The organism is Vreelandella sp. 162(4c), from assembly GCF_058152265.1.
The window spans coordinates 1,439,488-1,496,329 of record NZ_CM176981.1; the positions used below are offsets into that span (position 1 = coordinate 1,439,488).

Annotated in this window: 52 protein-coding genes (2 of these 52 running past the window's edge); 26 read left to right on the forward strand and 26 right to left on the reverse strand. The window is 54.8% G+C overall.

The window, feature by feature from the left end:
• Positions 1–252, reverse strand: the 5' end (the start) of a protein-coding gene (locus AC4EYZ_RS06450) for a TonB-dependent receptor (RefSeq protein WP_490204179.1). Its footprint begins 1,917 nt before the window's first position; only the first 252 of its 2,169 coding nucleotides appear in the window; the start codon lies at positions 250–252; its stop codon lies off the left edge, out of view.
• 219 nt (positions 253–471) lie between these two features.
• On the opposite strand from AC4EYZ_RS06450, the gene fhuF reads away from it, so the two are divergent.
• The gene (gene fhuF / locus AC4EYZ_RS06455) at positions 472–1,260 is read left to right on the forward strand and encodes a siderophore-iron reductase FhuF (RefSeq protein WP_474192639.1); all 789 of its coding nucleotides are present in this window, start codon (positions 472–474) and stop codon (positions 1,258–1,260) included.
• A 24-nt stretch (positions 1,261–1,284) separates the two neighbouring features.
• Here fhuF and AC4EYZ_RS06460 read toward each other — a convergent pair whose 3' ends face one another.
• The 5 genes from AC4EYZ_RS06460 to AC4EYZ_RS06480 all read right to left on the reverse strand — a co-directional run bounded on the left by AC4EYZ_RS06460 (position 1,285) and on the right by AC4EYZ_RS06480 (position 8,104).
• On the reverse strand, positions 1,285–2,937 hold the full coding sequence (locus tag AC4EYZ_RS06460) for a multidrug ABC transporter permease/ATP-binding protein (protein WP_474192640.1): 1,653 nt from the start codon (positions 2,935–2,937) through the stop codon (positions 1,285–1,287).
• Between the two features lie 172 nt (positions 2,938–3,109).
• Positions 3,110–4,198, reverse strand: a complete 1,089-nt coding sequence (locus tag AC4EYZ_RS06465) for a DUF1513 domain-containing protein (protein WP_490204180.1) — start codon at positions 4,196–4,198, stop codon at positions 3,110–3,112.
• 3 nt (positions 4,199–4,201) lie between these two features.
• Positions 4,202–5,227, reverse strand: a complete 1,026-nt coding sequence (locus tag AC4EYZ_RS06470) for an imelysin family protein (RefSeq protein WP_490204181.1) — start codon at positions 5,225–5,227, stop codon at positions 4,202–4,204.
• Positions 5,228–5,250: 23 nt separating this feature from the next.
• Entirely contained in the window at positions 5,251–6,717 is a 1,467-nt protein-coding gene (locus AC4EYZ_RS06475) for a di-heme oxidoreductase family protein (RefSeq protein ID WP_474192279.1), read from the reverse strand.
• Positions 6,718–6,808: 91 nt separating this feature from the next.
• Positions 6,809–8,104, reverse strand: a complete 1,296-nt coding sequence (locus AC4EYZ_RS06480; protein ID WP_474192278.1) for an imelysin family protein — start codon at positions 8,102–8,104, stop codon at positions 6,809–6,811.
• Between the two features lie 207 nt (positions 8,105–8,311).
• Here AC4EYZ_RS06480 and AC4EYZ_RS06485 point away from each other — a divergent pair, with 207 nt between their 5' ends.
• The gene (locus AC4EYZ_RS06485) at positions 8,312–9,178 is read left to right on the forward strand and encodes a LysR family transcriptional regulator ArgP (RefSeq protein ID WP_027957195.1); all 867 of its coding nucleotides are present in this window, start codon (positions 8,312–8,314) and stop codon (positions 9,176–9,178) included.
• A 206-nt stretch (positions 9,179–9,384) separates the two neighbouring features.
• Positions 9,385–11,190, forward strand: a complete 1,806-nt coding sequence (locus AC4EYZ_RS06490; RefSeq protein ID WP_474192277.1) for a sensor domain-containing diguanylate cyclase — start codon at positions 9,385–9,387, stop codon at positions 11,188–11,190.
• Between the two features lie 16 nt (positions 11,191–11,206).
• Here the strand turns inward: AC4EYZ_RS06490 and AC4EYZ_RS06495 are convergent, their stop codons facing one another.
• Together AC4EYZ_RS06495 and AC4EYZ_RS06500 are read right to left on the reverse strand one after the other, a co-directional pair.
• A complete protein-coding gene (locus AC4EYZ_RS06495) occupies positions 11,207–11,764 on the reverse strand; it encodes a cytochrome b (RefSeq protein WP_474192276.1) in 558 nt (185 codons plus the stop codon).
• A gap of 129 nt (positions 11,765–11,893) precedes the next feature.
• On the reverse strand, positions 11,894–12,766 hold the full coding sequence (locus tag AC4EYZ_RS06500; protein WP_009286891.1) for a LysR substrate-binding domain-containing protein: 873 nt from the start codon (positions 12,764–12,766) through the stop codon (positions 11,894–11,896).
• A 101-nt stretch (positions 12,767–12,867) separates the two neighbouring features.
• On the opposite strand from AC4EYZ_RS06500, the gene AC4EYZ_RS06505 reads away from it, so the two are divergent.
• On the forward strand, positions 12,868–13,746 hold the full coding sequence (locus tag AC4EYZ_RS06505; protein ID WP_474192275.1) for a DMT family transporter: 879 nt from the start codon (positions 12,868–12,870) through the stop codon (positions 13,744–13,746).
• A gap of 103 nt (positions 13,747–13,849) precedes the next feature.
• Here AC4EYZ_RS06505 and AC4EYZ_RS06510 read toward each other — a convergent pair whose 3' ends face one another.
• Positions 13,850–15,295 carry a hypothetical protein gene (locus AC4EYZ_RS06510; protein WP_490204182.1) on the reverse strand — a complete coding sequence of 482 codons (1,446 nt, stop codon included), beginning with the start codon at positions 15,293–15,295 and terminating at the stop codon, positions 13,850–13,852.
• A 325-nt stretch (positions 15,296–15,620) separates the two neighbouring features.
• On the opposite strand from AC4EYZ_RS06510, the gene AC4EYZ_RS06515 reads away from it, so the two are divergent.
• The 3 genes from AC4EYZ_RS06515 to AC4EYZ_RS06525 all read left to right on the forward strand — a co-directional run bounded on the left by AC4EYZ_RS06515 (position 15,621) and on the right by AC4EYZ_RS06525 (position 20,059).
• Positions 15,621–16,001: a septal ring lytic transglycosylase RlpA family protein gene (locus tag AC4EYZ_RS06515; protein ID WP_027957199.1), complete on the forward strand. Its 381-nt coding sequence runs from the start codon at positions 15,621–15,623 to the stop codon at positions 15,999–16,001.
• A 242-nt stretch (positions 16,002–16,243) separates the two neighbouring features.
• Positions 16,244–17,242 (forward strand): NADP-dependent oxidoreductase, encoded by a 999-nt coding sequence (locus tag AC4EYZ_RS06520; RefSeq protein ID WP_474191201.1) that lies wholly within the window; start codon positions 16,244–16,246, stop codon positions 17,240–17,242.
• 261 nt (positions 17,243–17,503) lie between these two features.
• Positions 17,504–20,059, forward strand: coding sequence for a glucose/quinate/shikimate family membrane-bound PQQ-dependent dehydrogenase (locus AC4EYZ_RS06525; RefSeq protein ID WP_474191202.1), 2,556 nt, complete (start codon positions 17,504–17,506; stop codon positions 20,057–20,059).
• Between the two features lie 90 nt (positions 20,060–20,149).
• On the opposite strand, the gene AC4EYZ_RS06530 is transcribed toward AC4EYZ_RS06525, so the two are convergent.
• Positions 20,150–22,213, reverse strand: a complete 2,064-nt coding sequence (locus tag AC4EYZ_RS06530; protein WP_474191203.1) for a TonB-dependent receptor family protein — start codon at positions 22,211–22,213, stop codon at positions 20,150–20,152.
• Between the two features lie 155 nt (positions 22,214–22,368).
• Between AC4EYZ_RS06530 and AC4EYZ_RS06535 the strand changes: the two genes are divergently transcribed.
• The 6 genes from AC4EYZ_RS06535 (at position 22,369) to AC4EYZ_RS06560 (ending at position 27,780) form a co-directional block, all read left to right on the forward strand.
• Positions 22,369–22,542 (forward strand): YqaE/Pmp3 family membrane protein, encoded by a 174-nt coding sequence (locus AC4EYZ_RS06535; protein ID WP_179929299.1) that lies wholly within the window; start codon positions 22,369–22,371, stop codon positions 22,540–22,542.
• A 192-nt stretch (positions 22,543–22,734) separates the two neighbouring features.
• On the forward strand, positions 22,735–23,712 hold the full coding sequence (locus AC4EYZ_RS06540; RefSeq protein ID WP_035538928.1) for a GlxA family transcriptional regulator: 978 nt from the start codon (positions 22,735–22,737) through the stop codon (positions 23,710–23,712).
• A 183-nt stretch (positions 23,713–23,895) separates the two neighbouring features.
• A complete protein-coding gene (locus AC4EYZ_RS06545) occupies positions 23,896–24,882 on the forward strand; it encodes a TRAP transporter substrate-binding protein (RefSeq protein WP_022523623.1) in 987 nt (328 codons plus the stop codon).
• Between the two features lie 60 nt (positions 24,883–24,942).
• The gene (locus tag AC4EYZ_RS06550; RefSeq protein ID WP_414121197.1) at positions 24,943–25,440 is read left to right on the forward strand and encodes a TRAP transporter small permease; all 498 of its coding nucleotides are present in this window, start codon (positions 24,943–24,945) and stop codon (positions 25,438–25,440) included.
• Complete coding sequence (locus AC4EYZ_RS06555) at positions 25,437–26,717, forward strand: TRAP transporter large permease (protein ID WP_027957204.1); 1,281 nt, start codon at positions 25,437–25,439, stop codon at positions 26,715–26,717. The genes AC4EYZ_RS06550 and AC4EYZ_RS06555 overlap by 4 nt, the downstream gene beginning before the upstream one ends.
• Positions 26,718–26,763: 46 nt before the next feature.
• On the forward strand, positions 26,764–27,780 hold the full coding sequence (locus tag AC4EYZ_RS06560) for a proline racemase family protein (protein ID WP_022523626.1): 1,017 nt from the start codon (positions 26,764–26,766) through the stop codon (positions 27,778–27,780).
• 44 nt (positions 27,781–27,824) lie between these two features.
• Here AC4EYZ_RS06560 and AC4EYZ_RS06565 read toward each other — a convergent pair whose 3' ends face one another.
• Both AC4EYZ_RS06565 and AC4EYZ_RS06570 read right to left on the reverse strand, forming a co-directional pair.
• Positions 27,825–29,087 carry a dicarboxylate/amino acid:cation symporter gene (locus AC4EYZ_RS06565; RefSeq protein WP_490204183.1) on the reverse strand — a complete coding sequence of 421 codons (1,263 nt, stop codon included), beginning with the start codon at positions 29,085–29,087 and terminating at the stop codon, positions 27,825–27,827.
• A gap of 63 nt (positions 29,088–29,150) precedes the next feature.
• Positions 29,151–30,095, reverse strand: a complete 945-nt coding sequence (locus AC4EYZ_RS06570) for an AraC family transcriptional regulator (protein ID WP_039858993.1) — start codon at positions 30,093–30,095, stop codon at positions 29,151–29,153.
• A gap of 210 nt (positions 30,096–30,305) precedes the next feature.
• On the opposite strand from AC4EYZ_RS06570, the gene AC4EYZ_RS06575 reads away from it, so the two are divergent.
• Positions 30,306–31,046 carry an SDR family oxidoreductase gene (locus AC4EYZ_RS06575; protein WP_474191206.1) on the forward strand — a complete coding sequence of 247 codons (741 nt, stop codon included), beginning with the start codon at positions 30,306–30,308 and terminating at the stop codon, positions 31,044–31,046.
• Positions 31,047–31,450: 404 nt separating this feature from the next.
• The gene (locus AC4EYZ_RS06580) at positions 31,451–31,657 is read left to right on the forward strand and encodes a cold-shock protein (RefSeq protein ID WP_007111402.1); all 207 of its coding nucleotides are present in this window, start codon (positions 31,451–31,453) and stop codon (positions 31,655–31,657) included.
• Between the two features lie 139 nt (positions 31,658–31,796).
• Here the strand turns inward: AC4EYZ_RS06580 and AC4EYZ_RS06585 are convergent, their stop codons facing one another.
• On the reverse strand, positions 31,797–32,663 hold the full coding sequence (locus tag AC4EYZ_RS06585) for a putative RNA methyltransferase (protein WP_474191207.1): 867 nt from the start codon (positions 32,661–32,663) through the stop codon (positions 31,797–31,799).
• 36 nt (positions 32,664–32,699) lie between these two features.
• Positions 32,700–33,629, reverse strand: coding sequence for a DMT family transporter (locus tag AC4EYZ_RS06590; RefSeq protein WP_474191208.1), 930 nt, complete (start codon positions 33,627–33,629; stop codon positions 32,700–32,702).
• A 97-nt stretch (positions 33,630–33,726) separates the two neighbouring features.
• Between AC4EYZ_RS06590 and AC4EYZ_RS06595 the strand changes: the two genes are divergently transcribed.
• Positions 33,727–34,662, forward strand: coding sequence for a LysR substrate-binding domain-containing protein (locus tag AC4EYZ_RS06595; protein WP_041157706.1), 936 nt, complete (start codon positions 33,727–33,729; stop codon positions 34,660–34,662).
• Here the strand turns inward: AC4EYZ_RS06595 and AC4EYZ_RS06600 are convergent.
• Positions 34,655–35,413, reverse strand: coding sequence for a helix-turn-helix domain-containing protein (locus AC4EYZ_RS06600; RefSeq protein ID WP_041157705.1), 759 nt, complete (start codon positions 35,411–35,413; stop codon positions 34,655–34,657). The two genes, AC4EYZ_RS06595 and AC4EYZ_RS06600, sit on opposite strands and share 8 nt — an antisense overlap.
• 159 nt (positions 35,414–35,572) lie before the next feature.
• On the opposite strand from AC4EYZ_RS06600, the gene AC4EYZ_RS06605 reads away from it, so the two are divergent.
• Complete coding sequence (locus AC4EYZ_RS06605) at positions 35,573–39,046, forward strand: acyl-[ACP]--phospholipid O-acyltransferase (RefSeq protein ID WP_474191209.1); 3,474 nt, start codon at positions 35,573–35,575, stop codon at positions 39,044–39,046.
• Between the two features lie 232 nt (positions 39,047–39,278).
• Positions 39,279–39,626: a DUF952 domain-containing protein gene (locus AC4EYZ_RS06610; protein ID WP_039858901.1), complete on the forward strand. Its 348-nt coding sequence runs from the start codon at positions 39,279–39,281 to the stop codon at positions 39,624–39,626.
• Position 39,627: 1 nt separating this feature from the next.
• On the opposite strand, the gene AC4EYZ_RS06615 is transcribed toward AC4EYZ_RS06610, so the two are convergent.
• Positions 39,628–40,383: an alpha/beta hydrolase family protein gene (locus AC4EYZ_RS06615; RefSeq protein ID WP_041157703.1), complete on the reverse strand. Its 756-nt coding sequence runs from the start codon at positions 40,381–40,383 to the stop codon at positions 39,628–39,630.
• Between the two features lie 182 nt (positions 40,384–40,565).
• Here AC4EYZ_RS06615 and AC4EYZ_RS06620 point away from each other — a divergent pair, with 182 nt between their 5' ends.
• Positions 40,566–41,342, forward strand: a complete 777-nt coding sequence (locus tag AC4EYZ_RS06620) for a glutamate racemase (protein WP_009286877.1) — start codon at positions 40,566–40,568, stop codon at positions 41,340–41,342.
• A gap of 16 nt (positions 41,343–41,358) precedes the next feature.
• Here AC4EYZ_RS06620 and AC4EYZ_RS06625 read toward each other — a convergent pair whose 3' ends face one another.
• The 7 genes from AC4EYZ_RS06625 to AC4EYZ_RS06655 form a co-directional block, all read right to left on the reverse strand.
• Positions 41,359–41,790: a helix-turn-helix domain-containing protein gene (locus AC4EYZ_RS06625; protein ID WP_022519612.1), complete on the reverse strand. Its 432-nt coding sequence runs from the start codon at positions 41,788–41,790 to the stop codon at positions 41,359–41,361.
• 92 nt (positions 41,791–41,882) lie between these two features.
• Complete coding sequence (locus AC4EYZ_RS06630) at positions 41,883–43,610, reverse strand: mechanosensitive ion channel family protein (RefSeq protein ID WP_474191210.1); 1,728 nt, start codon at positions 43,608–43,610, stop codon at positions 41,883–41,885.
• 189 nt (positions 43,611–43,799) lie between these two features.
• On the reverse strand, positions 43,800–44,333 hold the full coding sequence (locus AC4EYZ_RS06635; RefSeq protein WP_474191211.1) for a GDYXXLXY domain-containing protein: 534 nt from the start codon (positions 44,331–44,333) through the stop codon (positions 43,800–43,802).
• Positions 44,330–44,725 carry a DUF4401 domain-containing protein gene (locus AC4EYZ_RS06640; RefSeq protein ID WP_474191212.1) on the reverse strand — a complete coding sequence of 132 codons (396 nt, stop codon included), beginning with the start codon at positions 44,723–44,725 and terminating at the stop codon, positions 44,330–44,332. Before AC4EYZ_RS06640 ends, AC4EYZ_RS06635 begins: the two co-directional genes overlap by 4 nt.
• On the reverse strand, positions 44,614–45,402 hold the full coding sequence (locus AC4EYZ_RS06645) for a DUF4401 domain-containing protein (RefSeq protein WP_474191213.1): 789 nt from the start codon (positions 45,400–45,402) through the stop codon (positions 44,614–44,616). Before AC4EYZ_RS06645 ends, AC4EYZ_RS06640 begins: the two co-directional genes overlap by 112 nt.
• Positions 45,399–46,370, reverse strand: a complete 972-nt coding sequence (locus AC4EYZ_RS06650; RefSeq protein ID WP_039858890.1) for a DUF2157 domain-containing protein — start codon at positions 46,368–46,370, stop codon at positions 45,399–45,401. Before AC4EYZ_RS06650 ends, AC4EYZ_RS06645 begins: the two co-directional genes overlap by 4 nt.
• A gap of 58 nt (positions 46,371–46,428) precedes the next feature.
• Positions 46,429–48,084 (reverse strand): FMN-binding glutamate synthase family protein, encoded by a 1,656-nt coding sequence (locus AC4EYZ_RS06655; protein WP_490204184.1) that lies wholly within the window; start codon positions 48,082–48,084, stop codon positions 46,429–46,431.
• Positions 48,085–48,258: 174 nt separating this feature from the next.
• Between AC4EYZ_RS06655 and msrP the strand changes: the two genes are divergently transcribed.
• Both msrP and msrQ read left to right on the forward strand, forming a co-directional pair.
• Positions 48,259–49,275, forward strand: coding sequence for a protein-methionine-sulfoxide reductase catalytic subunit MsrP (msrP, locus tag AC4EYZ_RS06660; protein ID WP_009286873.1), 1,017 nt, complete (start codon positions 48,259–48,261; stop codon positions 49,273–49,275).
• A complete protein-coding gene (gene msrQ, locus AC4EYZ_RS06665; RefSeq protein WP_009286872.1) occupies positions 49,275–49,895 on the forward strand; it encodes a protein-methionine-sulfoxide reductase heme-binding subunit MsrQ in 621 nt (206 codons plus the stop codon). Before msrP ends, msrQ begins: the two co-directional genes overlap by 1 nt.
• 29 nt (positions 49,896–49,924) lie before the next feature.
• Here msrQ and AC4EYZ_RS06670 read toward each other — a convergent pair whose 3' ends face one another.
• Positions 49,925–50,503 carry an NAD(P)H-dependent oxidoreductase gene (locus AC4EYZ_RS06670; protein ID WP_233973875.1) on the reverse strand — a complete coding sequence of 193 codons (579 nt, stop codon included), beginning with the start codon at positions 50,501–50,503 and terminating at the stop codon, positions 49,925–49,927.
• A 186-nt stretch (positions 50,504–50,689) separates the two neighbouring features.
• Here AC4EYZ_RS06670 and AC4EYZ_RS06675 point away from each other — a divergent pair, with 186 nt between their 5' ends.
• From AC4EYZ_RS06675 to AC4EYZ_RS06685, 3 genes are all read left to right on the forward strand, one after another.
• Entirely contained in the window at positions 50,690–51,604 is a 915-nt protein-coding gene (locus AC4EYZ_RS06675) for a LysR family transcriptional regulator (RefSeq protein WP_233973876.1), read from the forward strand.
• 214 nt (positions 51,605–51,818) lie between these two features.
• Positions 51,819–53,183, forward strand: coding sequence for a metal-dependent hydrolase family protein (locus tag AC4EYZ_RS06680; protein ID WP_235270469.1), 1,365 nt, complete (start codon positions 51,819–51,821; stop codon positions 53,181–53,183).
• A gap of 8 nt (positions 53,184–53,191) precedes the next feature.
• Positions 53,192–53,935, forward strand: coding sequence for a hypothetical protein (locus AC4EYZ_RS06685; protein ID WP_474191652.1), 744 nt, complete (start codon positions 53,192–53,194; stop codon positions 53,933–53,935).
• A 199-nt stretch (positions 53,936–54,134) separates the two neighbouring features.
• Here the strand turns inward: AC4EYZ_RS06685 and AC4EYZ_RS06690 are convergent, their stop codons facing one another.
• The gene (locus AC4EYZ_RS06690; RefSeq protein ID WP_474191651.1) at positions 54,135–54,794 is read right to left on the reverse strand and encodes an NADPH-dependent F420 reductase; all 660 of its coding nucleotides are present in this window, start codon (positions 54,792–54,794) and stop codon (positions 54,135–54,137) included.
• 100 nt (positions 54,795–54,894) lie between these two features.
• Between AC4EYZ_RS06690 and AC4EYZ_RS06695 the strand changes: the two genes are divergently transcribed.
• Positions 54,895–55,788, forward strand: a complete 894-nt coding sequence (locus tag AC4EYZ_RS06695; protein WP_022519631.1) for a LysR family transcriptional regulator — start codon at positions 54,895–54,897, stop codon at positions 55,786–55,788.
• A 9-nt stretch (positions 55,789–55,797) separates the two neighbouring features.
• Here AC4EYZ_RS06695 and AC4EYZ_RS06700 read toward each other — a convergent pair whose 3' ends face one another.
• A complete protein-coding gene (locus tag AC4EYZ_RS06700; protein WP_009286867.1) occupies positions 55,798–56,652 on the reverse strand; it encodes a helix-turn-helix transcriptional regulator in 855 nt (284 codons plus the stop codon).
• 143 nt (positions 56,653–56,795) lie between these two features.
• Between AC4EYZ_RS06700 and AC4EYZ_RS06705 the strand changes: the two genes are divergently transcribed.
• Positions 56,796–56,842, forward strand: the 5' portion of a protein-coding gene (locus AC4EYZ_RS06705) for an MFS transporter (protein ID WP_009286866.1). 1,120 nt of this gene lie beyond the right edge of the window; the window shows 47 of its 1,167 coding nt (coding positions 1–47); its start codon is at positions 56,796–56,798; its stop codon lies beyond the right edge, outside the window.

Below are 56,842 nucleotides of genomic sequence, written 5' to 3' on the forward strand. Positions count from 1 at the left end.
AATCACATTGAACGGCACATCGGCCGCATTGCGCTGCCCCCAGGTGCCAACGCGGGCACCGGCAGCCACTTGGCCACCGGCAAATGCAGGCGCCGGAGTATCACCTCTCGCGGTAGCCTCCCCGATCACCGTTACGGTCTCCAGCGAAGCACTGTCGTTGGAAGATGCTTGCGCCCAGACAGTGCAGGGCAAAGGGAGCGACCCCAGCAATACGAACGTGAGCGTACGCCAGGAGGGAGAAGGTAGTGACATAGAGGGTTCCTCTTTAGATAAGAGCAAGCAGTAATATAAACAGCGATATGAGAGCGTGAACTTTACATCAAAACACAATCATTTTCATTTGGGATAGAGACGCGTTTAACATACATAAGCTATTTTAGTGATATGCATTATCGTTTATGATGGTCTCAGCCTCATTTCTCAGTGCGCTGTGTCAAAACCTATGTGAAAGCCCTGTGATGGAGCCCCGCGATGCCCTCTGCTCTGCGTCAGCCGCAACTGTTCGAGCCTTCGTTAGCGTCCTGCTACACCGGGCCGTTGGCGAACTTTACGCCGCCGTTAATAGGCGGAACGCCACCGCTGGAAGCGTTCAAAACAGCCCGTTGGCGGAATGCCGATTGGCTCAAAGAAGATCTCTCCCGTTTCGCTGAACAGTACCCAGACGGAGACCAGCGGGCAGTGGTATCGATCTGGTCGAAATGGCACTTAAGTGCGCTAACCGTTCCCACACTGACTGCCAACCTGCTGCTTAACCGTGACCTGCCGGTGGGGCTGGACGACATGCAGGTTATCTTTAACGACAAGGGCGCCACCTCGCGGCTGTGGTTGCCCCACGAAGGTACGCCGATAACCACTCAAGATCCGTTTGAGCGTTTTGCTACCCTGATTGAGCAGCACTGGGCACCGTTGATTGAGCAATTAGCGGCTATCTCCGGCGCTGCACAGCGGGTGTTCTGGAGCAATGCCGGTGGCTATCTGGACTTTTACGTCAACGCACTAGGCGAGCATCCGCTTGCCAATCGGCAGGCGTTTGAGGCCGCCAAGGCGTTGCTGGAAGCGCGCGACCTGCCCAACGGCAAGCGCAACCCGCTGTTTCAGCCGGTGCGTTACTTTACGCCCAAGGGGAGTGAGGAAGTTAAGCGGGTGCGCAAGCTTTGCTGCCTGCGCTACTTACTGGATGAGTTTGATACCTGCGGCACCTGCCCGCTAGAGGGCTGCGACCTGGAAGCGCGTAAGCGTGCCAGGCAGGTCGCCCGTTAAAACGTGAGCTATTTTTAACACGGTTTAGATATTAATTTGCGCAACAGCATCCTCACTCGCTCGAGCACGCTGTTCGCCTTTCAGCTCGCTTAGCTGGCCCTTCGACATCTCCAGCAACCGATCAGCGTGAACGAAGTAGCTGTCGTCATGGCTGATAGCAAACACGGTTTTACCCATCGCTTTTAAGTGCGGTAACAGCTCGCGGTAGAACAGCCGCCGGAACTGCGGGTCTTGATCCGCCGCCCACTCATCGAGCAGCAGGATATCGCGCTTTTCGGCAATCGCTAGTAGCAGGGCCAGGCGCTTACGCTGCCCTTGGGAGAGCTGGGTGTTGATGACACGATCCCCCTCCCACTGCAATTTGTGCTGCATCTGCAATCGCTCAAGCCAGGTATCAACGACCTCTGGGTCAGCAGGCAGGCCTTCAGGGCCCATGGTCTGATCAAACTGATGAAAATCGGTAAACACGCTGGCAAAGCGAGCGCGAAACGCTTCCCACTGAGCAGCGGTGACCACCTGTCCATCAATCTTAATAGTGCCGCTTTGGGGGCGGTATAACCCCGAGAGCAGCCTTGCCAGAGTCGACTTACCGCTACCGTTGCCGCCGATCAGAAACACCTGCTCACCGCGCTCTAGGGTCATATTGAGTGGCCCCGCCTGGAAGCCCTCGCTCTGGGCAGTGTCCGGGTAGTGGTAGGTGACGTCCTCCAGCTCCAGACGCTGCCAATCGGCCAGCGTATCGTCGACGGCAAAGCTCGACTGATACTCGGCCAATTCCAGGCTGCTCAACTTATCAAAAGCGACCTGGGCACTGATCAGCGTTGGCCAAGCGCCCACCGCCTGAATCAGCGGCGTACGCAGGAACAGCAGCGTCAACGCGAAAGTGGAAGCCACCGTGGTACTCGCCCACCCCAATCCATTAGAGAGGAAAAACACCACCCCGATGGCGCCCAACATCATAATGTTAGACCAGTTGTTAGCGCTTAAATGGTAGGTATCGGCGCGGATGATATGGTGACGATAGTCACGGGCATTGGCGGTATAGCGCTCGTCATAAAAGCGCCGGGCACGGTCGCGGTTGAGCGCCAGCTCTTTGCGCCCTTCAATGGCCGCCTGGAAATCTTTATACAGACTATCTTCGCTTTCACGCACGAGGCGAAAATGGCGATACACCCGCGACACCAGCACCCAACCCACGCCCATGGTGAACGCGATCCACAGCACCGTGATCACCACCATTTGCGGCGAAAGCCATGCCAAATAGGCCACCGAGGCAAGCGTTAGCACCACGCCCTGAATCAGCTCCGGCAGGCGCACAAAACCAATGGTGATGTTACGCACATCGCTGGACAAACTGGCAAGCAAGGTGGCGTTGCCCAGCTGCTCCAAACGCTCAATATCGGTGTCGAGAATCCGCTTCACCAGCCGCGAGCGTAGGTCAAACACAAAGTGGTGCCCCAGCACGGTCAGCGCTAATTGCGTACTGAGTGTGACCGCCAGGAGCACCGCCAGCAGGCCGAGAAATTGCGGCAACGCCGCCATGCTGCCTACCTCGATAAGCCGCTGGTTGATAAAGGCAATCACCCCGACCCCTAAGCCAGCGCTTAACAGGCTCAGAGCAATAGCGCCTAAAAAGGGCCAGCGGTAGTGATGAAATACTAAGCGCAGCAGTTCCATGGGGCTCCTTGCCTTCCTGTAAAGAGCGCTGAAGTCTAACAGCAGCGCCTCTCACCAAGAAGACGTCATTCATATTGGGTGGCAAACGAGCGGCCTGACAGAGATCTTACAAAGAGTAGTCTGAACCGGAACGCTATTCCTAAGAGCTATTCCTAAGAGCTATTCCTAAGGGCTATGTCAGATGGTTATCCCAGCGGAGTTCCAGACTGGCGACCAGCTGGGGTGTTGCCGAGCCAGGCGTTACTCGGTAGAGCCCGCCCTGGCCGGAGGAGACCAGAAAGCCGCCGTTGCCGTCACAGCGGGCGCCGGCGGCGTCGGGCAGCGCCAGGCTGGCAACAAGCTTGCCTTGCGCGGCATCCAGCAGCAGTACCCGGTTGCCGCGAGGGGCAGTCACCAGGACATTGCCAGAAACACGGCTAAACGCCACGCTGGCAGTGTAGTGCTTCAGACTGGCGGTGACTTCATCGGCCAGCGCCAGCTCAGAGAAGTGCCCTTGGGCATCCAGACGGCAGATCAGCGGATGGGTCTCCCACTCGGGCCCTTCAAACTGGTAGCCAGCGATCACTGTACCGTCCGCCGCCACATCCAGATGACGGCAGCTGAGCTGGTGGTGCGAAGGTTGGTGGCGGGCCAGTATCTCGCCGCTGTGGCGATCCAGCAGCATCAGCGCTGGTGCCATGGTATCAAGATTGAGTTTAACCCGGCCGTAGTCAGGATGAGTCTTGATACCCCCCAAACCAATCACCAGTGTGTCACCATCCGGCATCAGCCTAAGCTCATGAGGCCCGATACCACCCAGCGGCATATCGCGCACATGGGCGTAGTCGTTGGCAGCGTCGTAAACGCGCACTAGCCCGGCGCTGTCCTCCAAACGATTGGCGGTGACATACAGATAGCGCCCGCTCAGGTCGAAAACGCCATGCCCGTAGAAGTGGTAGCCCTCCCCGGCCGCAATGGTGTGGGCTAATTGGCGGCTGTCCCCATCGATCACATGCATCCGTGTGCCAGGGCGGCGAGCAAACAATACCGCCTGGCGAGAGTCGGGCCGCAGACAGCCTCCATGGCAGCGCTCGGGTACTTCGATCATAAAGCGGGTCTGACCATCCAATGCCACCCCGGCGATGTAATGCCCTCCTCTGGGTTCGTCTACCGCGCTGAACAGCCAAGCGGCTTCCTCCCGCGCGGGCAGCGCCCAGCTCAGCGGGGTCAGCGCCATGGCGATGCTGCCCAACCCTACTTTGAGTACTTGGCGTCGCTGCATGGTTCAATCCCCATCGCTGGAGTTAAAGCCTCGTACCAGCCCCAGTTCACCAGCGATCTCGTTACCCAGTAAATGGCGTAGCTGGCTGATGTCGAGGTAGAGCGACTGCAGACCGCGAAACGCCTCTTCGTCTTCAAGGGAAGGCACCAAGCCCGGTGGCAGTTCGCTGGCCTGAACGAGTGTCTTATCCAACTGATCACGAAACGCCTCGGCGAGCGGCAGCGCATCGGCCTCGCGCAACAGCGCGGTGAGCCCCGGCAAAAAGCCGGTACGCAGGCCCTCCAGGCTGCTCTCTACCAATCGAACCGTTTGTCCACTACGCCACGCTTCCGCCAAGTAGCCGTTGGAGGGCGCGCCTTTAAGGCCCATGGGCTCACCGAGCCGTTTATCTTCGAGTATTTCGAGGGCCTGGATGGCGCTGGCCAGTGTTGTTTCGGTGTAGTCGGCAGTATCAAGATAGTGCTCGCCAAAGGCCTGCCAGTCGCGATGCAGAGCGCTCGTGGTATCCGCAAGATGCGTGGTGATGGCATGCATCAGCGAGCAGGCTCCAGGGTCGCTCAGGGCCTGTTCGTCCATGGCGTCGTCATAAAGCAAGTATTCAAGGGCGGGAAAGCCTTGAATCGCCACGCTGTCACTGGCGATATCTTGGGCATCCGGGGCTTCGGCTGCCTTCAGCCAGCCGCGCACCTTGCTGCCCACCAGGTTTTTACGGTCTGGCCAGAATTGCAGTTGCCAGCCTCGGCTATTCTGCTCGACCGGGCCGAACTGAATAAAACGCACCGCCTGCCAAGCTTGATAGGCGCTCAGCCAGTCATTTTCCAGCCGCTGCCTGAGAGCTTCGTCTGGGCTCTGGCAAAAGCGTGCGGCGCTAGCTTCCAGGCGCTCGGAGGCGGCGCTCAGCTCAGCATACTGAAGTTCCACCGCGCCGTGCCACATTTCCCGCGGCGTAGGGGTGTCCGTAGCAAAAGAGAGCGGCGTCGCGAGTAGCGCGCAAGCCAGCAAACTCAGGTGGCGAAGAGATGCGATCACGTTAACTCCTTAACAGTAATGACTTACAGGGATTCAAGGAAACGTATAAGTTCCGCTCGCTGGTCGGCGGGCAATGCGCGATAGCCCTGGGTGGCGCTTTCTGCCTCACCACCGTGCCAGAGTATCGCCTCTTCCAGAGTGCGGGCGCGACCATCGTGGAGAAAACCAGCCCGGGGGTTAACCGTTTGCGCCAAGCCGATGCCCCACAGCGGCGGGGTGCGCCATTCGCGGCCATCGGCCTGGAACTCGCTGCGATGATCAGCCAGGGCATCGCCCAGATCGTGGAGCAGTAGGTCGCTATAGGGCCATATTTCCTGATTGGCTAGCGCCGGACGGGCAGCATCCGCAGCGGTGCGATGGCGCGGCGTATGGCAGCTCGCGCAGCCGAGCGCGTTAAATCTCTCAGCGCCCTGTTTCACCGCTGGGTCATCCATATTGCGTCGCATCGGTACCGCCAAGCTGGAGGCGTAGAAGGTCACGAAGTCGGCCACGTCATCGCTGACTTCGGGCGCGCCACCGTTAGGAAAATCATCGCACCCCTGGCTCTCCATGCAGTCGGTTTGTGGCACCAGACTGGAGGTCAGCCCCATATCCCCGGCGAAGGCATGCAGGCCCTGCTGCTCAATGCTGGGCTCGCCGGCTTTCCAGCCGAAACGCCCTAGCACCGTGGTGCCACTGCGCACATCCCACACTTGGTTGTAGCGGCCGGAAATTCCGTCGCCATCGTCGTCTGCAGGGTCTGCGGCAGCGATAAGGTCAGCTTCAGGAATCGCTTCTAGCAGGCCCAGGCCAATCATTGGCGGTGCCAACCGTGGCGAGGTTTGCAGTGACTCCGGCAGCTCTCCGTAGGCGGGTTCGGCTATCGAGTAGAGCGGCTCCTGCAAGGTGACGCGGGTGCCATCGGTGAAGCTCACTTCCCGAGGGCGATACTCAATCACCAGTTTGGCCTCGGGCTTGGCACCGCTAATCGCCGCGGTTTGTAGCTGCAAACCGTAGTTAGGTACCGGAAGCGCCCCCCGCTGCTCCAGTGTTTCTGGATCCGCTTGGCTAGCGGGTAGCGAGAGGCGCAGAAATAGTGCGATGGGGTTTTCGTCGCCGGTGGGTGGGTGCCCCCGACCATCCTTAAGGTGGCAGCCCTGGCAGCTATTGGTATTGAGAAGCGGCCCCAGGCCATCCCGGGCCTCGGTGCTGGCGGGCGCAGCCACCCAAGGATTGCGAAAGAAGCTGTTGCCAACGCTGAAATCCAGCCGCTTGGTCATCGACATATTACCCAGCGGCAGCGAATAGGCGTTATGGTCAAACTGCTCCACCGAGCCATCGCCGCCACTCATGGGCGAGGTCTGTATAGGCGTCAACTGAATGGGGTAATCTTGGGTAGGTGATTCGGCTGCCTGCAAGGGCACGGCCAACAAGAACAGTAAGAAACTGCTGTGGGCTAATGTGCTGGGCACCCACTTGGCTAGGACAATAAACCGGGGTAAGCGGTACATGGTGATACCTTGAGAAGGAAGATACTGACAAAACCAACAGAGCCGCGCGATAGCAACACTATCGGCGGCTCATGGTAGACGCTAGTCCGCTCTAGAACCGGTGACCGGCATCATCAGGCTGTAGGGAGGTCACGCCCAGTTCACCTGCGGCCTGTTCGATAGACCCTGTTTGCGCCACCAGGGTGAGAATCGCCTCGTTGATCAATTCACTGCCCTGCTCGTTACCCGGCGCAATCATCATATCGAATGCCATCGGCGAGCTTTCCGCTTCAGCCGCCTGCTTGATAGCATCAAGCCTCGCCATGGTGGCTTCAAGCTGCTCACCAAGGGTGTCGGCTAGCTCGCTATCTGCTTGAGACAGTAAGTCTTGCAGCGAAGGCCCCTCTACCACACTGCCATCAAGGCGCTGATAGCTGCCGGTGTAGATATTCTGAACACCCTGGCCGTTGTAGTAGTGAGAGTTGTGGGTATTGTCACTGAAGCAGTCGTGTTCATCCTCAAAAGAGTTGGCTTCCAGCGCTACCTTCATGCGCTCACCCGCCAGCTCGCCAAGCGACAGCGAGCCCATGCCAAACAGCATGCGGCGCAGGCCTTCCTGATCGCTCTCCGCCAGCAGCTCTTGGCGATAGTTGCCTTCAGTTTCCGGCGCCCACTGGGCCACCATCCACTCAAGGTCGTCAACGAGCAGGTCGGACACCGCGTCCAGATAGCTGCGGCGGCGATCGCAGTGGCCATGAGTCCAGTCATCGCCGGTTTGGTAATCACTCACCGGTCGTTCGCCGTTGCCTTCCTCAAAGCCATGCAGATCCTGCCCCCAGAGCAGAAACTCGATGGCGTGATAGCCGCTGGCGACGTTAGCCTCCGAGCCGCCAATTTCATTCAGGTCGGCGAGTAATGCTGGGGTAATGTCGCTAACGTCCAGAGTTTCGCCGCCGACAGTGATTTGCTCGTTGGCAATAATATTAGCAGTGGCGCCTTCGTTACCCAGCTCATGCTGGTAGTCGTCGCCTTCGACATAATCGATCATGCCTTCGTCCAGGGGCCAGGCGTTGAGCTGCCCTTCCCAGTCGTCCACCACCGCATTACCGAAACGAAACACTTCGCTCTGCTGATAAGGCACCCGCGCCTGCAACCAGGCTTGCTTGGCTGCGCTCAGGGTTTCGGCCGTGGGATTGGCGAGCAATTCGTCGATACGCTCGTTCAATGCTTGGGCAGCATTCAGTGCATCGGCGTAATTGGCATGAGCCAGATCGGCGTAGTGTTTAACCACGGCGTCAGCGCTAACGGTGTCAGCAGCAGCGGTGTCGACAGCAACTGGGGCAAAAGGCATCAGCGCGCTAAGCGCAACGATGCCTGCAAGAGGGCGACGGAGCATGATGGCGGGCATTACAGTGTCCTTTAGGCTGTGGCATTACAGAAACTACTCACATAAAGTGCTAGGCGACCCCTGAGGGTTTGGTACTCTAGCCCTGCCTGAAATGTAATTCATTGACTTATGAGATTCAATCCTATTTGAGCTTAAATAGAGAGCACTACGCCGTTTCATCACCATTTTTTGCTCTGTGTCACTTTTTGCTGCCTTGGGAAAACCGACATGTTGGATTATAAACTGCTTCATGCCTTGGCAATCGTGGTGGAGTGCGACGGTTTTGAGCGCGCAGGCGATGTGCTGGGGCTTTCTCAATCAGCAGTCTCCCAGCGCATTAAGGCACTGGAGGTTCGCCTTGGACAACCGGTGCTTATACGCTCTCCTCATTTAGCTCCCACCCCTGCGGGCCAGCGGTTGTTGACCCATTACCAGCAGGTACAGCTTTTAGAGCGCGACCTCCGCGGTTCTCTACCCACGCTGGACGACCAGGCACCGCGCCTGCGGATCGCCATCAATGCGGATAGTTTGGTCACCTGGTGGGCTGAGGCCGTTGCCACTATCTGCCAAGAGGAGGGTCTACTGCTGGATCTAGTGATTGAAGACCAGGATGTCGGGCTCAAGCGCTTGCGCGATGGCGATGTAGCGGCCTGCCTGTGCGCCACACCACAACCAATAGCCGGTGCACGCAGTGTTGCGCTGGGTGAAATGCGCTACCACCCTTTGGCGACACCGGCTTATATCGAACGCTACTTTCCAGAAGGCCCTTGCAAAGAGAGCTTTCAATCCGCGCCAGCCATCGTCTTCGGCCCTCACGATCAGTTGCAGCATCGCTTTCTTGCTCAGTGCGGCTACCACGGCCACTTTCCTTATCACCTCTGCCCATCTTCAGAAGGGTTTGTGCGCTTAGCCACAGCCGGGGTCGGTTACGGCATGATGCCTCAGTTGCAGGTCGGCGAATTAATGGCCAGTGGCCAACTAGCCAGTGTTGCTCCCGGTCATTTTTTAGCAGTGCCCTTGTACTGGCATTTTTGGCGCCACAGCGGGCAACTCATTCAACGACTTACGCAACATTTAAGTCGTGCTATGACTTAAGCATGAGAGTTTTCAACGTTTCCTTTCACCAAAGCCAACTACACTCAAAGAGCTTATCGTACGGCACAAGGAAATTTGAGCTACTTTTGGGCGGGGCGGCATGCAAACCGCGTCTGAGCGCTATGTCGACGAATTAGCGGCCCCCGGCGGGTAAGGGAACCCAGGGAACAGCGAACGGGGTAAAAAAACGAAAAAAGCGATACCCTATGCATGCACAACGTTTAACAGCGGGTGTTTACACCGGCTTATTGCTGCTGCTTGCGGTTTGTTTTATGCCCTGGGCGCAGGCAAATACTCTCCTATCCGCATCGCCAAGCCAGGCGAGCTATTCACTTGCCCCTTATAACGAGTTCTGGCACGCCGACGAACAGTCTGTAACGCTTAACGATTTGCTCGCCCAATCGCGTACTTTTACCCCCACGCACCAAGCCCAAGATTTAAATTTCGGCTATACCCGTGGTGATGTGTGGCTGCGAACTCAGGTGCGCAATGATTCGTCGGAACCCCAGCGTTGGATCGTGGAGTTTGAATACCCGTTCTTGGATTACGTTACCCTTTATACGCTTCGCCAACAGTTCCGCGATGTGCAGCAAAGCGGCAGCGCGGTTCCCGTTGAACAGCGTGCGCTTGCCCACCGTCAGGCAGTTTTTCCATTGGAGCTGGCCGCCTTTGAAACCGTCACGCTGTACACCCATGTGGCTGCCTCAGGCAGCAAGATGCTGAGCTACAACTTATTAACGCCAGAGAGATTTTATACCCAGAATGATCGCCATAATTTTTGGCTGGCGACTTACTTCGGCATGCTACTGGCGATGGGGTTATATAACTTACTGCTATTTTTTGGCTTAAAAGAGCGCATATTTCTTCACTACTCGCTATTTGTCGCTGGCTTTGGACTTGCCATTCTGGCGTTTAACGGCATTGGCACACTCATGTTTTGGAGTTTTCTGGGTGAGAACACATCTCGCTTGGTGGCGCTCGGTTTCACCTTTGCCTCTACCATGGCCACACTGTTTGCGCAGAGCTTCCTAAACACAGAGACGTATTGCCCACGCTGGCACCAGGTATTAAACACCTTTCGCAGCTACTGTTGGCTCGCCGTCATTGCCTCGCTGCTGTTGCCCATTCCTGCGGCCCTCCACCTAATGGATGTGACGGGGTTTATGGCGGCTTTACTGCTCCTGATATGCGGCAGCTACTGCAGCTTTCGACGCATACCCAGCGCTAGACTCTTCGTGTTTGCGTGGTCGATATTTCTGCTGGGTGCAGGTGTCTTTGCACTCCGCAACCTGGGCATACTGCCGGCTAATTTTATTACCCTACACGGCATTCAAATTGGCTCAGCGCTAGAAATGTTACTGCTTTCGTTTGCACTGGCATCACGCTTTAACAAACTTAAACGGCAAAAAGAGCGCGCTCAAGCCGCTATGCTAGCTGCGCTAAAAAAGCAGGAAGCCGTGCTGGAACAAAAAGTCGCTGCCCGAACTAAAGCGCTAGAGCATTTAGCCAACGGCGATATGCTGACCGGTTTATTAAATCGCCATGGCCTGGCGCGCTGCGCCGCAGAAGCTCTGGAGCGTAATCGTCAAAACGGCCATCGCTTGGCGCTCCTGATGCTTGATCTGGATCGTTTCAAACCCATTAACGACTGCTACGGCCATGAGGCAGGTGATTTTGTCTTACAACAAGTTGCCAAACGTATTGCCCATATGGCGCGTACCGGTGACCATTGTGCACGCTTTGGTGGTGATGAGTTTATTATTATCATGGAGAACATCGAACCTCACGATACGCTTGAGAATATACAGGCACGTATCGACGAAGCCATTCGCTCACCCATCAAACTCCCCTGCGGCGAGCGAGTTAGTGTTAGCGTGAGCATTGGGGTAAGCACTTGCCAGGGAACAGAGGGCGCCACTCTTGAGAGTTTACTGCGTGAAGCCGATAGCCATATGTACGCTGTCAAATCACGCCAAGCGGTAGAGTTCTATCGCTACGGCTCGGCGAGTTAGGTATTAACCTTGGTCATTAATCAAACAGGCTCATACGTTTCATAACGTTATCGCGTTTGATTTTCCAATGGAATATGGCACCGGCGACGTGCAGTACCACCAAGCCTAAAATAACCCACCCCAGGCGCCCATGCCACATAAAGAGTTGTTCAGATAGTTGCTCGCGCTCGCCAATCAAACCGGGTAAATGCCAGTGGAAAAACTCCACGGGAAAGCCGCCGCTTGCGGTAGCCGCCCAGCCCAATAAAGGCATAACGACCAACGCCAAGTAGAGCAAATGGTGAACGCTGGTACTCACCACCCTCTCGAAGGCATTTAGAGGCGGTTCATGGTCAGGCACCACAAAGGCCAGGCGGGTAATAATACGTAGCGTCATTAGCAACAGGATCAGCACACCCAGCGTCTTATGGCTGGTATACAGCAAGTTCGTCAACATATTGCCGACTAGAGCGAGGGTGCGTTCATAGCCCAAAAAGCCTAACGTTAAACCGCTGGCCAAGGAGAGCAGCACCGCGCCAGCCACCAGCCAGTGCAACACCCGATGCGGGTAGATATAGTGATCCAGTTCGTGCATGCAGTGCTCCTAACAGCCAATTCATTTGCTCTTCATTCTAGTCAGTAACGCTCCCTTACGCTGATTAAAGCACTACACGGCCATCAACGCTAAGCACTACCTAGGCTCTACTTGGTCTCAAAAGCCACTTTATAACGCTTGTTCGGGCACTGCCAGCTGATCGCGTATTAACTCTGCCAAACGGCGCGCAGGCTCCGAAGGTCGGTGCGGCGCCCGGTGCAGCGCCAACTCAATCATCGGCAGCGCAGGCAGCCCACTGCTCTCATCCAGCGGTCTCAGTGCAGGGGTTAGCATGCTGCGAGTCACCACCACGATGGCCAGCCCAGCGGTCACAATTGGCGCCAGCCCCGCCATGGATTGGCTGGTATAGGCCACGCGCCAGCTGCGCCCCGCCGATTGCAGCGCCTGCTCGGCCACTTCACGGAATACGTCAGCCCCCGGTGAGTAGAGCGCCAACGGCAACGGGTCGCTTAGCAGCGGCTGCTGGTTCATACCGACTGCCCACAACAGCGGTTCCCGGCGAATCACATCGCCGCCCGGCGAGTTGCGCTGCCGGGTCACCAGGGCGAGATCCAACTCTTTAGCTTTAACCTGCTCAACGAGATGCGCGCTAGTGCCGCAGATCACCTTTAACCCCACGGCGGGGTAGAGCTGATGAAAGTAGGCAAACACCGAAGGCAGCAACGAAGCGTAATCTTCAGGAATACCGAGAGTAAGATCGCCTGTCACCTGGCGCGCCTGCATATCGCTCCACGCGTCATCGTTAAGTGCTAATAGCCGTCGGGCGTGGTTAAGCAAGCGTTCACCTTCTGAGGTAAAGCGTATTCGCCGCCCTTCCCGCTCGTGCAGCGTGAGCGAGAGCTGCGCTTCTAACCGCTGGAGCTGCATGCTCACAGTGGACTGGGTATACGCCAACCGTTTAGCAGCTGCGGTCACACTCCCAGTGTCCGCAATCGCCACCAGGGTGCGTAGCAGGGTTAGGTCTAACGTGGGGGCACGCATATATCACCAAGCTTGATGAAAACGATCACAAAAGATCGATATTGTGATGCATTGATGATGAGTATGCTGCTCGGTACATGCTCAAATCAAGGAGAACTCTTATGCATCCCGTTCACTCCCCTGCGTTATTCCCACGTTGGTACAGTGTTGGTGCGGCGCTGGTGGCCGTGATGCTTTGGAGTGCGGCACCGCTGCTGGCTGAGTTTGCCAAAGCGACACCGCCCTTGCAGTTAACTGCCGTTACCCTGTTAGCGGGATCATTGGCGACGCTACCATTAAGCCGCCGCATTAATGTCGCTGCCTGCGGCGCGGGTTGGCAACTCAGCGTTTGGGTGGGTATCCCACTGCTCATCTTTGGCGCCGTCAGCACCTACTTTATTGGTATGCGGCTAGCCCCCGCCGCCGAAGCGGCGCTAATTACCTACACGTGGCCTGTGCTGTTCGTGCTGCTCAGCCAATGGAGCCGTTTTAGCCGCCTACGCATCGCAGGGGTTGTCGGCGCCCTGATTGCGTTTTCAGGCGCGGCGCTGCTGCTGGTTCCTCAAGCCATCAGTGGAGGGCTCGGTGGTGCCACCACGGGCTACGCGCTAGCACTGCTGGCTGCCTGCTGCTGGGCGATCTATTCATGGTTAAGCCAAGCTGCACCAGTGGCCTTAACACCACTGCTGCCGCGGCTATTGCTGATTGCCTGCGCTATTGCCGTGGCAGCCAGCTTAATACTGGAAGGCACCCTCGCCCTCCCCAGCGGTGAAGCGTTACTCGCGGGCATCGCACTGGGCTTGGGGCCTTACGGAGTAGCCATGGTGGCGTGGGATAAAGCGCTGCGCTGGGGGCACGCAAGCCTTGTGGGCAGCTTGGCGTATGGCGTGCCGATCCTGGCCGCCCTACTGCTGGTATTGGCAGGTATGAGCGTGCTCGACTGGCGTTTACCCGCCGCGGCAACGCTGGTGGTGGTAGGCTGCCTAAAAGCGAGCCGTTAACCTCCTCACGCCTAACTATTTACGCCTCACCATCGACCAATAAACCAACGCCCCTATCACGATAAGCAACAGGGGCGCGGGTATTATCGATTAACGCTAACAATTAAAGCTCTGGGGGAATATCCGTCGGCTCCATTTCGAGGCTTAGTTCAAATAAGCCGCTACCGGTAGCGCTAAACCCGCGTGCGCTTACCGTGTAAGTGCCGGGCAGCAATTGCTCTTGAAGCCGTGAGTCGGTACCGCCTGCGCCGTCGTCATCGCTGGCGACAAAACCCTGGCCACTGATCTCAATAAAGGTATCAAAATCGTCAGAGCGCATTTCCAACGTCACTAACGAGCTCTCTTCTACTTCCAACTGATACGTCAGCGGTTCACCGCTATACCAACCGTTAAGCGCTTCACCAGGGGTAAGCGTACCTTCATTACGCAGATCGACATCTGGCATATCACGCGGTGCCATGGAGAGCGTAAACATGCCACTGCTCTCGCCATAGGCAGTACGTGCCGTTAACTGATACTCACCGGGAGCAAGAAAATCAGCGATGCTAGCATCCAGGTTGCCGGCACTGTCATCATCTTCGCGGTAGTAACCGTTAGGCCCTTCAAGCACCAGGTAGGAATCGATGTCGCTGGAGCGCATCTCAATTTGGTACATGCCTGCTTCTTCTACTTCTACTTGGTAACTAAGCCCCTGGCCACTAAACCAGCCGTTGAGAGAGTCATCGGGAGTGAGCGCTCCATCATTACGCAGCTCACCATCACCCGGTAACTCGTGAGGCTCTACTGAAAGCGTATAAACGCCATTGCCATCATCGTAGGCGCTACGTGCCGTCAGCGTATATTCACCGGGTTCAAGGAAATCAGCGATGCGCGCGTCTAAATCACCGGCGCTGTCGTCGTCTTCGCGGGCGTAACCGTTCGGCCCTTCAATCTCCAGGTAAGCGTCGAAGTCGTCAGAGCGCATTTCCAGTTGGTAGAGGCCTGCCTCTTCTATGTTCAAGGTGATTTCACGGGCATCCCCTTGCAGCCAACTATCGATGGGCTCGCCCACTGCCACTGTGTCAGCATCCGTCAGCTCAACGGTTCGGCTGACAACGGTAAACGGGCCATAACTGTGGGCATCGGCACCGCTAACCACCACTACATAGTCGCCGCTCTCTTCTATACGGTGACGAACGATAGGGGCATTATCGAGCAGCTGTAGCTGATCATCATAAAGCGCCACAACACCTTGCAAGGCTCCGTTGAGAGAAATCTCAACAATCTCATCCTCTTCCAGTGCGATGGCGTAGCGCATGAAGCGGCTGCCATCGTTACCGTTCAGCTCGCTGGCCGAGGTTAGTTCGCCACGCATGCGCTCATCAAGCGTGAGCTTTTCAAGGCCAACAATAGCCTCGGCAACGGACGGCTGATCAGTTGTCTCAGCAGTTTCGGCAGGCGCTTCATCGGCGGTTTGCCCCGGTAAGGGAATAATTTGAGCAGCGAGAAAACCAACGGCTGCGCCACCGATCGCCACCAATACAAACGTAAACGAAGAAGATCTAGCCATGAGCGGTTCCTTGTTGAGTCGCAATGACAATCATTAATTAGATAAGTGTCAGTGATTATAAGATGCTTACTCAATTAAAGTGAGCGTTTCATGAAGAATGCTGCTTTGCACAAAGTGCTTTCTCTATTCATTTCATACCTGGGTTGATAAGTCACTGAAACCCAAGGCCACATAAGCAGAGATTTAAAAATCTTGAAATTGAACCTATTTGCATCGATCTTCTCAAAGCTTGCTGACTCGTTGCGACAAGGGTAGTATCGAAAAGCCTATTCAGGCACCTCGTCAAGAGTGCGGGATTCGCAACAAGCAAAACCGAGGTACTCCCATGGGAGCCGAAAAACGACTGATCCGAACGATTTGTTTGGCAGCGATAGTGGTAAGTAGCGCTGCTAATAGTGCTTTTGCACATGAAACAGAAACGCAGGAAGGCGTCGCCTCCTTTTACAGTGACCGCTTTCAAGGAGCGACCACTGCCAGTGGAGAGCCCTTTGACCAGCAGGCGTTGACCGCCGCCCACCCGAGTTTGCCGTTTGGCACCAAGGTGTTGGTGACACGCCCGGACACGGGGCAAGAGGTAGAAGTACTGATCAATGATCGTGGCCCTTTCATTCAAGGACGCATTATTGATTTATCTAAACGCGCGGCAGCGAAGCTTGGCATGATTCGCCGCGGTACAGCTCCAGTGATGGTAACGCTGTTGGATTAACGGATAACACATCTTTGGTTGTTGTGTGATACCCATTAGCCTAATCAATGCGACAGCACACGAAGCATCGTTATCTTAAAGCAGTCAACAGATAGGGTGACCAGCAATGGTCACCCTGTTTCTTTATATGGCTTACCTCTTGTGACTTACTTCCCGATACATTAACGAACTTGCAAGCAGGCTAATGGTCTCTATGCTGCAAGGAGTTCGATACACGCTCAGTATTCGCAGGAGACAAATCCATGCAGTCACAATTCTATACGCTTACCGATTATCCCAAAGGCCTACCCGATCGCACGCTCTTCAAGCTGGAAACACAAACCCTACCCGACCTAGCCGAAGGTGAAGTGCGTATTCGCAACCGTTGGCTTTCCGTCGACCCTTATATGAGGGGGCGCATGAGCGGCATTCGCACCTATGTGGAGCCGTTTGAACTCGGCAAGCCGATGGAAGGCGGCGCCATTGGCGAAGTCATCGAGACCAATGATTCAAGCTTAAAAGTGGGCGACAAAGTGAGCCATATGGGCGGTTGGCGGGATATTGCCCAACTGCCTGCGCAGGGCGTCACGCCGCTACCCGATATCGATGTTCCCGAACAAGCCTATCTGGGCGTACTCGGTATGCCTGGCATGACCGCCTGGACTGGCCTCAACCTGATTGCCGAATGCAAGCCGAGTGACAATGTGTTGGTTAGCGCGGCTAGCGGTGCCGTAGGCTCCCTGGCAGTACAGTTGGCCAAAGCCAAAGGTTGTCATGTGGTCGGTATTGCCGGGGCTGCGCATAAGCTGGCCTGGCTTGAATCATTGGGCGTTGAACCGGTTAGCTATCGTGACCGTACCGCACAGGAGTTAAGCGACGCCATTAAGCTCGCCAGCCCCAACGGCATTGATGTGTATTTCGAAAACGTCGGCGGTATCTGCCTAGAAGCAGCATTGAACCAGCTAAATGAAGGTGCGCGGATTGCCGTATGCGGCATGATCGACAGCTACAATGCAAAAGAGCCTACCCCCGGCCCGAGCAATCTCTCTCAGTTGGTAGTGCGCAAGGCCAAAATGCAGGGCTTTATTGTGGCTGACCATTGGGCTAGCTACCCCTATTTCCTGAACGAAGTAGCCCCCCAAGTAGCGGAAGGTAAGCTGGTATATAAAGAGACAGTGAAAGAAGGCCTGGAGAACACCCCCGATGCATTCCTGGCCCTGTTTGACGGCGGCAATACCGGTAAAATGCTAGTCAAGCTATAAACCTCACGCCCTCTGGCTAACCCTACCGCGACATCAACTACCCTGGCGGTAGGGCACCCGCCTTAGAAAAAAACATCAAATCGTTAGACCAATAGCGAATTGATTATTAAAATCATCCACCATAGCGGTGTGTTTTAACCCATCGGCGCCGCCGATGGGTTAAAGCGCGTTGCGGGTTCGCCGCTTGGCACTTATTGCTTGAATTTAGGGTTTAAGCGGCATGCATTAACGTATTAAGTACGTTTCACTAGGGGAAATCTCATGGAAGAAAGCACGCGCGCTCACAGTAAATGGCCAGCTATTATAGTTGGCCTGCTACTATTTATTATCGGCTTGGTGCTTGCTTTTGGCGGCAGCAAGCTCGTCAGCGTAGGCGGCAGCGCCTACTACTTAATTGCCGGGCTTAGCATTATTGCTTGCGGCATTCTATTTGCTCTGCGCAAAGGCGCCGCTCTGTGGCTCTACGCGCTGATTCTTTTTGCCACATTAGTGTGGGCTCTGTGGGAGGTTGGTCTCGACTGGTGGCAGTTAGTGCCTCGCGTTGCCATTCTCTGTTTAATAGGTATTCTGCTGCTCCTGCCCTGGTGGCGTAAGCCACTACACTCAAAAGGCGGCAGTCTGGCGCTTGTTGGCAGCATTACTGCCGCTGTTATCGTGGCCATTGCCAGCCAGTTTAACGATCCCGGTACTATCGAAGGGTCGCTAGCCGCTAACAACCAATCAACGACCGATAGCGTAAACCCTGCCCAAGTGGCGGGCGATGATTGGCCCGCCTATGGAGGCACCAATGCAGGCACCCACTACTCTTCCCTTGCTCAAATTACGCCGGAAAACATCGGCGAGCTTGAAGAGGTATGGCGGATTCAAACCGGTGACAAAGCGGGCCCCAATGCGCCCCCGGAGATCACCAATCAAAATACCCCGCTGAAAGTGAATGACAGCCTGTATATCTGTACCTCTCACAGCCGGGCAATGGCGCTGTCACCCGAGACCGGTGAAACCCTGTGGGCATTTGACCCCGAGATCAGCACCATGGGGGCGGATGACTTTTCTGGCTGGGCACATATGACCTGCCGCGGCCTCGCCTACTATGACGCCGCAAACTATTCTACTGACACTAATGACTCTGCTACCGATAGCACAGAAGTGACGAACAGTGACGCAGCCCCGAGCAATGCAACGGCACTCTCTTTCGATATCTTCGATGACAGCGATATTTTCAGTCTGGATCTCTCCTTCTTGTCACTGCTGTTTGGTGTTGAAGAAGAAAACGGCGCCCCGCAGCAACCCATGCTCAGCGAGACCGACGTCATGTGCCCACGCAGGCTCTACCTACCCACGGCGGATGCACGCTTGATTGCGCTGAATGCGGATACGGGTGAGCGGTGTGCCAGCTTTGGCAATAACGGTGAAATTGATCTCACCAACAATATTGGCGATTTCTCACCAGGCGGTTACTACTCCACCTCCCCTGCAACGGTAACCGAAAATCTGGTTATTCTGGGTGGCCACGTCACCGACAACAGTTCCATTGACGAGCCCTCAGGCGTTATTCGTGCCTTTGATGTGCATACCGGCGAGCTGGTATGGAACTGGGATAGCGGTAATCCCGACGACACCGACCCGCTACCAGAAGGCGAAACCTACACCCGCGGCTCCCCCAACGTATGGGCACCGATCAGCGTTGACGAAGAGCTAGGCCTGGTTTACCTGCCAATGGGTAACGCCACGCCTGACCAGTATGGCGCTGACCGCACCGAGAACGATGAAACCTACAGCGCGGGTCTAGTGGCACTCAACCTGGAAGATGGTCAGGTTGAGTGGGTTTACCAGTTCGTACACCACGACCTATGGGATATGGACTCACCTGCGCAACCGGTACTGATTGACCTAGCCACTAGTGATGGCACCCAGCCCGCGGTTATTCAGCCGACCAAGCAGGGCAGCCTATATGTATTGAACCGTGAAACCGGTGAACCGATTGTGCCCATTGAAGAGGTTCCTGCACCTCAGGGCGCCGTGGAAGACGACTGGACCGCCGAGACTCAGCCGCGTTCAGCGCTTAACCTGCTGCCACCGCCGCTCACCGAGCGCGACATGTGGGGCGCTTCACCGTTTGATCAAATGATGTGCCGCATTCAGTTCAACTCTTTGCGCTACGAGGGCCAATACACGCCACCTTCGCTGGAAGGCAGTATTGTTTATCCAGGTAATGTCGGTGTAATGAACTGGGGTGGTGTGGCCGTTGATCCCGAGCGCCAAGCGCTCTTCACTGGCGCTAAATACCTGGCGTTTGTGTCTACGTTAATTCCTCGTGAAGAGGTAGAAGAAGGCCAAGGCTCTGCCAGCGAACAGGGTTTACAAGCCAATGAAGGCGCACCTTATGCCGTTGAGCTTGGCCCGCTGCTTTCAGTGCTCGGCCTGCCCTGCCAAGCGCCCTCCTGGGGCGATGTAGCCGGTATCGATCTGCAAAGTAACGAGGTGGTGTGGAAGCACCGCAATGGCACCACACGCGACAGCATGCCGTTTGATCTACCGATTGGCTTGAACGTCGGCGTTCCTGCACTAGGCGGCCCGCTGACGACGGCTGGCGGGGTGTCGTTCTTAAGCGGCACGCTGGATCAGTACCTGCGCGGCTACGACATCACTACTGGCGAAGAGCTGTATAAAGCGCGCCTGCCAGCAGGTGGCCAAGCCACGCCGATGACCTACACCGGCCAGGATGGCCGTCAGTATGTGGTCGTCACGGCGGGTGGACACGGCACCTTTGGCACCAAGATGGGCGATTACGTGATTGGTTACGCTCTGCCTGAGTAAACGGCTAACTTAGCGTTATCACCCACGAGAACGGGCGGCCTCAGCAATAATGAATGAGCGCCGCCCGTTTTTATTTACTTGCAATGCGACTTAAAAGCGTACTTCTAAACCGCCATACACACTGCGCCCCGGAGCAGGTTCATAGAAACGGCCAAAGGTGCCGTTCAAGCGCACGTTGGCGTAGTGTTCTTCATCTAAGAGATTGCGCACGCCCACATACGCATTCAGCCGTGTATCGCTTCCCAACTGCCAACCATCGCCCACCCGCAGGTTCACCAGCCAATAGCTATCGACCTCTGTCTCATTGGCGTTGTCCGCCACCATATCGCCCACGTACTGGGTTTCCAGCGTGGCAAAGCGCTCATCCAGCCCCTGCCAAGTGAGTTGATTGACCCAGGTTTGCTCGGGCAGGCCAGGAATGCGATTCCCGCCAAAGCTTTCAGTTGGTGTAGCAAATTGATCAAACTCATAGCTCGCCAGCGTAAGAGCGCTATCCAACCGCCATTGGTCGGCGAGCTGCCAGCCTAGCGCCAGCTCAATGCCGTCGCGGTCGGTGTCGCCTGCGTTTTGGTAGAAGGTGCGGCCGCCGTCATCATACGGCACGAGCTCGTCACGCACGCGCACCGAAAATAGCGCCAGATCGTAATCCATGGCCAGCGGTTCAACGTAGCCCCGCAGCCCCACTTCACGATTCCAAGCTTTTTGCGGCGACACCGACGGGTTAAAACCACCGCCCGCCGGATTGGCAAACTCGGAGAACGTAGGCGTTTCAAACGCCGTACCGGTATTGATATAGGCTTGATGCTGCGGACGATAACGGTAACTTAACCCCGCCGAACCGCTCCACTCATTGAAGGTCTGGTCACCGCTTTGATCGCCATCGTCCTGATAGCGATCATCTACTTCTAGCTCCACTCGGTCAAAGCGTGCGCCAAGCGAGAGCGTTACCTGCTCGGTCAGCGCTAAATCGCCCTGGGCAAATACTCCAGCGGAGGTCGCCGTTTGGGTCTCTTCCGCCAGTTGCTCGCCGACCACACCTTGGCCATTTACATCGTTCCTAAAGCGCTCGTCGTCTTGACGCGCCACATCGACACCGGTGATATAGCTCAGCGGCAGGCTGCCCAAGCTGACTTCATGGTGATACTCAGCACTCGCGCCCAGATAATCACGCTGGTAGCCGATACGGCTATCGCCCACATAGGGCAGTTGCTGCTCAAAATCGCGCTGCGCAACAAAGCCTTTTAAATAGAACTCACCAGGGCCAGCGGATAAATCTTCGTACTGTAAGCCAAGAAGCTGCTGATCTACGTTCTGTCCTGCATCCAACGCCAATGAGTTCGGCGCTGCTTGATCACGGCCACTGGCCACTTCACGCGCGTTCAGCGCGCCAGGATCTTCGGAACGGGGGTTGTCCAGCAGGTTGATAATCGCGGTTAACGCCCGATCACTGCCTAACTCTCTTCGCAGTTTGGCATTCAGCAGGTATTTCTCCGTAGAGCTCTGTTCCCGATAACCATCCACATTGAGTGCCGAGAAGCTCACATGGTGCGACCAATCACCCTGGGCTCCACCGGTTTGTACGACCGCCTTACGGTAGCCATCACTGCCCACCTCGGTTCGCACGCTTGAGCCAGGGTTATCGCGGCCATCGGCGGTGGTCACATCAATTACCCCACCCGCCGCGTTGCCGTAAAGTACCGAAGAGGGCCCACGGATAACTTCGATGCGCTCAGCGCTGTCCAGATCAATGGCATCTAACTGTGCCTGACCATCGGGTAACGTATACGGAATGCCATCCACCATCACGGTAATACCGCGAACGCCAAACGGCGCCCGAGCGCCGAAGCCGCGAATGGAGATTCGCTGGCCTTGGGCAAAGTTATCGCGGTTTTGCAAAAACATGCCAGGCACGCGCACTAACGCCTCATCCAGCCGTGTGCGCTGCTGCCCCTGAGCAATCGCCTCACGGTCGAGCGTTGAAACCGCAGCGGGCGTGGCGTAAAGCTCTCGCGATAGTCGTGGCGCCGTCACTTGAAGTGTGGCCAGCGTGTTGTCAGTTGACGGACTCTCTTGTGCCCAACTCTGGCCAGCGCCAAGACAGCTTAATAAACAAAAAGACGTGGTAGTTACTTTTAATGGCACTTTGATGAACACGGAGTCCCTCCCAAACAGCGTAGAGCGGAAATAAATGACGGAATTGAACGATTGCCTACTCGGCTAGTCACAGGGAATTAGCCAAGGCATGGATAAAGTAGGTTGATCGTGCCTACACTTGTACAAGTTACACCAATGAAAGCAAAGGAGGCTTCATGGCGTTTACAGCGACTGATCCAATCAAAATGATTTTTGCCGTAATACTTCCCCCGCTCGGCGTATTTTTTGAGGTCGGTTTTAAAGGGCATTTCTGGCTGAATATTATTCTAACGCTATTTGGCTTCATACCGGGCATCATTCATGCGCTTTATGTGATATTGAAGCACTGATACCCGAGAGCAGTAGATTGCTTTAACTAAACAGGCGTCTCTATTTAGGGGCGCCTGTTTGGGTTCAAATGGGATCGTTATCGATGACTACTATGCGTATGGATATGCGTAAAGTCCGGCCATGGCACCTTAGGCTGGCTCAGGGCATACTCTAAGGAGTCGTGCCTACTCACCATCAAGAGCCTCCCCCCTATGCCATTGGGCCATCAACCGCCTCTGCGCGTCGGATTTATCCTACTCCCGCTATTTACCATGAATGCCTTTGCAGGGTTCATCGATTCATTGCGCTTGGCTGCCGACAAGGGTGGCCGAAGCCGACAAATCCACTGTAGCTGGCAGATCATGGGCCCCGGTCCAATCACCTCCAGCTGCGGCTTGGAGGCCCACCCACAAACACCATATCGTGAACCGAGTGAATTCACTCATATTGCCGTTTGTGGTGGTAATAATTATCTCAATCCCCACGAAGATCAGGCACTGAGTCAATATCTCAAGGAAGCGCATAGCAAAGGAGTGAAACTTGTCGGTGTATGTACTGGCACGTTTGCTATTGCCCGTGCAGGCCTGCTGAGAGGCCAACGGGTATGTGTGCACTGGAACGTAATCAATGATTTTCGCCAACAGTTTCCCAAAATCGATGCCACTCCCGATCGAATATTTCTGGAATCCGCCAGGGTAATCACTTGTGCAGGCTCGTCAGGTGCAACGGATATGGCCCTGCACCTGATTCATCGCACATGTGGCCCCGAGAAGGCCCAGCAGGCGGTTCGTCACATGATCTTAAACGGCATGCGTACGTCCAACTCTCCACAAACACACTTTTTTGAAGCCATCCATGAAATTCGCGATGAGCGAGTCCGGGTAGCCGTACTCACCATGGAGCAATCGCTGAATACCCGTCTAAGTGCTTGTGACCTGGCCAAGCGGATCAATTTAAGCCCCCGACAGCTTGATCGACTCTTTCGTCAAGAACTGGGAATCACACCTATGCGCTACTTCAAAATCATGCGCCTGCGCTATGCAGACTGGCTACTCCACCATACCGACAGCTCAATTGCCGATATTGCCGCTGACTGCGGTTTCTCCGATGCCGCTCATCTCGCCCGAGACTTTCATACGCATTTCGCTTGTAGCCCAGGCCAGTCACGCCGTCAGGAAAAACGTTTGTAGCTCTTCGTTAGCCGCCTGCTGTCATGATTTTCAAACAGTTACTACGTGCGCAATCCGTCCAAAAAATTCAATTTTCTGTCTCTTTTATTCTATAAATCATGGTGGCGCAGACCTACTCTAGAGACACGTGATCGTAAAGGTCCGTGACATGACTCCCGCAAAAACAACCTCCGGAGCGTCACCATGAAAGCACTTTCCTCCGTACGATATATTGCTTCCTTCGCCCTAGGGCTCGGTTTGGCAGGCCAGGTAGCTGCCGCCGAGCTAGAGCTTCGAGCGGCGACCATTGGAAGCCAGCAAGGCATCCAGATGGCGGGGTTGAATGCCCTAGCCGCACACGTGGCAGAAGCGACCAATAACAGTGCCGACATAAAACTTTTTCATTCTGGTTCACTTGGCGATCAAGTCAGCAATATAGAAGCAATAGATACACGCTTGTTAGATATCGCCACTATTGAAACGCCGATTACTACCATTGATGAAGATATGGGTATTCTTTCACTTCCCTATCTATTTCGAGACAGGGAGCATGTGAGCAATGTCCTGAGCGGTGAAATTGGTCAAGAATTAAAAGACAAGCTTCAAAAGCAAGGCTACCGTGTTATCGGTTTTTATGAAGGAGGTTTCCGTCATATTACCAACAATAGTCATGCCATTGAAAAACCTGAGGATCTTGACGGGTTAAGAATCCGTACCCCTGGCAGCCGCCAGCGTGTCGAGATGTTTAATGCCTATGGCGCTAACGCTTCCCCGCTGCCTTATCCAGAACTTTACTCCGCCCTTCAGACCGGTGTCTTCGATGGCCAAGAAAATCCTCTCGTCGAAGTAGAGGCCAGCCGCTTTTACGAAGTACAGGATTACCTCTCACTCTCTGGACATGTTTACACCGTCGGCTTCCTGCTGATGAACGAGTCACGTTTCCAGGATCTTGATGCCAGCGTTCAGCAAGCTCTACTCGAGGGTGGCGAACAGGCCTTCGAGGCAACGGTTAACTTTGGAGAACAAGCGGATCAGAGCGTCGTGGAGCTTGTAAAAGAGAACGGCATGGAAGTGAACGAGGTAGACACTGACGCCTTCATAGCAGCCTCTCAACCTCTATGGGACTCCTTTACCGAAGGACTGTCACAAGAGGCACGTGACATGGTGCAACGCATCGCCGACCTCCCCTAACGACAGAGCACACTTCCCGGCGGGCACTTTCTGCCCGTCGCTACTCCCGGGAGTACTACCATGCTTGATCGTTTTTTTGAAGCGGTCGCGGCACTGCTGTTGGCTGCCATTACTCTCCTGGCAATAGCGGCAGTGGCTGCGCGCTACATCCTGAATGCCTCGCTATCGTGGAGCGCCGAAGTCTTAGTGGGTCTGCTGGTCTACATTACCTTTTTCTGCGGTTATCTGGCACTCAGGCAAGGCGCTCATCTACGTATTGATGTTATCGCTGCCTTACTTCCCTATCGCGGTCAATGGGTATTGTTCTTTATCAACCAGGCACTGATAGGGCTGGTCTGCGTCATCATGATCGTGTGGGGCTTGGAACAAACACTCACCTTTTCCAACCGTACAACGCTTATGCTAGGTGCACCTCAGTGGCTTTTCTACTCCGCCGTGCCTATCTCCGGCGCGGGCATGTTGCTGGAATTGGTTCGCCAGTGTGTCGTTGCCGCCAAGGCAAAGATACCGCCCTATGAAGCTGCTCGAAGAGCCGCTCTGGAGGAGCCAGAGCTATGATTCTACTCGTCATACTACTTGCACTTCTGGCTCTGATTGGGCTGGCCATGCCAATCGCCTTCGCTTTGACACTTGTTTCTATCGGCGTACTCGCTTTTTCCGGTGTCGATATGCTCGTGCTGGTACAGCGCCTATACCGAGGTACCGAGTCCTTTCCGCTATTGGCTGTTCCGCTGTTCATTCTAGCGGGCCAGATAATGAACCACAGCGGTATTTCAGCACGGCTTGTCGATCTGGCTCGTTCCATGGTGGGGGCCATACGGGGTGGGCTGGCGGCGGTCAATATCTTGACCTCCATGTTCTTTGCAGGCATGAGCGGCACCTCCATGTCAGATACGGCCGCCGTGGGCGGTGTGATGATCCCCCAGATGGTCAAACGGGGTTACTCCGCACCCTTTACTGCCGCCGTGACTGCCTCCTCCTCCACTATTGGCATCATCATTCCTCCCAGCGTGCCCATGGTGTTATTGAGTGCCTATATGGGACTTTCGACAGGGGCGTTATTTGCTGCCGGTCTAGTCTCAGGGCTCCTCATTGCCATAGGACTCATGCTGATGGCGTGGTGGATATCGGTGAAACGCCAATATCCTATCGAAGCTGCATTTTCGATCAGGCAACTGGGCAGTAGCTTGGTCAGTGCATTCCCGGCCCTGCTAATGCCAGTCATCATCCTCGGCGGTATCCTCGGCGGCATTTTCACACCGACCGAAGCCTCCGCCGTGGCAGTCGCTTATGGCATCTTCGCTGGCATGGTGCTTTATCGTTCGCTTTCACTACGTGCGCTTTACCGTGCCCTGGTTGAGAGTGCCGTGTTGACCGGTGCGGTCATGTTTGTGACGGCAGCGGCACATACACTCGGCTACACCTTCACTTACCAAAGTCTCGGGCAGCTAGTTCTCGGGCCGATAGCAGCTCTGGATATGGGCCCCATCGGCTTCCTGCTGATTTTGAGCATCGTCTTGATTATTGCCGGTACCTTCCTCGATGGCATCGCGATGATGTTCATAGTCGTGCCACTGTTCCTGCCCAGTGTTCAGTTGCTAGGCATAGACCCTCTCCAGTTCGCCATGGTGGTCATTCTTTGCTGGGGTATTGGCCAGCAGACACCACCGGTCGGGGCCGCCTTGTTTATTACGAGCGTGATTTCACGTGTCGATATCATCCGCATTACCTACGCCAACCTACCGTTCATTGCCGTGATGCTGGCGGTGCTGCTCGCCGTGATTGTCTGGCCTGCTGGCATGGTCATGAGCGTACCCCGCTGGTTCGGCCTTTAACCCAAGACTAATAACCCAACCGCACAGCCCACAGGAAGAAGCAACCATGAAAAACCAACAGTTCCTTGACGTTATCTATACCCATACGGAAGGCGAGCCAACCTGCATTGTGCATGCTGGCATTCCCTACCCGTATGGCAGCAACATTCTATCCAAACGCGCTTATTTGAAAGAGCACCACGACCATGTCCGCACTAGTCTGATGCGTGAACCCCGCGGCCACCAGCACATGTTTGGTGTTTTTCTAACCCCACCTTCCGATGAACATCATGACGCTGGCATGCTATGGATGGATGGCGAACAGTTCGTCGACATGTGTGGTCACGGCACCATAGCCCTTTCCATGGCGATGGTTTCTCACCGCTTGGCGCCCCCAGCACAAGAAGACGGCATGACACGCATCCGTTTTGAAACTACCGCTGGCACCGTCGTCTCGGAGGTCAAAGCCGATGCCGACAAAGTGCATTGGACTCGCTTTGAAAATGTGCCCGCCTTCGTGATGGAGCAGGACATTCCTGTTGACGTTCCGGGGCTGGGTACACTAAAGGCTGACCTGGTATTTGGTGGCAACTTCTTCGCTATCATTCGCATTCCATCTGACAAGCAACCCATCTGCCCCGAAAATGGCAGTTATTTTTCGATGGCGGGAGAGGCGGTCAAGGCAGAATTGAATAAACGCATGACGATTCGTCACCCCGTACATGCTCACATCAATGGTCTGAATTTCGTTACGTTCTGGCATGAGGGAACGCAGCCAGATTCACTTTACCGCAACGTCCATGTGTTCTCAGGCGGCAAGCTGGATCGCTCGCCTGGTGGCACTGGAACCAGCGCCATGATGGCCATGTTTCACGCACGAAATGAACTGGAAGAGAACAAGGAAATTTACTCGGAAGGCCTGCTGGGAAGCGGCCGTTTCACTGGCAAAATATTGGGTAAAACCGAAATTGGTGGTTATTCTGCCATTCGTCCAAGCGTGCAAGGCACCGCTGAACTGATCGGTTATGCCAAATGGCTGATTGATGAGAGAGACCCCGTGGGTCGCGGCTTTATGATTGGTTAACGCGATCTCCCCCCTAAGTCGTTCTCAGGGGGGAGATAAACACACTACCCTTTTACTGCCAACCCCGCGTCCTCGACGGGCTCCTCTTGCAACTCCTCGCCTTCACTACGGGCTATCACGGAGGTGCCGACCAAGTCGCCTGTCACGTTCAGCGCCGTACATCCCATTCCCACCAGTGCATCGATAGCGGTGAGCAACGCGACGGTTTCAATTGGCAGGCCCACCTGAGTAAATACTGTGGCAATCATTATGATACCGGCCCCCGGCACCCCTGCCGTGCCCACCGACACTAGCGTGCCGATCAACACTATTTGCACCATGCTGATGAAATCCAGCGGTGCACCAATCACGTTGGCGGCAAACACCGCCGAGATGGCGATACGAATCGCCGCTCCATCCATATTTAAAGTAGCCCCTAACGGCAGACTAAAACCATAGATGCTTTTGGGAATTCCTAAGCGGTGGGCAGCATTAACCGTTAGCGGTAACGTACCCGAGCTACTCTGGGTAGCAAACGCCGTGGCCATGGGCGTACGGGCTTCGCGAAAAAAGGTGCGCAGCTTCACGCCAAACAGCCGCATGATGCCGCAATAAATCAGCAGCTGGGTTGCCAGGGCGATATAAAGCACAATCACCATATCGCCCAATGAGAGCAGCGTTGCCAACCCCTGCTGACTCACCGTTTCGGCGACAATCGCAAACACGCCGATGGGCACGTAGTGCAATACCCCCGACATTACTTTTAGAGTGACCTCGTTTAGCGCTTCAATCACCCCATAAAGGCGTTCCCCCATGGCATGCTGGCGCTCCGACTGGCGCATTTTTAGCAGCGCGATGCCAAACACCAGCGCCGTAAAAATAATGCCCAACATGTTGAGTTCGGCAAACGCACCAATAATATTATCCGGCACTATATTCAGCAGCGTATCGACAACGCCTGGATTCTCGGGCACCGAGAAACTGGCACTCTCATCCAACGTCATACCGCTGCCGGGACTAAACAACGTGGCAACCGCTAAGCCCACCATGATCGCCAGCGCTGAAGAGGTAAGGTAATAACCAAACACCTTGCCGCCCACGCGGCCAGCTCTTCCCTCCCGGGACTGATTCACCCCCACCATCAGCGTAAACAGTACAATGGGGACAATCAGAAAAGTAAGCAGCCGTAGCAGCAGGTCACCCAGCGGCGCTAGCCACGCAGCCACTGTCTCACCACCAATAAGCCCAACGACAACGCCCAGAACAAGCGCAACAGTGACGCGTAAAATCAACGATGCCTGAGCATAGGCCTTCCATATACGAGTCATTTGCGTCCCTACAGATTTGAAGAAGTTGGTTGGTCTAATTTGATAAGCGTACATCACACTCTATTAGTGTGGCACAGCGATATCTACCAGGTGAGTAGGCGGCAATAAATCAAGGCTTGCCTTCATGGTACGCACCTCCTCTGCTGGTGGGCGGCCAAAGAAGCGCTTGAATTCACGACTAAACTGGGAGGGGCTTTCATAGCCCACTCGGCTAGCGGCCGCGGCAGCCGTCAACCCATCACGTATCATTAACAGCCGAGCATGGTGCAAGCGGGTGGATTTAATGTACTGGATAGGTGAGGTCTGGGTGACCGCCTTGAAGTGTACGTGAAAGGCTGGCGCACTCATGCCAGCTTCATTCGCCAGGCTTGCTACTTCCAGCGCATCGGCATAGTTAGCATGAATACGGTTGAGCGCCTTAGCAATTTTACCAAATTGCCCATAATGGGAGAGCGCTGTTCGAACACTGCCGCCCTGCTCTCCCGTCAATACCCGATAGCAGATCTCCCTGACAATAAAAGGGGCAAGAATATGCGCATCCGTTGGTGAGGTAAGCGCATTCAATAAACGTAATGTCGCATCTGCCAGCGGCTCTTCCAGCAGGCTTGAAAGCATGCCGCGCGGCGCCTCAAACCCATACTCGCCTGACGCCTCCAACATCGTCACCAATTCGGCGATTACCACCGCATCCAGGCGGATAGCAATACCCAGCATTGGCTCGTCAGGGCTGGCTTCTGTTTCCGAAGTAAACGGCAAGGGTACTGATAGCACCAAATAGCGCTGCGCATCGTAGATATACACCTCATCTCCCAAATAGCCACGCTTTCGGCCTTGGCAGATGATGACGATACTCGGCTCGTAGAGCACAGAGGTGTTTTTAAGCGGGCGGTTAGAACGCATAAAGCGTACGCCATCCAGTAACGACTGGGTATATCCCTCGTGTGGTGCGAGTTGGTATAAGCATTCGACGATATTGCTGTAAACCACAGAATCGCTCTTCAGTGTCATGTTAACCACCTTGGTCATGCGTGCCGCACCTGAATCAACTCTAAGAGCCAATAACATCATAAGAGCAATATACATGCTGTGTTGCTTGTCTCGCCGCCCACCTTTAACAAACAAATAGGATTAGGCAAGCATGCAATAGGATCGCCTATACAGATGCCAGCCGCAGCAGCTTAATCTTCTCTGGGTACCCACCACCCTTAGGATTATCCAATGACTGCTTTAACAACCCCATCTTCCAAAGTCGTTTTACTGACCGGTGCCAGCAGCGGCATCGGTGAAGCCACTGCTCGCTGGCTTGCAGGTCAAGGGCACCGTTTGATTATTGGCGCACGCCGAACTGATCGGTTGGAAGCATTGACCCACTCCCTTCGCGAAGAGGGCGGCAGCGTGGATTTCCAGGCGCTGGATGTCACCGACCTTAAAGACATGCAGGCGTTTGCGGATTTCGCGATCAACACCCACGGCCGCATAGATGTCATCGTCAACAACGCGGGCGTCATGCCCCTATCGCCTTTGGCAGCGCTCAAAGTAGATGAGTGGAACCGCATGATCGATGTCAACATTCGCGGCGTACTCAATGGTATCGCCGCTGTTCTGCCTACTATGCAGGCCCAGGAAAGTGGCCAGGTGATCAACATCTCCTCCATCGGTGGCCTCACTGTTATGCCCACCGCAGCAGTCTACTGCGCCACTAAATATGCGGTGCGCGCTATTTCCGATGGGCTACGTCAGGAAACCGACAAGATACGCGTGACCTGTGTCTACCCCGGGGTAGTGGAATCAGAGCTGGCCAATACCATCACCGACTCTGAAACCGCAAAGGCAATCGACCTTTTCCGCCAAATTGCCCTCAAGCCCGAAGCGATCGCCTCCGCCATTGCGCATGCCATCAACCAGCCCGATGACGTGGATACCAGCGATATCGTCGTACGGCCTACGGCGAGTCACTAACTGCGCGTCAGGTGCTGTCCGAGCTTTTGGCCAAACGTAAACATTAGCACGAGCGATATTCATGTAAGAAAACAAGCTTCCCATTTACTGGAAACGTGCCCTGATGGTCGCTGGCATTATCACTACTTTCCAGCGACCACCTCTAATAGAGGCTCTCACTGCGCCCCATAGGCAAGACAATCCAGAAAGGCTTTGACACGCGCTACAATTCATGACAATGTAGCGCCAGTTGGTTAGCAAGCAAGCATGGTTTCAGAAGTGTACGAAAAAGATTTAGAAATGTACGAGATAGACGTGTACAAAATCTTTCGGCAAGACTGTAATTGTATTCCTTGTTTTATCCGCTATTAATCTGGGTGATACCAGGAACTTTACAAAGCGCTTTGCGCGAAAGGATTTTTACTATGTCTACTGGCACAGTTAAGTGGTTCAACGATACTAAAGGCTTCGGTTTTATTGCTCCTTCTGACGGCGGCGATGACCTGTTTGCCCATTTCTCTGAAATTCAAGCAGACGGCTTCAAAACCCTGCAAGAAGGCGCTAACGTTTCTTTTGACGTTACCCAGGGTAAGAAAGGCCTTCAAGCTTCAAACATCAAGCAAATTTCCTAAGCCCTAGCGCTTAAGAATTTGCTCGAACCTTCTAAGGTTCGGATAACAAGGCCCGCTTATGCGGGCCTTGTTGCGTTTGGGCATATTAAAACTGCGCGTTTAGAGCAGACTAAAGGGAAGCTGCGTTTGCACTACCCTTCTATATTCGCATGTACATCACTATTCGCACATCCACCGTCACCACCAGCACCTCAAGTGCCGCTGCGCGATCACGCCCCTCAGGGCTGGCTCGGTAAAGATGCGGCGTCATCGCCAACAGATCGGCAATTTCCTCACTTCCGATTAGTGCAATTGAGTAGCTTACCCTCTCGCTGCCATGTTGAATAAAGCCATCGGGCACTACCGTCTCACTCGCACGTTCAGCTTTTAACGTGGGGTAGATAATCTCCCGCAGCTCCCTCAAGTGATTAGGCCCCGCTTCAACCTGCAGTAGTACGCCACCGGTTTTCAACACACGAGCAAACTCGCTTACTACTGGAAAGCCAAACATACACAGCACGCTATCCAACGTTCCCGCCTGCACCGGCAAGTGCGCATTACTACCCACGACCCAACTGCTTAGCGGTGCCTGCTTAGCATCCTGTTTTGCTGCGGCCAATACCGCCCATTTAGAGATATCCAGCCCCATCAGTGAAAGTGGCTGCGCGTTAGTCGCCGCGTCAGCTAATTGGCGAAGGTAATAACCTTCACCGCAGCCCGCATCCAGGCAGCTAAAAGGCAGTCTGTCTGCCTTTTGAACCTCGGCATGGCCCAACACAGCATGACTGACTGCCTCCGCAATGGGTTGATAGTACCCCGCGTTAAGAAAACGCTGGCGAGCAGCTACCATCGCCTTGCTATCCCCCGGATCGTGGGAACGCTTTTGCTGCACAGGCAGTAAATTAACGTAGCCCTGCTTAGCAATATCAAAGCTGTGGCCATCAGAGCATCGCCAAACACTAGCCGACCAACTGAGTGGTTTTCCGTCTAGCGGGCACGCCAGTGCTTGAAAAGGGGTGATGCTCATATCGGTGTCTTCGCAAAGGTAGATGGGTGCATGCGTTTAGCGAGTCACCAGAATGATGCCAACTAAAATAACGCCACCGCCGATTATAAAATTAATACTCAGCGGCTCATTGAGCAGCAGTGTACCAAACAGAATACCGAAAAGCGGCGCCAAGAAAGAAAACACGCCTAACTGCGAAGCGCGGTAGCGGCGCAGCAAGGTAAACCATAACAGCAGCGCAGCAAACGAAATGATCAGCGTCTGAAAGCCAAGGCTGGCTAACGCCATTGGGGTAAACTGCGCGCTCATTAGCTGCCCGGATATAGCCGCCAACGGCAGGAGCAACAACGCCGTCACGCTCAGTTGATAGCTCAGAGTGAGCTCTGCTGGCGCCTCAGAAAGCGAAGTCTTGCGGATCACGACGGTCGTGGCCGCCCATGAGAGGCCAGCGAGCAAGCCCAGCGTATCCCCAATAAGAATCTCGGTGCTGTAAGCACCGCTTGGCGCCATGGCAACCACCATTCCCAGAAATGCCAAGCCAACGCCCCACCACTGGCGAATGGAGAGCTGCTCGCCAGGTACCCAAAGATGCAAACCCAGGGCAGCGAAGATGGGCGCAGTATACAGAAAGACCGACATGTGGGACGCCAAGGTATAGGTTAATCCCCAGGCGATAAAAGCGAACTCAGCCGCAAACCCCAGGCCCACCAGCAACCCAGGGCCCCAATGATGACCCACATCCGCCCAGCGAATACCGCGCCAAGAAGCCAGCCCGCCGACCAGACACACCGCCAAAGCTGAGCGCAGGGCCATCTGCACCACGGGTGAGATATCCTCAGCCACACCCTTGATCGCCACCTGCTGAAAACCCAACACCAGGCAAAATAGCAGCATCAACGATGCTGCCGTTGCGTCCACTGACTTTCGCTGCGATCGACCAACCATGCAGACAGTGTGGTTGTTGGAGGCTATTCTTTGATTACTCATTGCGGGCTCCTATAACATATAGGTGCCCATTGCAGCAGTAAGCGTCATTGCATACAAACGATTACTTATCGACCCTAGGCTTATGAAAACTCACTCTATGAGAATAGAAAGGCTACCGCTGAATGCATTGCGCGCGTTTGCCGAGGCCGTGCGAGAAAATAGCTTCAAAGCCGCCGCTTATCGCCTCGGGGTGACGCCTGGCGCCGTTAGCCGACAGGTCAAACAGTTGGAAGGCCACTTAGGCGTGGTGCTGTTTGAGCGTCATGCCAATGGGGTATGCGTTACCGAAGCAGGCCGGGTACTGGCTGAAGATGTGCAGGCAGGCCTTTTGCGCATCGCCAGCGGTGTACAGAACGTCACCGAGCGCTCAGAAGAGGCTTTTCGATTGTTACTGAGTGCACCGCCCTCCTTTCTACAACTCTGGCTACTCCCCCGCTTACCCCGCTTTGAAGCTAATGAACGGCAAATAGAAATCTCTCTGGATGCCGAGGCGCGCTTAACGCCACCGCTGTGGTTGCCCAACAGGGCACGCTTATCATTGCGCTATGGCCAGGGCCCTTGGCCCGGTGTCACCAGCCTGCGCCTGTTTGAAGACACGTTATTTCCGGTTTGTTCGCCCTCTCTATTAGCGCAGGCAAACATGCAAACCCCCGACGATTTGCTGGCACAGACACTGCTCACCGTGGATTGGTGCAGCCACGCAGGCCACCCCATTCCAAGCTGGAGCGATTGGTTTAAAAGCGCCAGCGTAGAGCTAAACAAGATGCCCAACCAGCGGCAATACTCGCTTTACAGCTTGGCTCTCGATCAGGCCATTGCCGGGCAAGGCGTGGTACTCGCCAGCTACCCATTGGTGGCTGACCGGCTAGCGAGCGGTGTTTTGGTACGCCCCTTCGCGGAACACTATCCACTCGCTTCTCCGTTCGCCTACGAACTGATTCTGCCTAGTGATGGAGAAACGCCACCAGCGGTAGCACGCTTCGTCGAGTGGCTAGAACAAGAGGCCACTCTCTTCCGGAACACATCTACGTAGCGTTGGGAACTACTTGGCCTCCCCGCTTGTAACCCTGAAACAGCCCATACTGCCACTGCCGTACCGCCAGCACCGAAGTCGTGCCAAACCGCTGATGAATGGGTAGCCCGCTCTCTCGTTCGCATAGCGCATGAAACTCTTTCGCCAGGCGCTGCATGGTCTGCTGCCATTCAGCATTACCCGCAGAGGATAATAGGCCATTGAGGACAATGAGCTTTTCGCTGTCACTATCAAAACGGGAACGGAAAAACTCGTTGGCGATATGCTGCTGAAAGAAACGCTGTATCGGCCCGTCCGCCCGCCAGCGGAAATTGGCGGCTACCCTACGTCTGATCCGGTTATCGGGAAGTAGATCAATAAGCTTAAGCCGCTCAAGCTTCAGTAACTGCCGGATACACTCTGCTTCACTTAGCTGGTACTGGTGATGAATTTCGTCGAAGCTATAGCCATTGATGACGCAGACAGCCACCAGAAACAGCTCACGATCATCCACAATACTCTGCTCTTGGGCATGGGTTAGCGCCTGCAAACGCTGCTCGTCAGCTTGCATGGTCTGCACCAGCTCGGCGAATTCGATATTCAACTGGTCACAGATGCACTCCAGCCGCGATAGCGTAAAGTGCTTCTCTGCGAACAGCCGCTTCACGGAGGCCTCGCTCAGCGCCAGCCACTCTGCGACATCAGCATAGGTTTTACCCTGAGCGCGAAGCTGGCGCTTTAGCGTTTCAATCAGCGAATCGGCTTGGGACATAGTAACCTCTAAAGCGGCATGAAAAGACATCACACACAAAAGTATTAAATAATGATACCAAACAGCACCTATGACACAACTTTGTGCAAATGAGTTGCAACCAGTAAGCCTCACAGAGAAAGTGCTACGACTTCCAGGGATTAAGAAGGCTAAACAACGATGCATCGACTACTGCACTTGAAGGGCGCTTTGCCCTATTTGATCGCTATTTTCCTCAATGCCTTTGTGGATCTGGGCCACAAGATCGTCATTCAGAACACGATCTTCAAAAGTTACGATGGCGAAGCACAGGTCGTGCTCACCGCACTGGTCAATGGACTTATCCTGCTGCCGTTTATTTTACTGTTCAGCCCGGCGGGCCATGTAGCTGACAGCTACCCCAAGGTACGCATTCTGCGTACATCGGCCTGGGCCGCCGTCGTGGTCTCACTGGGCATCACCGCCGCTTACTACCAGGGCTGGTTCTGGTTGGCTTTTTCCATGACGCTGCTGCTGGCGATTCAATCAGCCTTTTACTCACCGGCCAAATACGGCCTGGTAAAAGGGCTATTCGGCAAGCCGCGCTTGGCGGAAGCCAACGGGCTGATCCAGGCCGTCACGATTGGAGCCATTCTGGCGGGCACCGTGGCGTTTACCGCGCTGTTTGAAACCTGGATTACCCCTGATGATCAAACCCCAGCGCAGCTGTTGCGCCAAATAGCCCCTCTGGGCTGGCTGCTGGTGCTCAATAGCGCCATCCAGGTGGTGGCGCTTTACCGCCTTCCGCTTGATAACACCACTCGGTCAGATATACCGCTGACCTGGCAGCGCTACATCAAGGGCACTGCCCTAAAAGACAATCTGAGGATTATCGCTCGCCAGCCTGTCATCAGGCTCTCCATTATCGGCCTTGCCACCTTTTGGTCAGTGGGCCAAGTGCTGCTGGCGGCCTTTCCTGCTTATGCCAAAGATGCCCTGAGTATCGATAACACCTTAGTGCTTCAGGGAATTCTCGCCGCTAGCGGCATCGGAATTGCGCTTGGCTCGCTATTCGCCAGCAAACTTTCCCACAACCGTATTGAAACCGGCTTGATCCCCGTAGGCGCTATTGGGGTGGCCGTGGGTTTATGGTGCTTGCCGCTGTTGACCACACCCGTTGGCCAAGCGCTGAACTTTGTGTTCATCGGCATCATGGGTGGGCTGTTCATCGTGCCGCTCAATGCGCTGATTCAGTTTCACGCCGCCGACAACGAGCTAGGCACCGTACTGGCCGCCAACAACTGGATTCAAAACATCGCCATGCTGGGCTTTTTGGTGCTCACGGCGCTGTTCGCGTTGGCGGGAGTGAATAGCCACTACCTGCTGCTACTTATCGCTACCGTGGCCATGGTGGGCGGTGGTTACACCATTGTTAAGCTACCCCAAAGCTTGGTGCGCTTTCTGTTGAGCTTCCTGCTGACACGCCGCTATCGCGTAGACGTCCATGGCTTGCAGAACCTGCCCGCCCAGGGCGGCGTGCTGCTATTGGGCAACCATATCAGCTGGGTGGATTGGGCCATGGTACAGATCGCCAGCCCTCGACCGGTGCGTTTCGTGATGCTCAGATCGGTTTACCAGCGTTGGTACCTGCGCTGGTTCTTCAAAGCCTTGGGCTGTATTCCCATCGAGCGTGGCAGCGGTGCCGAAAAGGCCCTAGCCGGTGTTGCTGAACAGCTCAACGCAGGCGAAGTGGTGTGCCTGTTTCCTGAAGGGGCGATCAGCCGCACTGGTCAACTGGGCGAATTCCGCCGCGGTTACGAGCGTGCCTGTGACATGGCAAATCCAGACGTCAAAATTGTGCCCTTCTACCTGCGAGGCCTGTGGGGCAGCCAGTTCTCCCGATCTTCCAGCAAGCTTAAAGAGCTGCGTAATGCGCCTCTGCATCGCTCGGTAGTGGTCGCCTTTGGCAAGCCGCTGCCCAAGGACACCCCCGCCGATGTGCTCAAACGACGTATTTTTGAGCAGGCTACCCGCTCTTGGCAGCGGGCCATGGGCGAGCTCCCGAGCCTGCCTAACGCCTGGATTCAAAGCGTTAAGCGCCGCCCTAGCGACCTTGCCCTGGCCGATACGCTGGGCCGCTCACTCAGCGCAAGCCAAGCGCTCACTGCCAGCCTGCTGATGGCAAAACGACTTCGCAAGCTCAACCCAGGGCAGAACGTTGGCTTACTGCTACCTACCAGCAGTGCCGGGGTTATCGCCAATATGGCCACGCTGCTAGCGGGTAAAACGGTGGTGAATCTTAATTACACCGCCGACCACGAGGCGCTGACCTCTGCCCTTTCCCAGGCGGAAATCGCTACCGTCTTCACCTCACAGCGCTTTGTGAAGAAGCTCGAGCAGCGCGGGCTCGACGTTAGCCAATTGCTTCGCGCGAAGCAGGTGGTTCTTTTAGAAGACCTGCAGGCCACGATTGGCCGTGGCGAACGTTTGAGTACCTGGCTGGCGGTGAGAATACTGCCGACTTGGCTGCTACAGCGCTGCTTCTGCCACGGCCACGATGCCGACGCCACCGCCGCCATCCTGTTCTCCAGCGGAAGTGAAGGCGAACCCAAGGGCGTGATGTTGAGCCACCGCAACCTGATGGCCAATATCAAGCAGACCTCTGACGTGCTCAACACCCAGAGCAACGACGTTGTAATGGGCTCACTGCCGCTGTTCCACGCCTTTGGCCTTACAGTGACTCAACTGCTACCGCTGATTGAAGGGCTGCCACTGGTGTGCCACGCCGACCCCACCGATGCCCCCGGCATTGCAGGCGCTATTGCCAAGCACAAAGCCACTATCATGTTCGGCACCTCCAGCTTTTTAAGGCTGTTTGTGCGCAGCTCAAAAGTGCATCCGTTAATGCTGGAAAGCTTGAGGGTGGTGGTTGCCGGAGCTGAAAAGCTCGACGAAAACGTGCGTAATAGCTTTGCGCTGAAATTCCACAAGCCTATTTATGAAGGCTACGGTGCCACGGAAATCGCCCCAGTCGCCTCAGTGAATCTGCCCGACGCCATGGGCGTTCACTATCAACAGGTGCAGCGGGGCAGCAAAGCAGGCACCGTCGGTATGCCGTTACCCGGCACCAGCTTCAAAATCGTCGACCCTGACAGCTTTGAAGAGCTGCCGACCGGTGAGGCCGGTATGATATTGATTAGCGGCCCGCAAATAATGCAGGGCTATCTCAATGACCCCAACCGCACAGCCAAGGCGCTCCATGTGATCGATGGCCACCGCTGGTACATAACGGGGGATAAAGGCTTTATCGATGAAGATGGCTTCTTAACCCTGATTGACCGCTACGCCCGCTTTGCCAAAATAGGCGGTGAAATGATCAGTCTCAGCGCCGTTGAGGCAGCAGTTAAAGCGGCTCTGGAGGATACAGACACCGCACTGATGGCGGTGAATATTCCCGATAGCCGCAAGGGCGAGCGCATTGTGCTGCTTTCAGAAACAGCGTTAGACGCCAAAACCGTCAAAGCCACTATGCTCGCTAACGGTACGCCACCCATGATGATCCCCAGCCATTGGTTTACGGTAGAGACCATCCCTCACCTTGGCTCTGGAAAAGCGGACTTTGCAGGGGCGAAACGTTTGGCCCAAGCACTAATAGAGGAAGAACTGAAGCATTAAAAGCTAGTGTTGGAGTGAGATACTGTACAGCAAAGCCCAAACTCAATATGCGCTGTGCAGTATCGAGCTCTTCTTAATAAATCAGTTCTAAAATCAGCAGGCCGCTTAGCTTAGCCATTGCTCAATCAGCAGCATGACTTCATACCTGATATTACATTTTCAGCGCCACTTGACCTCAAGTTAACTTTAGGTTTTAGGCTACCTTAGTCGGAAAAAAACCACTGGAGCTCTTATGCGCTTATTCAGAGTCGTTAGTAAAACTATTTGGGATCAAACTCAGCAACTTGGCTATGTACCCCGCTGCGGAAACGACCATAAGCTCGACTGCGTTCATTTGAATGTTGAAGAAGCTGTTCTTTTTATCGCCAACAAATACTTCGTCTATGCAGAAGCACCGTTGGTGTTAGAGATTGATGATGCGCTATTTAACGACCGTATTGAGTGGTTGCCACCCAGTGATGAGCAGCCCTGGCTGCAACCGAGAGCGCATATCGACAACCTGCCCCAAGCAGCCATCATCACCGCCATACCTCTTAGCTACCGAGATGGGCTTTTTGGATGGAAAAATGAGGAACAGTGACTTACAGGTGTTTTGAAAAGAAATCTAGCAGCAGCCCATAGTGCTTATTCTGCCCTGAGCTACTAGGTATATGATCTTCACCTTCGTAGTAGTGAACTTCTGGGGAGCGGCCATGCTCGCGCAGGCGTTGTTCCAGGCGTTTGGTCATTTCCACCGACCACATTCGGTCTTTGGTGCCATGGGAAAGTAGTAGCGGCCCAGGGTAGCGTTCGATTTCGATCGGCGTGGTCGGTAGCAAGCTTTCGTGACTGTCACGCCATGTCCAGGCGCGTTTGCTGACGTCCCAGGCTTGCCAGCCTGGATCCCCTACATCGCGAAAACTACGTGCATCAAAGGCCCCGCACACAACATCCGGCGGGCTATGCGCAGCGATGGCATCAGGTGCGCCCTTGATCTTATCTCTTGCCATTAGGGAAGCGAGCAATAACGCATGCTCGGCACCGCGTGAAATACCATAAAGCCCTACCCGCTCATCAGCGAACTGGAATTCTCGTAGGGCTTTAAATGCCTCCACGCTGCGATCCAGTGGGTAATCGATAATATGCCCCGCATTCCATGCATTACCGCCGCTTGAGTAGCCATAAGGGAACGCCAAGAAGCCATGGGCGGCGAATAGCATCGCATCACGATGGCTCCACCCCGCCCATGCGCCTTCAGAACCATGCAACAACATGACGGCTGGAAAAGAGTCATGGCCCGGTGGGCCATAAGTAACGCCCCAGCCGGGTAGCAAACGCTGCACAATATTTAACGACATTTAGACAACCACTCATTCACCATAAATTTCTCTGCCATCACCATGCTATTCATTTCGAATTTATGCGATGCCGTGCCCCAGCATCGTATAAAGTTTAACTAGCATAGTAGCTAAAAATGACGCTTCCATCGCATTAGAATATTATGGATCATTAGACTTTAGCCGACACCCAGGATATTACTATGCACCAGCCAATCGCTGTTTTCGACGCTGGCATTGGTAGCTATGCCATTGTTGCCGAGATACATAAGCGCCTTCCCAAACAGGATATTGTTTATTTCGCTGATCGGGCGAGCTTTCCTTATGGGAGCAAAGGGCGTGAAGAGCTACTCGCTGTCATGCATCGCACACTGCGTTTTCTTGAGGGCTATGCACCCTCTGCCATCGTCATCGCATCGAACGCACCGTCTATCATGGTGCTGGATGACGTTCGCCAAAGCACCTTGGTGCCATTGTTCGGCGTCTACCCGCCCATCGAAGAAGCACTCGCTATGTCGGCGAGCGGCAAGATCGGCATCATGGGGGTGCATTCACTCATCGAAAGCTCGCCGCTCAAGCAGTTCATAGCTCGCCATGCACCCCACCCGGAGAATGTCAGCCTGATCAATGCTTCGTCCATGGTGGAGCTTGTCGAGAATGGCTCCTTTCTCTTCGACCCAAAAGCGACGCAGAAAGCGGTCACTGCTTTTATCGACAGCGTCTTCCGGCAGCACCCCGATATCGACACGCTGACACTTTCCAGCACGCATTTACCATGGCTTCGCTCCTTCTTCGAAGCGGCGAGACCCAGTTGCCGATTCCTCGACCCCGCCGAATCGATTGTCGCTGGATTAGGCGATGGCACGCCGGGCACAGGCCAAATTCAAGGTCTGGTGACAGAAAGCGAGGCCTATGATGTTGAGACATTCCGACGTATGTTGCAGCAGTTCGGCGTCGATATACCGCTAGAGGTAGTCTAAGCGCCATAAGGCTTTATCAGGTCAAAACGCGTAGTTTTTCCCTGGGTTCTTTAAACGAGTCGGTAGCGATGCCAAACCGTTCCGAAAGCTCGCAGATTTGGCGCCAGTTCAGCTTGCGGCGCCCACTGAGAACTTCAGACACCACTGATTGAGCGCCAACTTCAGGTAGCTCGCTCTGCGCTATCCCATGCTCTTGCATAAGGTAGCGAAGTACCTCACTTCCAGACACCTCAGGCATCGGGCGATGTGCTTCATCATAGGACTCAATGATATCACCCAAGCGATTCGCCAGGCCGACAAGTGGGTGTGTCTCATCGTCACCGACAAGATCAAGAATTTCATCAAGCGCCTCGACCCGGGCATCGTATTCAGCTTCGGAATGTGGATCGCTAAGAAGAGGGGCAAGATAAACCCAGTGTTCCGTCGCTTGCTCAACGAGTGCGTGCATAGTCACTCCTTTTTCCACTTACCCTTGTCATAACAAGACTACTCTATGGATAAAATACGCAAAAGCGTTATCTTCCGCTGCACAATCCCCCTTTATTCAGATGGTTTCACCTCAACACTATCCATTTCCCCCGAGCTTTTCCCTTGCGACCCGCGGGCGATATCGTTGTGACTGATAACCACAATTTCACGTGGCCACCACTCTGGATGGTTATCGCGGATAAACGCCAACAGCTTCTCGCGCAAATTCATTTCCGCTGTCCAACCCGCCAAAGGGTCTGAGGTCATGAGGTAACAGGTGACGGTTTGCGCCGTTCCTGTTTGTGCCGTTACGTAGCAGAGCAGCTTATGGTGTTCGATAACGCTGTCTTCTTCTTTGGCGACCTCGAGAAATTTCTCTCTTAACAGTCCTATATCGGCGCTTAAGTGAAGCGTCAGCGTCAATGACCGGTACATCTTGGTACTTTTTACCGACAAATTGTCGAATGGCTTAGAAGTAAAATAGGTAACGGGCACAATCAAACGCCGCTCATCCCATGACCTCAACCGGATAAAGGTATAAAAAATACCTTCGACATAGCACCACTCGTCTTCAAAGATCACCAAATCGCCAATGCGAATGGGTTTAGCAAACGATAACTGAAATGAAGCGAGGATATTGCCAAGTACCGTTTGGCCCGCCACACCCACTAATACGGCCAATACACTGGCAGACGCCAGAATCGATAAGCCAAGAGTTTCGAAAAGCTGAACCTGACCCAGTATGTAGATGGATACGCCAGTAACGGTGATCAGAATAATGACCCGGCGCAACGCGTAGAGCGACGTTAGCAGTCTGCGTTCGTCTCTGGGCTTGGTATCATCGATTTCCCCCACAATACGCCGCGTTAAACGCAGCATAATGGTATCCACTAAGCGCAACGCAACCGTGCCGACTCCCCAGGCCAAAATACTGATGAGTAAAACTCGGAAGGTCGTCGTGGCAACCGCTGAAAACGACACTACATAATCCAGTACCATCTGGGTAACCAGCGACATCGCAATCAGCGCTCCAGGCATACCGATTTGGCTGGCAAAAATGCTCGACACCCCTGAAGGTAACCATTTCGACATCAAGCCGATCAGACGGTGAACTCCCCACCCTACGAGCCCGATGAATAGCACAAACAAGGGAATCGCGATCCATTCCCAAATTCTCAGGATGCCAAACGAGGCCTGGAAGCGTTCGGGAATATAGCCTTCCAACGCTGAGGGGCCGTACTGCTCATAAAGCGCCGGAATATAAGACACACTGATAGGCATGATCAGCCAGACTGGTTCCTGCTCCCCCACGCGGTAGCGACCCAAGCGAATATCGTAGGTTTCCCCGTCGGCTTTTAAAGAGGAGACCTCAACGTTGCGACGTGTCTCGCCAACACGGGGGTTTTGGCCTGCGGGATCTTCAATCACCGCGTCTTCGCGACCGGGCAGACCGGAAACGCTCAACCAATCGCCGCGTTGAAAAACCTCTGCCAGTTGCCGGGCGAGTTCACTCCCCTGCTCGCGTTGTTCATCCTCTGAGAACTCGGAAAGGTTGAGCATATGGGCAGCGGCCTCATACTCCTCCTGATCCGTTAGCTTCAGAAAACTCCTGATCGATTCTCGCGGTGTTACTCGGTTTGCCTCTTCGGGAGGTTCACCAAGCCCCGTATTTAACGCATCGATGGTAAACCACCGCTCACTTTCGCTCTCTCCTCCTTGAGTTTGTGCCGCGCATAGGTTGGAAAAGGTCAGCGCCATCACCAACAAACCCCATGCGCGCCACGAGCTGTTTGCTTTCATAAATGCCTTATTCATTGAAGTGGGTCAGTTTGACTACCCACCGACCGGCCCTATCGAGCCAGTCCAGCGTCATTACTGGACTATCCATGTCAGTGGAGGAACAAAGTACAGCCTACCTTACTGAATGAAGCAAGACAGAATGCAATAGTGAAAAGTGAGATGAGAACAGCTCGCCAGATAAAGTAAATTTTACTTAACGCTTTCTCCTAACTTAGTTAATTCTGCATTGTATAAAGCCACCAGCAAGGGCTCGTCCTTGGTATTCACCCTAAACTGACCATAACGCGCTGGCTCATAGCGCTCACCGTGCCCCTCCTGAAAGAAAAACGCATCGGTGGCAAAGCGTACCTGACCATTGCGTAGCCGGTAGCGCAGGCGTTGTTCGTCATCGCGTAAAGAAGTACCTTCATCCAAACGCTGGAAGTGAGCAATACGCTGTTCATCCAAACGCACCACCACATAGCCGTTAAGAGCTTTCAGCGAGTCTTCATCACGCTCACTCTGATAAAGCGCGCTTTGAATTTGGTTACCCAGCGCAAAGTTTAGCGCCATATAGTCGCCCTGCATCAATGAGCGCGGGTCGACGGGCGCCAGCTCCAGGTAAACAATTTCTCCCTCGGATAAATGACGCTCTTTCTGCCAAACGGCCCAGTTCACCGTCACCAACACAACGACGGTGGTTAACACTATGATCCAGCGATTTCGCTTGGCTTTCAGCATCATTTCCCATGTCCTTCCACAGAGGTCGACGGACTATTTTCCGCTACGCTCAACCACTTGAGCAGCGTCCAACGTAGCGCCAGTAGCCCTCCCCCCAACACCAGCAACGTTAGAGCCTTGGTTAACAGTGTTGCGTCCAGCCAGTAGTAATAGCTGCCAATGCCCATCAGCAGAGAAAGCACTCCAAGCCCCAGCACTAGGCGATGCCCGATCGCGAACCCTAACAGTACGACGACCAAACCTTGGCCCACACTCGGTGCATAAAATGAGACCAACAGCAGCGCTAAAGGACTGAGATACAACCCCCAATGGGTTTTGGAATGAGGGATGGTATAGAGCAGCAACGCCAGAGAGAGAGTGCCACGAACACGGCGTTCAACCAGGGTGCTGACCATGCAAAAGCGTTAGTGCTCTGTGCGTCAAACCAGAAGGCAAAGGAGTGGCCGCTATGCGCTAATCCCTGCATCACCAAGAGGCCTATCAACAGGCCGTAGCCCCATGCTTGCACATCTTGAATACGGCCAGGACAGCGAAACTCATTCAGCCAGAGCAGCGCCAATGCCAACAGCACCAATCCACCCGCTGCTGGCGCCATAGTGTTCACTGCCAAAGCCATATAGAGCGCCAAGCTGGCGGCAAAGGCTGAAAAGGTGCGATGTACCTGGCTTGGCATTACCAGCGCCAGTGCGCACTGTAAGGCCAGCAGCGACCACCACAAATAAGTGGACACATTCCAGAACTCGACCAGCGCCCACGCTATTAGCAGTTGCCCGGCTAAGCTAACCGCAAGCGCCAAGTGCTCGAGCACATCACCGCGAGCTTTGCAAAACAGCCCATAAGCCGCACCGATCATCACAAGCCCCAGGCCCAACGACGCGGCGGGGCTCTCCACCACGAACACCACGCCCATGGCGATAAAGCCGAGCAGAAATAGCGCCGCTAACCAGCCTGAAAAGGCCTGCAGCGCACGTACAAACCAAGGCGTTTGCAACTGCGCTGGGGAGGTAGGCTCGTTTAACGGAATACCCGCTTGGCTCAGCCTAACGCTTAAATCATTAACGTTGTTCGTCACTGGGAAATCTCCCGATGTAGACGCTTTAGCCATACCACGGCCCCAGCGCCCATCGCCAGTACCGCGATGGTGATCAGCAGCAGACTTCCCTCCTGCCAATCGCCTTCCCAGAGCAACAGCCTGGCAAGCAGCAGTGTGGTCACCGTTAACGCCGAGACACAGCCGCCCGCGATCATAAACAGGTCAGGCCGCCAATAGCGATAAACGCCATACAGCACCGCCAGCCAGAGTGAGTAAATCGCCAGCATTGGCGACCATACGAGGCCTGCATCGACTATCAACCTCATCGTTAACAGCGTCATAGGCACCCCGCTACCCACCGCCAGCAAGCGTAGTGCCCACTGCCGTGACCAGTTCCGGCAACGAGCCCCCCATTCCCATGTCGCCAAGGCAAGGGTATTGAGCCCAAACAGCCCCCAAAGCGCGGCATCGCTACTGACCAAAACGCCAAACGGCCCGCCCCAGGTACGAAAATAGAGCCCGACGACCAAATTGAGTAACCCCAGCCACAACACCCAGAGCAGCTCAAAGCGCGCCACCCAGACCCAGGGCAGAGCAAGCAGCGCCCAGGTAAAAAACAGTTGCCAGGGGTCGGCACCGGTTTGGTACACCTGCCCGAACAACGCCAACAGCACGCCCACCAATAAAGTGGCCGAGGTTAGCGCCACACGTTGAACCATCGGGCTGGCCTTGTGCCAAACGGCGATGCCTACCGCCAGCACCATCGCTGCCTGCACCACGTCAAAGCGCAGCCAACGGCCCATCTCAGCCCAGTTATAAGCGATGAAAAACAGCACCGCGAAGGCCAGCGCCAGTCCGCCTAGCCACAGCAGTAAGCGATCAATAAACAGCGCCCAAGCGCGAGGCGAAGGGTGCAGCCCAGAAGCTTGCACTGCGCGCGTCACCTGTTCAGGCGGTATCACGCCCTGCTCAATCAGTGGTATCAGTTCACGGCGGGTAGATGCCATGGGGGCTCCCTTCTAAACGGCGCAGTGGAAACAAAGTAATCTAGGCTAAGCGCCACGATCACTCCAACTTAGTAAAGCGCAACCGAGCAACCTGCGCAGGCGGCTGGAAGGAGTCGGCTCGGGCATTTTCCCAATAGTGCTTGAATACCGTGTGCTCGCACTTTGCATTGAGCAGTTCATTGGGTTTTAAGAAGGTGAATATCTGATCGTAGGACTGAATCTCGTTTTCCGAGACACGCCGGATAATGTGTTCGGGCCCCAGCTCGCTAGGGTGGCTAAGCCCTGCGGCCCCCAGCATTTCCGCCAGCGCTTTTAAGGTATTGCGGTGGAAGTGGTAGACCCGCGCTGTTTTATCGGCAATATCCAGATGGCGGCTGCGGTTGGGGTCTTGAGTAGCTACGCCGCTGGGGCACTTGTCGGAGTGACAGTTAAGCGCCTGAATACACCCCAATGAAAACATAAAGCCCCTGGCCGAATTGCACCAATCAGCCCCTAGTGCCATGGTTCGGGCAATGTGAAAACCGGACATAATCTTACCCGCCGCGCCGATACGAATCTCCTCGCGCAGCCCGGCCCCCACCAGGGTGTTATGCACTAGCGTAACGGCTTCTGTTAAAGGCACACCTATACGATTGATAAACTCCAGCGGTGCCGCACCGGTTCCTCCTTCGCCACCGTCCACCACTATAAAATCAGGCCGCTCGCCGGTTTCTAGCATCGCCTTAACGATCGAAAACCACTCCCAGGGGTGGCCAATCGCCAGCTTGAAGCCGATCGGTTTCCCCCCAGAAAGCGAACGCAGGCGGGCAATGAATGCCATCAGTTCCAGCGGCGTCGAGAAAGCTGAATGGGCAGCGGGTGAAATCACGTCCTGGCCCATGGGGACTTCTCGCGCTTCGGCAATTTCGGCAGTTACCTTAGCCGCTGGCAATATACCGCCATGGCCCGGTTTGGCGCCCTGGGAAAGTTTGATTTCGATCATTTTCACCTGATCGGCACTGGCGTTAGCTGCAAAGCGCTCCGCATTAAACGAGCCATCGTCGTTGCGGCAGCCAAAGTAACCAGAGCCTATTTCCCAGACGAGATCACCTCCATGCTTGCGGTGATAGCCGGAAATAGAGCCTTCACCAGTATCGTGATAGAAACCACCTTTACCAGCGCCCGCATTCAGCGCCTCGATAGCGTTGCCCGAAAGCGAACCGAAACTCATTGCCGAAATATTGAAAACACTCGCCAGGTAGGGTTGGCTGCAGCGGCTACCGCCCACCCGAATCCTGAAGTCACTGTTTTCGATAGCCCGGGGAAGTAGCGAGTGGTTGATCCACTCATGCCCCGGCTGATACATATCCAGCAGGGAGCCAAAAGGCTTTTTATCACTCTCATTTTTAGAACGCTGATAGACCACAGCGCGCTGCTCGCGGGAAAATGGTCGTTCGTCAAGATCGGACTGGATAAAATACTGACGTATTTCCGGCCCAATAGACTCTAGAACATAGCGAAAATGGGCCAGAACAGGATAGTTACGGCTCACCGTTCGCCGCGTTTGGCGTAGATCATAAAGCCCCAGCCCAGCGAGCATGCCAAAAATCGCCACGCCCCAAAGCCATGCTAAAGAAAACACCACCCCCACCAGCGAAACCAACAGCAGAATCAGGCAGGCAACAAAGACGGCATTACGCAGAGGAATACGGGTCAATCCCCGGGCTTCGATCATCTGAACACGAACTCCTTATCAACAGTTCACCACAGGGGCGACCAGCTACCCCGACAGGCTCAATTTAAATCGTAAGGGTTTTGTGTAAGTTTTGGCGAACTTACTACACCCATTAATATCGAATGCTGCACTCACCTCGTATGCTACCCACAAAGGCCTTAGTGGAGACACCCAATGCTAATAAAGATTGCCAAACCGAGTGATTTACACGAATCCGATGTCACGCCGGAATCTATCTACCTCTCCCGGCGGCGCTTTATGGGCGGTATCGCAGGCCTAGGTGCAGGGCTCGCCCTATCCGGCCACGTCCGCGCTAACGACAACTACTCCGATGTACCCGAAGGCGATGCACCAGCGTGGTTAAAGGAGAAAATCAGCGAAACCCAGTGGCGAGCCGTCACCCCTAGCGATCCTGACAAAGATAAAATTGCCCCCTTTGATGACGCCAGTGGCTACAACAACTTTTTCGAATTCGGCACCGACAAGGGCGACCCTGCCCGCCATGCGGGCAGCCTGGAAACCCAGCCCTGGAGCGTGGTGGTCGATGGCGAGGTCAATAACGGCGGGCGCTTTGCCCTGGAGGACTTCGCCAAGCCCTCGCAGTTTGAAGAGCGCATTTACCGCCTGCGCTGCGTTGAGGCATGGTCGATGGTCATTCCCTGGCTGGGTATTCCGCTGGCCGATATCATCAAACGCGCCGACCCCACCAGCAAAGCCAAATACGTACGTTTTGAAACTCTGGTGGATCCAGAGCAAATGCGCGGGCAGCGCTCCTCGTTTTCGATCATTGATTGGCCCTACGTGGAAGGCCTACGCCTGGACGAAGCCATGCACCCGCTGACGATACTGGCCATGGGTATGTACGGCCGGGAATTGCCCAATCAAAACGGCGCCCCTCTGCGGCTGGTCGTGCCGTGGAAATACGGCTTCAAGAGCATCAAGTCGATTGTGCGGATATCGCTGACGGAAGAACAGCCGGTGAATTCCTGGCAGAAGATCGCCGCCGACGAGTACGGCTTTTACGCCAACGTGAATCCCAACGTCGACCACCCCCGCTGGAGCCAGGCCACCGAGCGCCGGCTGCCCAACAGCCTGTTCAACCCCAACACCATTGATACCCTGATGTTTAACGGTTACGCCGATGAAGTCGCCGAGCTCTATGCGGGTATGGATTTAAAGGAAAATTATTAATGGCCAGCCCACGTATATGGTTAGCATGGCGCGTGGGCGTGTTTCTGGCCGCGCTAGCACCGCTGCTGTTTTGGAGCTGGCAGGTGGCAAATAACGCCGCAGGCCCCGAACCGGGGCGCTACCTGCTGCTGAATATCGGCATCGGCGGGCTGTGGATGCTGCTGCTCACGCTCAGCCTTACCCCACTTACCAAGCTCACCCGTTGGAAAGGCTTTGCACTGATCCGGCGCCAACTGGGCCTATGGACACTCGCCTACGCCACCCTGCATATGCTCAGCTACGCGCTGTTTATTCTGGGGCTTAACTGGGCACTGCTTGGCAGCGAGATCGTCAAACGCCCCTACATCATCGTCGGCATGATCGCGCTGATCGGCCTTGCTGTGCTGGGTGCCACGTCCAACCGCTGGGCAATGAAGCGCCTGGGCAAACGCTGGAAACCGCTGCACAAATTTTCCTACGCCATTTTAGGGCTGGTACTGCTGCACTTCTTCTGGGTGGTGCGCGCGGATATGCAGGAGTGGGCCATGTATGCCGCCATTGCGGCGCTCATCATGTCCACTCGCCTGTCCCCAGTTGCCCGTACTCTGCCTAAACTACGCCATCGATTGAGTCGTACTTAGGGCTTGTAAGAGATATCAACCGACGAAGCCTAGCCAAGTACGCAGCGCAGATGCTTACGATAAGCCGCTTTATCGCGATCGACATCCGGCATCTTCATTACATCGTTGGCGATAAAGGTCGGCAGCGCTTCTAAGCCGATAAATTCCTGAGATTTGTGGAACGGGAAGTAGACACCATCCACACCGCGCCCTTCGAAGAAGTTGTCAGGCTCATCGAACGCTTCCAAAGGCGCGTTCCAGGTCAGTGATAGCATATAGCGACGGCCCTGCAGCAGGCCACCACTGCCGTACTGCTTGGTCGGGTCTTGGCGGCTGCGGCCATCGCTGGCGTAAAGCGAACCGTGGCCTTCTGTAAACACCTCATCAATGTAACGTTTGACGATCCATGGCGCGCCCATCCACCAGCCAGGCATCTGATACACAATCGTGTCCGCCCATAGGTAGTTCTGCACCTCAGTATCAAGATCATAGCCCTGATCAATCACCGTCTCGCGCACTTCATAGCCCATTTCCTGCAACGTACTCACCGCCACACCGTGCAACGTATTGTTGAGTTCACCGCCAGAGTGTGCAAACGCTTTACCGCCATTAATCAGCAGAATTTTCATTAATAAAACCTCTCATTATAGCCTGACATCCATGCTTATATTCTTTGGCATGGCGTTTAATGGGCGGTATTGTGAGTTCAAAGCATGCGAAAAAATAGCGACGCTTCAGCAAAACACTTTTGATTTAAAATCAACAAATATGGTATTCGCCATTAAGGCAACCGATAACGTTATGAACAGCACTCTATGAAAAGCACCCTTGAAGAACAGCAGGCCTTTGTGACGGTCGTCGATAGCGGCTCAATCACCGGTGCCGCCGAACGGCTTGGCATTACCGTTTCTGGGGTTAGCCGTGCGCTCAACCGCCTGGAGCAAAAACTCGGCGCTACCCTGCTACGTAGAACCACGCGTCGCCTAGAGCTGACCGAGGAGGGAGAAACATTCCTAAACCATTGCCGCCGTATTCTTGCAGCCGTGGAAGAAGCCGAAGAGGCGATGCTGGATCGCCACAATCAGCCTCAAGGCAGGTTACGGATCAACGCCGCTCCCAGCTTTATGCAGTTCGTGATTGTGCCGGTGATTGGCGAGTTCCGCGCACGCTACCCTGGTATTACGCTGGAACTCGACACCCACGACCGCTTTGTCGACCTGTTGGAACAGCGGGTTGATTTGGCCATCCGCATTGGCAAACTGGAAGATTCGTCGCTGCACGCCCGCCTCCTTGGCTACAGCCCGCTGCGCCTTCTGGCCAGCCCCGCTTACCTTGAACGCCACGGTACGCCGGAAAGCATCGACGACCTTCAAGATCACAGCTTGCTAGGCTTCAGCCAGCTCGATCATCTCAACCGCTGGCCACTGCGCCGCGCCGATGGCCAGCCCTTACATATTACCCCAACGCTGGCGGCCTCCAGCGGAAGTACGCTAATAGAACTGGCCATGGCAGGAGAAGGCATCGTTTGCCTTGCTGACTTTATGACCATCACTCCCCGTCACAACGGCACACTGGTGGATGTACTACCCGACTGCACAGAGCTTCAGACCCAAGCTGTGAACGCCGTGTACTACCGCCAAACCACGCTTTCACAGCGTACCCGACTGTTTATGGAGTTTTTAGCAGAACAGTTACAGGGGCAACTGCATGGAAGCTTATCCAATCACTGATTACAGCTTGCGCGATTCACTCCCTCATTCTAATTTACTTATATGCAAGGCTATTCAACGTCGCTCCAGATGTCACTTACCACATCGCTACTGAGATAAGGTGCCGCCTATGCCTCCCGCCGCCGCCCACTCTTTATTGCAGTCGCCACTAAATCACTCACACGGGGCTTGCTGTTGCGGTTCACCGTTACTACAACGCTTTCATGAGCGTGTGATGGCAGATATTACCCGCCGCCAATTCATGGGAGGAGCCGCTGCAGTAATGGCACTTTTCTCTGGTCTGCGCGCACCCACCGCCATAAGCGCTCAACCTAAACGGGCTGATGGCCCACTATTATTGACCAATCTAAGGCTATTCGACGGCAGCGGCGCGGCGTTACGCGACAACGTTTCAGTACGTATTGAAGAGCAGCGTATCCAGGCTATTTTGCCTGGTGATGCCGCACCTGAAGGCGCAGAAATCATCGACTGTGGTGGTAGCGTATTAATGCCAGGCTTGATTGATGCCCATTGGCACACGACGCTGGCGGCTATTAGCCAAGTAGACGCCATGACCGCCGATCTAGGCTATATCCATCTAGTGGCGGCTCAGGAAGCAGAGAGAACGCTGATGCGTGGCGTTACTTCAGTGCGAGATGCGGGCGGGCCATCCTTTGCACTGAAGCGTGCTATTGATGAAGGAATTGTGGCTGGACCGCGCATACTTCCAGCAGGAGCCATGATCTCCCAAACCTCCGGCCATGGTGATTTTCGAATGCGCTACGAAATCCCACGGGCCAACAACGCACCGCTTAGTGAACAGGAACGCCAAGGCGTAGCCGTCATTGCCGATGGGGAAGCAGAAGTATTACGACGTACCCGTGAACAACTCATGCTAGGAGCTTCACAGATCAAATTGATGGCAGGTGGCGGCGTGGCGTCTACCTATGACCCATTGGATAGCACCCAATTCAGCGAGCGCGAGCTGCGCGCAGCGGTGGATGCAGCAGAAGACTGGGGTACCTATGTCATGGTGCATGTTTATACCTCCCGAGGTATTCAGCGTGCATTAAGGGCAGGCGCTAAATCCATCGAACACGGGCAGCTCGCCGATGAAGAAACCGTAAGGATGATGGCAGGGGAAGGCGCATGGTGGAGCCTTCAGCCTTTCTTGCAAGATGAAGATGCAAATGTTTATCCCGATGCCGCTCGCCGCGAAGCACAACAACAAGTAGCCGAAGGCACCGTGCAGGCCTACGAGCTAGCCCAACGTTTTGATATCAAGACAGCCTGGGGCACTGATATTTTATTTACCCCGCAAAATACCCCCAACCAGCTGCGTCAATTAGTCAAGCTGACTCGCTTTTATGACCCACTTACCGTGTTGGCCATGGCGACTGGCCGCAATGGTGAGCTTCTTTCACTATCAGGATCACGCAACCCCTACCCTGGCACGCTCGGTAAAATAGAGCCGGGCGCGATGGCCGATCTACTTTTAGTAAACGGTGACCCTAGTAAGAATCTTGATTTCCTTCATGACCCTGAACGCAATCTGCGACTGATCATGAAGGGCGGACGCATCTATAAAGACAATGTATAAGGATTTCTGTGATAGCCAAATTACGCCCATTTATCACTGCCTTCAGCATCTTAGCGATAGGCTTTGCAACGAATGCCAATGCCCAAGAGGATGCTTGGCGTTTCCAGCTTACCCCTTATGTCTGGATGACGGGTTTAGCTGGCGATGTGCGTCCACTGGCGACTGCTCCTACCATTAGTACATCGCGCTCATTTAACAATGTACTTGATGATCTTGATGGTGCCTTTTTCATGGCTGGCAGCGCACGCCGCGACCGCCTAGTGCTGTTTGGTGACATTACCTGGGCATCGCTTAGCCACGAGAGCACGCTGCTTCCTGGCGTTGCTATAGAGGGCAAGCTGCGCCAACGCTCTTTAACTGCAGCAGCAGGTTATCAAGTGGTCAATACTTCGAGCCAATACTTAGATTTACTGGCGGGCGCTCGCGCTTGGCGGATCGAGGCGGAAGTGGATGTGCCCGCGCTGGGAGTTGGTGCAAGCGAGACCGAACGTTGGCTCGACCCGATTTTAGCCGCTCGACTGCGTTCCACCTGGAGCCCCCAGTGGTCAACATTAATGCATGCCGATATTGGTGGCTTCGGAGTTGGTTCTGATAGCACCTGGCAGGTAGTGGCTACCGCTAATTACCAAATCAATAAGGCGCTCCACCTATCAGCAGGCTATCGCCATTTGGCAGTGGATAGAGACGAATCGGGTACACGCATCGATATATCGATGAGCGGTCCTTTGCTGGGTGCTACTTGGCGCTTTTGAGTAGGCCAATTCTTCCCTCTTAAACCTCAGAATCATCTCTCCTGCCATAGTCCACCCACACCCGGCGGGCAATGGTGGTCAGAACGCTACGCGGCTCATGAAGTTTGCTAAAGGAAGGTGTCCTGAGCCAGATCAGCCGCCTGCTTCACCTCCAGCCTTTGGATGTCAATACACAGCCAATTTTCTCATTATTTGTCTTTCACCGACGCCATGACCCTTCCGGCATATCAATGTCGCGTTGAGCCTCATCGAGCGCCTGACGCACCCCTTCCCGATCAAACGGTATACAGTAAGCTGGTTTGGCGCGCTCAAAACGCCAGCTTTCCGCCAGCGACCCAGCATCGACAACGTCGAAGCCGAACTGTCGCACCAACCTTGCGACGCTCTCCTTAGCCGCATCGTCATCTCCCGCTATCGGTAGGGCGCGCCGGTTTCCCGAAGGCAGCGTCTGCCCACCCTTCTCCAGATCGGAGGCCAGAATCGCGTTGAATGCCTTCACGAGACGGGAGCCTGTCAAATGCTGCGCCAGCAGTCCACTCGTCGTCGCCCTGCGCTCATCCAGTTCGGGGATCGATCCATCTCGATCTGGATAGTAGTTATTGGCGTCCAGCACTATCTTGTCACGCAGTGGCTCAACCGGAAGAGTGGCATATTGATGAAAAGGAATGGCGATCAGTATAATTTCGCCGAAGCCTATGGCTTCATGCAGGGTGCCAATTTGTGCTCCAATTTTCGGCGGAATGCTGCTGAGTGTCTGCGGCCCCCGCGAGTTGCTGATCATGACGTCATGGCCTGCCGCAATCACCTGGCGTGCAAAGGCTTGTCCGATAAAGCCCGCACCAATAACCCCAATCCGCATGTCTTTCTCCCGACCGTTTTAAGATAAGCAGTACTTTATTGCGTTACTCAAACGTGATAAACAGGTCTTTATTGACTTAATAATCCACTGAGAGTTGATAATGCTGGATCGGTTAACGAGCATGGCTATTTTTGTGAGGGTTGCCGATCTTGGCTCTTTCACAGCCACCGCCGCAGAATTCGGCCTATCGACGCAGATGGTTTCCAAACACATCATGGCCCTGGAGCAGCTGCTTGGGTCGCGGCTCTTGCACCGCACCACGCGCAAACAGAGCCTGACCGAGATCGGACATCTCTATCACGAACGATGTCAGGTTATCCTTGCAGAAGTCGAGGCGGCCGAAGCGCTGACGGAACAGGCCCGGGCCGTTCCACGGGGTCGCCTCAGAATCAACGCGCCCGTCACATTTGGCAGTCAAAGCCTGGTGCCTCTTGTCACCCGCTACCTTCGTAAGTACCCAGAGGTGGAGGTCGACCTCACCTTGTCGGATCGTCTGGTCGATCCTATCGAGGAAGGTTACGAAGCTGTCATTCGCCTCGGGCCCATCAGCGACAGCACCACATTGGTGGCACGTCCGCTTGCCCCCTACCAGCTCATCGCCTGCGCCTCGCCTGCCTACTTAGCGAAGCATGGAGAGCCGGAGACGCCTGCGGATCTGGTTGAGCATGAGTGTCTGGGGTTCGCCTATTGGTTCGGCACCTTGGGCAGGCAGTGGCGCTTCAGTCGCGACAACTGCAATTTCGACGCTTCCGTGAACGGGCGGCTACAAATCAACGACTGGAAGGGGCTGCTTCGCGCAGCATTGGAAGGATTCGGCATTACATTGGGCTACGAAGCTGCATTGACGGAGGCGTTATCCACTGGGCGGCTGGTGCGCATCTTGCCAGACTATGCTGGGCCATCAAGACCAATGCACCTGCTCTACGCCGCCGATCAACGCATGACGCCGAAACTACGTCATTTCATAGACGACGTTGTGGCCACGTTCGCTTAACTTCCACCGTTACCTCGCGCCTTTGTCGTCACTCACCCAGCGGGTAAAAGCAGCGACCTGAGGATCCGCCTCCTTTACGGCATAATAAACCAACCGTAGGTGGCGCTCTTCATCAACGGTTAACGTCGTGTGCTCGAACGCTACCTCGCCTAACTCCTCAAGGTGAAGATGACGTACTCCCTGGCAAGGGGCGTTGACCTCCTGGGTTTTCCACAACTGCTTAAACTCAGGCGAGACCTTGGTTAACTCTTCGACAAGCTCATCAATGGTGGGGTCTTGCGCCGCTCGGGCAAAGTCGCGGCGAAAACTGGATAGCATTTGGCTGACCTGCGTTTCCCAGGGTGACAAGCGCTGACGCATGGCAGGGTCGGTAAATAACAACCACAGCATGTTGCGACGCTCTGGTGCATGGCAAGAGAAGTTGAACAGCTTATTGGCCGCGCTGTTCCACGCCAGCACATCCCAGCGCAAGTTCAGGATATACGCAGGTCGCGTAGGCAGGTCGTCCATCAACCTTTGAACCAGCGGCGGCACGCTGCACCAGGTTTTGCCTAGCTCAGAGGGTAAGCGCTGATGGGTAAGCAAGAATAGATGTCGGCGCTCAGCCGCATCCAGCTTGAGCGCTTTGGATAGATTGTCCAGAAAAGTGGCCGATACGCTGATATCGCGACCCTGCTCCAACCAAGTATACCAAGTCAGCCCCACGCCTGCTAAAGCGGCGACTTCTTCACGCCTTAACCCCGGCGTACGCCTTCGGCGGCCACGAGGAAGCCCCACCTCTTCTGGTGCGATTTTCTCTCGGTGCATGCGTAGAAACTCAGCTAGGTCTTCCCGCGTTCGAGTCAGCGTCCGTGGAGCGGTCATTTTATTACCTTGAATAACTTATCACTTTTAGTAATAGCATAAATAGTTAAATTGTACCCCCTTTAAAGCCTCTCCAGAATAGCCCTTCGCTGGCAAAACAGCGCTGGCGGATTCTTTTCTAATGCTTATGCCTGGAGTGCGTTATGGCTGACCAATCTCGTCTATCGGTATATCTCGTGGCACTGGGTGC

What these genes read in the sequence shown, in the direction of transcription:
- AC4EYZ_RS06700 (WP_009286867.1), bottom strand. Translation starts at nt 56,652, where the DNA reads ATGACCGCTCCACGGACGCTGACTCGAACGCGGGAAGACCTAGCTGAG.
- AC4EYZ_RS06515 (WP_027957199.1), top strand. Translation starts at nt 15,621, where the DNA reads ATGGGAGCCGAAAAACGACTGATCCGAACGATTTGTTTGGCAGCGATA.
- AC4EYZ_RS06495 (WP_474192276.1), bottom strand. Translation starts at nt 11,764, where the DNA reads ATGCACGAACTGGATCACTATATCTACCCGCATCGGGTGTTGCACTGG.
- AC4EYZ_RS06605 (WP_474191209.1), top strand. Translation starts at nt 35,573, where the DNA reads ATGCATCGACTACTGCACTTGAAGGGCGCTTTGCCCTATTTGATCGCT.
- AC4EYZ_RS06460 (WP_474192640.1), bottom strand. Translation starts at nt 2,937, where the DNA reads ATGGAACTGCTGCGCTTAGTATTTCATCACTACCGCTGGCCCTTTTTA.
- AC4EYZ_RS06650 (WP_039858890.1), bottom strand. Translation starts at nt 46,370, where the DNA reads ATGGCATCTACCCGCCGTGAACTGATACCACTGATTGAGCAGGGCGTG.
- AC4EYZ_RS06680 (WP_235270469.1), top strand. Translation starts at nt 51,819, where the DNA reads ATGGCAGATATTACCCGCCGCCAATTCATGGGAGGAGCCGCTGCAGTA.
- AC4EYZ_RS06670 (WP_233973875.1), bottom strand. Translation starts at nt 50,503, where the DNA reads ATGAAAATTCTGCTGATTAATGGCGGTAAAGCGTTTGCACACTCTGGC.
- AC4EYZ_RS06600 (WP_041157705.1), bottom strand. Translation starts at nt 35,413, where the DNA reads ATGTCCCAAGCCGATTCGCTGATTGAAACGCTAAAGCGCCAGCTTCGC.
- AC4EYZ_RS06620 (WP_009286877.1), top strand. Translation starts at nt 40,566, where the DNA reads ATGCACCAGCCAATCGCTGTTTTCGACGCTGGCATTGGTAGCTATGCC.
- AC4EYZ_RS06540 (WP_035538928.1), top strand. Translation starts at nt 22,735, where the DNA reads ATGCCATTGGGCCATCAACCGCCTCTGCGCGTCGGATTTATCCTACTC.
- AC4EYZ_RS06565 (WP_490204183.1), bottom strand. Translation starts at nt 29,087, where the DNA reads ATGACTCGTATATGGAAGGCCTATGCTCAGGCATCGTTGATTTTACGC.
- AC4EYZ_RS06635 (WP_474191211.1), bottom strand. Translation starts at nt 44,333, where the DNA reads ATGATGCTGAAAGCCAAGCGAAATCGCTGGATCATAGTGTTAACCACC.
- AC4EYZ_RS06630 (WP_474191210.1), bottom strand. Translation starts at nt 43,610, where the DNA reads ATGAAAGCAAACAGCTCGTGGCGCGCATGGGGTTTGTTGGTGATGGCG.
- AC4EYZ_RS06610 (WP_039858901.1), top strand. Translation starts at nt 39,279, where the DNA reads ATGCGCTTATTCAGAGTCGTTAGTAAAACTATTTGGGATCAAACTCAG.
- AC4EYZ_RS06570 (WP_039858993.1), bottom strand. Translation starts at nt 30,095, where the DNA reads ATGACACTGAAGAGCGATTCTGTGGTTTACAGCAATATCGTCGAATGC.
- AC4EYZ_RS06510 (WP_490204182.1), bottom strand. Translation starts at nt 15,295, where the DNA reads ATGGCTAGATCTTCTTCGTTTACGTTTGTATTGGTGGCGATCGGTGGC.
- AC4EYZ_RS06555 (WP_027957204.1), top strand. Translation starts at nt 25,437, where the DNA reads ATGATTCTACTCGTCATACTACTTGCACTTCTGGCTCTGATTGGGCTG.
- AC4EYZ_RS06580 (WP_007111402.1), top strand. Translation starts at nt 31,451, where the DNA reads ATGTCTACTGGCACAGTTAAGTGGTTCAACGATACTAAAGGCTTCGGT.
- AC4EYZ_RS06675 (WP_233973876.1), top strand. Translation starts at nt 50,690, where the DNA reads ATGAAAAGCACCCTTGAAGAACAGCAGGCCTTTGTGACGGTCGTCGAT.
- AC4EYZ_RS06695 (WP_022519631.1), top strand. Translation starts at nt 54,895, where the DNA reads ATGCTGGATCGGTTAACGAGCATGGCTATTTTTGTGAGGGTTGCCGAT.
- AC4EYZ_RS06505 (WP_474192275.1), top strand. Translation starts at nt 12,868, where the DNA reads ATGCATCCCGTTCACTCCCCTGCGTTATTCCCACGTTGGTACAGTGTT.
- msrP (WP_009286873.1), top strand. Translation starts at nt 48,259, where the DNA reads ATGCTAATAAAGATTGCCAAACCGAGTGATTTACACGAATCCGATGTC.
- AC4EYZ_RS06535 (WP_179929299.1), top strand. Translation starts at nt 22,369, where the DNA reads ATGGCGTTTACAGCGACTGATCCAATCAAAATGATTTTTGCCGTAATA.
- AC4EYZ_RS06550 (WP_414121197.1), top strand. Translation starts at nt 24,943, where the DNA reads ATGCTTGATCGTTTTTTTGAAGCGGTCGCGGCACTGCTGTTGGCTGCC.
- AC4EYZ_RS06545 (WP_022523623.1), top strand. Translation starts at nt 23,896, where the DNA reads ATGAAAGCACTTTCCTCCGTACGATATATTGCTTCCTTCGCCCTAGGG.
- AC4EYZ_RS06595 (WP_041157706.1), top strand. Translation starts at nt 33,727, where the DNA reads ATGAGAATAGAAAGGCTACCGCTGAATGCATTGCGCGCGTTTGCCGAG.
- AC4EYZ_RS06575 (WP_474191206.1), top strand. Translation starts at nt 30,306, where the DNA reads ATGACTGCTTTAACAACCCCATCTTCCAAAGTCGTTTTACTGACCGGT.
- AC4EYZ_RS06585 (WP_474191207.1), bottom strand. Translation starts at nt 32,663, where the DNA reads ATGAGCATCACCCCTTTTCAAGCACTGGCGTGCCCGCTAGACGGAAAA.
- AC4EYZ_RS06500 (WP_009286891.1), bottom strand. Translation starts at nt 12,766, where the DNA reads ATGCGTGCCCCCACGTTAGACCTAACCCTGCTACGCACCCTGGTGGCG.
- AC4EYZ_RS06465 (WP_490204180.1), bottom strand. Translation starts at nt 4,198, where the DNA reads ATGCAGCGACGCCAAGTACTCAAAGTAGGGTTGGGCAGCATCGCCATG.
- AC4EYZ_RS06520 (WP_474191201.1), top strand. Translation starts at nt 16,244, where the DNA reads ATGCAGTCACAATTCTATACGCTTACCGATTATCCCAAAGGCCTACCC.
- AC4EYZ_RS06525 (WP_474191202.1), top strand. Translation starts at nt 17,504, where the DNA reads ATGGAAGAAAGCACGCGCGCTCACAGTAAATGGCCAGCTATTATAGTT.
- AC4EYZ_RS06475 (WP_474192279.1), bottom strand. Translation starts at nt 6,717, where the DNA reads ATGTACCGCTTACCCCGGTTTATTGTCCTAGCCAAGTGGGTGCCCAGC.
- AC4EYZ_RS06560 (WP_022523626.1), top strand. Translation starts at nt 26,764, where the DNA reads ATGAAAAACCAACAGTTCCTTGACGTTATCTATACCCATACGGAAGGC.
- AC4EYZ_RS06490 (WP_474192277.1), top strand. Translation starts at nt 9,385, where the DNA reads ATGCATGCACAACGTTTAACAGCGGGTGTTTACACCGGCTTATTGCTG.
- AC4EYZ_RS06480 (WP_474192278.1), bottom strand. Translation starts at nt 8,104, where the DNA reads ATGCCCGCCATCATGCTCCGTCGCCCTCTTGCAGGCATCGTTGCGCTT.
- AC4EYZ_RS06615 (WP_041157703.1), bottom strand. Translation starts at nt 40,383, where the DNA reads ATGTCGTTAAATATTGTGCAGCGTTTGCTACCCGGCTGGGGCGTTACT.
- AC4EYZ_RS06485 (WP_027957195.1), top strand. Translation starts at nt 8,312, where the DNA reads ATGTTGGATTATAAACTGCTTCATGCCTTGGCAATCGTGGTGGAGTGC.
- fhuF (WP_474192639.1), top strand. Translation starts at nt 472, where the DNA reads ATGCCCTCTGCTCTGCGTCAGCCGCAACTGTTCGAGCCTTCGTTAGCG.
- msrQ (WP_009286872.1), top strand. Translation starts at nt 49,275, where the DNA reads ATGGCCAGCCCACGTATATGGTTAGCATGGCGCGTGGGCGTGTTTCTG.
- AC4EYZ_RS06690 (WP_474191651.1), bottom strand. Translation starts at nt 54,794, where the DNA reads ATGCGGATTGGGGTTATTGGTGCGGGCTTTATCGGACAAGCCTTTGCA.
- AC4EYZ_RS06625 (WP_022519612.1), bottom strand. Translation starts at nt 41,790, where the DNA reads ATGCACGCACTCGTTGAGCAAGCGACGGAACACTGGGTTTATCTTGCC.
- AC4EYZ_RS06655 (WP_490204184.1), bottom strand. Translation starts at nt 48,084, where the DNA reads ATGATCGAAGCCCGGGGATTGACCCGTATTCCTCTGCGTAATGCCGTC.
- AC4EYZ_RS06590 (WP_474191208.1), bottom strand. Translation starts at nt 33,629, where the DNA reads ATGAGTAATCAAAGAATAGCCTCCAACAACCACACTGTCTGCATGGTT.
- AC4EYZ_RS06640 (WP_474191212.1), bottom strand. Translation starts at nt 44,725, where the DNA reads ATGGTCAGCACCCTGGTTGAACGCCGTGTTCGTGGCACTCTCTCTCTG.